64 protein-coding genes, 1 pseudogene and 2 other annotated features (2 of these 67 cut by a window edge) are annotated in these 57,671 nt (G+C 33.5%); of the genes and pseudogenes, 22 read left to right on the top strand and 43 right to left on the bottom strand.

Features of this window, described 5'->3' with window-relative positions; all coding sequences use genetic code 11:
* The 6 genes from AC37UB_RS04945 to AC37UB_RS04920 form a co-directional block, all read right to left on the bottom strand.
* Window positions 1–495 carry the 5' portion of a MetQ/NlpA family ABC transporter substrate-binding protein gene (locus tag AC37UB_RS04945; RefSeq protein ID WP_117972474.1) on the bottom strand. It extends 357 nt beyond the left edge of the window, so 495 of the gene's 852 nt are visible here — the first part of the coding sequence; its start codon is at window positions 493–495; its stop codon lies beyond the left edge, outside the window.
* Between the two features lie 21 nt (window positions 496–516).
* Entirely contained in the window at window positions 517–1,197 is a 681-nt protein-coding gene (locus AC37UB_RS04940) for a methionine ABC transporter permease (protein ID WP_117972473.1), read from the bottom strand.
* Window positions 1,181–2,260 (bottom strand): methionine ABC transporter ATP-binding protein, encoded by a 1,080-nt coding sequence (locus tag AC37UB_RS04935; protein ID WP_117972472.1) that lies wholly within the window; start codon window positions 2,258–2,260, stop codon window positions 1,181–1,183. Before AC37UB_RS04935 ends, AC37UB_RS04940 begins: the two co-directional genes overlap by 17 nt.
* Before the next feature lie 65 nt (window positions 2,261–2,325).
* Window positions 2,326–2,565, bottom strand: a binding site (T-box leader).
* Between the two features lie 37 nt (window positions 2,566–2,602).
* Window positions 2,603–2,838 (bottom strand) — a binding site (T-box leader).
* Between the two features lie 52 nt (window positions 2,839–2,890).
* On the bottom strand, window positions 2,891–3,922 hold the full coding sequence (locus tag AC37UB_RS04930; protein ID WP_490685405.1) for a branched-chain amino acid aminotransferase: 1,032 nt from the start codon (window positions 3,920–3,922) through the stop codon (window positions 2,891–2,893).
* Between the two features lie 139 nt (window positions 3,923–4,061).
* Window positions 4,062–4,718 carry an MFS transporter gene (locus AC37UB_RS04925; RefSeq protein WP_490685480.1) on the bottom strand — a complete coding sequence of 219 codons (657 nt, stop codon included), beginning with the start codon at window positions 4,716–4,718 and terminating at the stop codon, window positions 4,062–4,064.
* 54 nt (window positions 4,719–4,772) lie between these two features.
* Window positions 4,773–5,453: an IS6 family transposase gene (locus tag AC37UB_RS04920; protein WP_490685404.1), complete on the bottom strand. Its 681-nt coding sequence runs from the start codon at window positions 5,451–5,453 to the stop codon at window positions 4,773–4,775.
* Window positions 5,454–5,617: 164 nt separating this feature from the next.
* On the opposite strand from AC37UB_RS04920, the gene AC37UB_RS04915 reads away from it, so the two are divergent.
* The 4 genes from AC37UB_RS04915 (at window position 5,618) to AC37UB_RS04900 (ending at window position 8,087) form a co-directional block, all read left to right on the top strand.
* Window positions 5,618–5,908: a hypothetical protein gene (locus AC37UB_RS04915; RefSeq protein ID WP_490685403.1), complete on the top strand. Its 291-nt coding sequence runs from the start codon at window positions 5,618–5,620 to the stop codon at window positions 5,906–5,908.
* 17 nt (window positions 5,909–5,925) lie between these two features.
* Window positions 5,926–6,171, top strand: coding sequence for a hypothetical protein (locus AC37UB_RS04910; protein ID WP_490685402.1), 246 nt, complete (start codon window positions 5,926–5,928; stop codon window positions 6,169–6,171).
* Window positions 6,172–6,676: 505 nt separating this feature from the next.
* The gene (locus AC37UB_RS04905) at window positions 6,677–7,603 is read left to right on the top strand and encodes a DNA methyltransferase (protein WP_490685401.1); all 927 of its coding nucleotides are present in this window, start codon (window positions 6,677–6,679) and stop codon (window positions 7,601–7,603) included.
* 4 nt (window positions 7,604–7,607) lie between these two features.
* Entirely contained in the window at window positions 7,608–8,087 is a 480-nt protein-coding gene (locus AC37UB_RS04900; protein WP_490685400.1) for an NUDIX hydrolase, read from the top strand.
* A 215-nt stretch (window positions 8,088–8,302) separates the two neighbouring features.
* Here AC37UB_RS04900 and AC37UB_RS04895 read toward each other — a convergent pair.
* From AC37UB_RS04895 to AC37UB_RS04880, 4 genes and pseudogenes are all read right to left on the bottom strand, one after another.
* Window positions 8,303–8,698, bottom strand: a pseudogene (locus tag AC37UB_RS04895) (transposase); the annotation flags it as partial.
* Between the two features lie 53 nt (window positions 8,699–8,751).
* A protein-coding gene (locus AC37UB_RS04890; RefSeq protein WP_490685479.1) for an IS6 family transposase occupies window positions 8,752–9,395 on the bottom strand; the annotation gives its coding sequence in 2 pieces (ribosomal slippage) (window positions 8,752–9,278 and window positions 9,278–9,395; 645 coding nt in all).
* Between the two features lie 73 nt (window positions 9,396–9,468).
* Window positions 9,469–9,768, bottom strand: coding sequence for a hypothetical protein (locus AC37UB_RS04885; RefSeq protein WP_490685399.1), 300 nt, complete (start codon window positions 9,766–9,768; stop codon window positions 9,469–9,471).
* 62 nt (window positions 9,769–9,830) lie between these two features.
* Window positions 9,831–10,388, bottom strand: coding sequence for a helix-turn-helix domain-containing protein (locus AC37UB_RS04880; protein ID WP_117972469.1), 558 nt, complete (start codon window positions 10,386–10,388; stop codon window positions 9,831–9,833).
* A 205-nt stretch (window positions 10,389–10,593) separates the two neighbouring features.
* On the opposite strand from AC37UB_RS04880, the gene AC37UB_RS04875 reads away from it, so the two are divergent.
* A complete protein-coding gene (locus AC37UB_RS04875; RefSeq protein ID WP_490685398.1) occupies window positions 10,594–12,009 on the top strand; it encodes an MFS transporter in 1,416 nt (471 codons plus the stop codon).
* A gap of 40 nt (window positions 12,010–12,049) precedes the next feature.
* Here AC37UB_RS04875 and truA read toward each other — a convergent pair whose 3' ends face one another.
* From truA to AC37UB_RS04850, 5 genes are all read right to left on the bottom strand, one after another.
* Window positions 12,050–12,790 (bottom strand): tRNA pseudouridine(38-40) synthase TruA, encoded by a 741-nt coding sequence (gene truA / locus AC37UB_RS04870; protein ID WP_490685397.1) that lies wholly within the window; start codon window positions 12,788–12,790, stop codon window positions 12,050–12,052.
* 217 nt (window positions 12,791–13,007) lie between these two features.
* Window positions 13,008–14,018 carry a LacI family DNA-binding transcriptional regulator gene (locus AC37UB_RS04865; RefSeq protein WP_490685396.1) on the bottom strand — a complete coding sequence of 337 codons (1,011 nt, stop codon included), beginning with the start codon at window positions 14,016–14,018 and terminating at the stop codon, window positions 13,008–13,010.
* 87 nt (window positions 14,019–14,105) lie between these two features.
* On the bottom strand, window positions 14,106–14,978 hold the full coding sequence (gene scrK / locus AC37UB_RS04860) for a fructokinase ScrK (protein ID WP_117972465.1): 873 nt from the start codon (window positions 14,976–14,978) through the stop codon (window positions 14,106–14,108).
* A 12-nt stretch (window positions 14,979–14,990) separates the two neighbouring features.
* Complete coding sequence (locus AC37UB_RS04855; protein WP_117972464.1) at window positions 14,991–16,421, bottom strand: glycoside hydrolase family 32 protein; 1,431 nt, start codon at window positions 16,419–16,421, stop codon at window positions 14,991–14,993.
* Window positions 16,422–16,467: 46 nt separating this feature from the next.
* Window positions 16,468–17,745, bottom strand: a complete 1,278-nt coding sequence (locus AC37UB_RS04850) for an MFS transporter (protein WP_490685395.1) — start codon at window positions 17,743–17,745, stop codon at window positions 16,468–16,470.
* 598 nt (window positions 17,746–18,343) lie between these two features.
* Here AC37UB_RS04850 and asnA point away from each other — a divergent pair.
* Window positions 18,344–19,351 carry an aspartate--ammonia ligase gene (gene asnA / locus AC37UB_RS04845; protein WP_490685394.1) on the top strand — a complete coding sequence of 336 codons (1,008 nt, stop codon included), beginning with the start codon at window positions 18,344–18,346 and terminating at the stop codon, window positions 19,349–19,351.
* Between the two features lie 36 nt (window positions 19,352–19,387).
* Here asnA and AC37UB_RS04840 read toward each other — a convergent pair whose 3' ends face one another.
* Together AC37UB_RS04840 and AC37UB_RS04835 are read right to left on the bottom strand one after the other, a co-directional pair.
* Window positions 19,388–19,936 (bottom strand): LURP-one-related/scramblase family protein, encoded by a 549-nt coding sequence (locus AC37UB_RS04840; RefSeq protein WP_117972457.1) that lies wholly within the window; start codon window positions 19,934–19,936, stop codon window positions 19,388–19,390.
* Between the two features lie 33 nt (window positions 19,937–19,969).
* Window positions 19,970–20,839, bottom strand: a complete 870-nt coding sequence (locus tag AC37UB_RS04835; RefSeq protein ID WP_117972456.1) for a Cof-type HAD-IIB family hydrolase — start codon at window positions 20,837–20,839, stop codon at window positions 19,970–19,972.
* Window positions 20,840–20,943: 104 nt separating this feature from the next.
* On the opposite strand from AC37UB_RS04835, the gene AC37UB_RS04830 reads away from it, so the two are divergent.
* Window positions 20,944–21,618, top strand: a complete 675-nt coding sequence (locus AC37UB_RS04830) for a uracil-DNA glycosylase (RefSeq protein WP_117972455.1) — start codon at window positions 20,944–20,946, stop codon at window positions 21,616–21,618.
* Between the two features lie 172 nt (window positions 21,619–21,790).
* Window positions 21,791–22,774: a phosphate acetyltransferase gene (gene pta, locus AC37UB_RS04825; RefSeq protein ID WP_117972454.1), complete on the top strand. Its 984-nt coding sequence runs from the start codon at window positions 21,791–21,793 to the stop codon at window positions 22,772–22,774.
* 53 nt (window positions 22,775–22,827) lie between these two features.
* Here the strand turns inward: pta and nox are convergent, their stop codons facing one another.
* The 22 genes from nox to AC37UB_RS04715 form a co-directional block, all read right to left on the bottom strand.
* Window positions 22,828–24,159, bottom strand: a complete 1,332-nt coding sequence (nox, locus tag AC37UB_RS04820; protein ID WP_117972453.1) for a H2O-forming NADH oxidase — start codon at window positions 24,157–24,159, stop codon at window positions 22,828–22,830.
* Window positions 24,160–24,251: 92 nt separating this feature from the next.
* Window positions 24,252–24,530 (bottom strand): ethanolamine utilization microcompartment protein EutM, encoded by a 279-nt coding sequence (gene eutM, locus AC37UB_RS04815; RefSeq protein WP_117972452.1) that lies wholly within the window; start codon window positions 24,528–24,530, stop codon window positions 24,252–24,254.
* A gap of 29 nt (window positions 24,531–24,559) precedes the next feature.
* Entirely contained in the window at window positions 24,560–25,198 is a 639-nt protein-coding gene (locus AC37UB_RS04810; RefSeq protein ID WP_117972451.1) for a phosphate propanoyltransferase, read from the bottom strand.
* Between the two features lie 20 nt (window positions 25,199–25,218).
* The gene (locus tag AC37UB_RS04805) at window positions 25,219–26,739 is read right to left on the bottom strand and encodes an acetaldehyde dehydrogenase (acetylating) (protein WP_117972450.1); all 1,521 of its coding nucleotides are present in this window, start codon (window positions 26,737–26,739) and stop codon (window positions 25,219–25,221) included.
* Window positions 26,740–26,749: 10 nt separating this feature from the next.
* Window positions 26,750–27,346 carry a BMC domain-containing protein gene (locus AC37UB_RS04800; protein WP_490685393.1) on the bottom strand — a complete coding sequence of 199 codons (597 nt, stop codon included), beginning with the start codon at window positions 27,344–27,346 and terminating at the stop codon, window positions 26,750–26,752.
* Window positions 27,346–27,942, bottom strand: coding sequence for a cupin domain-containing protein (locus tag AC37UB_RS04795; RefSeq protein ID WP_117972448.1), 597 nt, complete (start codon window positions 27,940–27,942; stop codon window positions 27,346–27,348). The genes AC37UB_RS04800 and AC37UB_RS04795 overlap by 1 nt, the downstream gene beginning before the upstream one ends.
* Window positions 27,943–27,957: 15 nt before the next feature.
* Window positions 27,958–28,221, bottom strand: coding sequence for a EutN/CcmL family microcompartment protein (locus AC37UB_RS04790; protein WP_117972447.1), 264 nt, complete (start codon window positions 28,219–28,221; stop codon window positions 27,958–27,960).
* Window positions 28,215–28,508 carry a BMC domain protein gene (locus AC37UB_RS04785; protein ID WP_117972446.1) on the bottom strand — a complete coding sequence of 98 codons (294 nt, stop codon included), beginning with the start codon at window positions 28,506–28,508 and terminating at the stop codon, window positions 28,215–28,217. Before AC37UB_RS04785 ends, AC37UB_RS04790 begins: the two co-directional genes overlap by 7 nt.
* Before the next feature lie 12 nt (window positions 28,509–28,520).
* Window positions 28,521–29,357, bottom strand: a complete 837-nt coding sequence (eutJ, locus tag AC37UB_RS04780; protein ID WP_117972445.1) for an ethanolamine utilization protein EutJ — start codon at window positions 29,355–29,357, stop codon at window positions 28,521–28,523.
* Window positions 29,329–29,904, bottom strand: a complete 576-nt coding sequence (locus AC37UB_RS04775) for a hypothetical protein (protein WP_241699264.1) — start codon at window positions 29,902–29,904, stop codon at window positions 29,329–29,331. Before AC37UB_RS04775 ends, eutJ begins: the two co-directional genes overlap by 29 nt.
* Complete coding sequence (locus tag AC37UB_RS04770; RefSeq protein WP_241699263.1) at window positions 29,905–31,047, bottom strand: 1-propanol dehydrogenase PduQ; 1,143 nt, start codon at window positions 31,045–31,047, stop codon at window positions 29,905–29,907.
* 23 nt (window positions 31,048–31,070) lie between these two features.
* Window positions 31,071–31,511, bottom strand: coding sequence for a EutP/PduV family microcompartment system protein (locus tag AC37UB_RS04765; protein WP_241699262.1), 441 nt, complete (start codon window positions 31,509–31,511; stop codon window positions 31,071–31,073).
* Window positions 31,508–31,852 carry a BMC domain-containing protein gene (locus AC37UB_RS04760; protein WP_490685392.1) on the bottom strand — a complete coding sequence of 115 codons (345 nt, stop codon included), beginning with the start codon at window positions 31,850–31,852 and terminating at the stop codon, window positions 31,508–31,510. The genes AC37UB_RS04765 and AC37UB_RS04760 overlap by 4 nt, the downstream gene beginning before the upstream one ends.
* 33 nt (window positions 31,853–31,885) lie before the next feature.
* A complete protein-coding gene (gene cutD, locus AC37UB_RS04755; protein ID WP_490685391.1) occupies window positions 31,886–32,824 on the bottom strand; it encodes a choline TMA-lyase-activating enzyme in 939 nt (312 codons plus the stop codon).
* 27 nt (window positions 32,825–32,851) lie between these two features.
* On the bottom strand, window positions 32,852–35,392 hold the full coding sequence (gene cutC / locus AC37UB_RS04750; RefSeq protein ID WP_117972440.1) for a choline trimethylamine-lyase: 2,541 nt from the start codon (window positions 35,390–35,392) through the stop codon (window positions 32,852–32,854).
* 26 nt (window positions 35,393–35,418) lie between these two features.
* Window positions 35,419–36,840: an aldehyde dehydrogenase family protein gene (locus AC37UB_RS04745; protein WP_490685390.1), complete on the bottom strand. Its 1,422-nt coding sequence runs from the start codon at window positions 36,838–36,840 to the stop codon at window positions 35,419–35,421.
* Window positions 36,841–37,164 (bottom strand): BMC domain-containing protein, encoded by a 324-nt coding sequence (locus AC37UB_RS04740; protein WP_117972438.1) that lies wholly within the window; start codon window positions 37,162–37,164, stop codon window positions 36,841–36,843.
* A 16-nt stretch (window positions 37,165–37,180) separates the two neighbouring features.
* Entirely contained in the window at window positions 37,181–37,477 is a 297-nt protein-coding gene (locus tag AC37UB_RS04735) for a BMC domain-containing protein (RefSeq protein WP_117972437.1), read from the bottom strand.
* 44 nt (window positions 37,478–37,521) lie between these two features.
* Window positions 37,522–37,800 carry a hypothetical protein gene (locus tag AC37UB_RS04730; RefSeq protein ID WP_117972436.1) on the bottom strand — a complete coding sequence of 93 codons (279 nt, stop codon included), beginning with the start codon at window positions 37,798–37,800 and terminating at the stop codon, window positions 37,522–37,524.
* Window position 37,801: 1 nt separating this feature from the next.
* Window positions 37,802–38,806 carry a DMT family transporter gene (locus AC37UB_RS04725; RefSeq protein ID WP_117972435.1) on the bottom strand — a complete coding sequence of 335 codons (1,005 nt, stop codon included), beginning with the start codon at window positions 38,804–38,806 and terminating at the stop codon, window positions 37,802–37,804.
* Between the two features lie 17 nt (window positions 38,807–38,823).
* Window positions 38,824–39,108: an ethanolamine utilization microcompartment protein EutM gene (gene eutM / locus AC37UB_RS04720; protein WP_117972434.1), complete on the bottom strand. Its 285-nt coding sequence runs from the start codon at window positions 39,106–39,108 to the stop codon at window positions 38,824–38,826.
* A gap of 587 nt (window positions 39,109–39,695) precedes the next feature.
* A complete protein-coding gene (locus tag AC37UB_RS04715) occupies window positions 39,696–40,544 on the bottom strand; it encodes a MerR family transcriptional regulator (RefSeq protein WP_490685389.1) in 849 nt (282 codons plus the stop codon).
* Between the two features lie 198 nt (window positions 40,545–40,742).
* Between AC37UB_RS04715 and tsaE the strand changes: the two genes are divergently transcribed.
* Both tsaE and AC37UB_RS04705 read left to right on the top strand, forming a co-directional pair.
* Window positions 40,743–41,222 (top strand): tRNA (adenosine(37)-N6)-threonylcarbamoyltransferase complex ATPase subunit type 1 TsaE, encoded by a 480-nt coding sequence (gene tsaE / locus AC37UB_RS04710; RefSeq protein WP_117972432.1) that lies wholly within the window; start codon window positions 40,743–40,745, stop codon window positions 41,220–41,222.
* On the top strand, window positions 41,215–41,736 hold the full coding sequence (locus AC37UB_RS04705) for a GNAT family N-acetyltransferase (RefSeq protein ID WP_117972431.1): 522 nt from the start codon (window positions 41,215–41,217) through the stop codon (window positions 41,734–41,736). The genes tsaE and AC37UB_RS04705 overlap by 8 nt, the downstream gene beginning before the upstream one ends.
* Window positions 41,737–41,791: 55 nt before the next feature.
* Here AC37UB_RS04705 and AC37UB_RS04700 read toward each other — a convergent pair whose 3' ends face one another.
* Both AC37UB_RS04700 and AC37UB_RS04695 read right to left on the bottom strand, forming a co-directional pair.
* Window positions 41,792–42,664: a hypothetical protein gene (locus AC37UB_RS04700; RefSeq protein WP_241699261.1), complete on the bottom strand. Its 873-nt coding sequence runs from the start codon at window positions 42,662–42,664 to the stop codon at window positions 41,792–41,794.
* Between the two features lie 12 nt (window positions 42,665–42,676).
* Window positions 42,677–43,435, bottom strand: coding sequence for an exodeoxyribonuclease III (locus AC37UB_RS04695; RefSeq protein WP_241699260.1), 759 nt, complete (start codon window positions 43,433–43,435; stop codon window positions 42,677–42,679).
* Between the two features lie 171 nt (window positions 43,436–43,606).
* Between AC37UB_RS04695 and murB the strand changes: the two genes are divergently transcribed.
* The gene (murB, locus tag AC37UB_RS04690) at window positions 43,607–44,515 is read left to right on the top strand and encodes a UDP-N-acetylmuramate dehydrogenase (protein WP_490685388.1); all 909 of its coding nucleotides are present in this window, start codon (window positions 43,607–43,609) and stop codon (window positions 44,513–44,515) included.
* An 18-nt stretch (window positions 44,516–44,533) separates the two neighbouring features.
* Here murB and AC37UB_RS04685 read toward each other — a convergent pair whose 3' ends face one another.
* Complete coding sequence (locus tag AC37UB_RS04685) at window positions 44,534–45,736, bottom strand: chloride channel protein (RefSeq protein WP_241699258.1); 1,203 nt, start codon at window positions 45,734–45,736, stop codon at window positions 44,534–44,536.
* A gap of 361 nt (window positions 45,737–46,097) precedes the next feature.
* On the opposite strand from AC37UB_RS04685, the gene AC37UB_RS04680 reads away from it, so the two are divergent.
* Together AC37UB_RS04680 and AC37UB_RS04675 are read left to right on the top strand one after the other, a co-directional pair.
* Complete coding sequence (locus AC37UB_RS04680; RefSeq protein WP_490685387.1) at window positions 46,098–47,384, top strand: anaerobic C4-dicarboxylate transporter family protein; 1,287 nt, start codon at window positions 46,098–46,100, stop codon at window positions 47,382–47,384.
* Between the two features lie 27 nt (window positions 47,385–47,411).
* Entirely contained in the window at window positions 47,412–48,854 is a 1,443-nt protein-coding gene (locus AC37UB_RS04675; protein WP_117972425.1) for a M20 family metallopeptidase, read from the top strand.
* A 42-nt stretch (window positions 48,855–48,896) separates the two neighbouring features.
* Here the strand turns inward: AC37UB_RS04675 and AC37UB_RS04670 are convergent, their stop codons facing one another.
* Window positions 48,897–49,895: a YhdH/YhfP family quinone oxidoreductase gene (locus AC37UB_RS04670; RefSeq protein WP_242094077.1), complete on the bottom strand. Its 999-nt coding sequence runs from the start codon at window positions 49,893–49,895 to the stop codon at window positions 48,897–48,899.
* A gap of 198 nt (window positions 49,896–50,093) precedes the next feature.
* Here AC37UB_RS04670 and AC37UB_RS04665 point away from each other — a divergent pair, with 198 nt between their 5' ends.
* From AC37UB_RS04665 to purR, 9 genes are all read left to right on the top strand, one after another.
* On the top strand, window positions 50,094–50,636 hold the full coding sequence (locus tag AC37UB_RS04665; RefSeq protein WP_071457808.1) for a helix-turn-helix domain-containing protein: 543 nt from the start codon (window positions 50,094–50,096) through the stop codon (window positions 50,634–50,636).
* Window positions 50,637–50,651: 15 nt separating this feature from the next.
* The gene (locus AC37UB_RS04660) at window positions 50,652–51,737 is read left to right on the top strand and encodes an ABC transporter ATP-binding protein (RefSeq protein WP_117972424.1); all 1,086 of its coding nucleotides are present in this window, start codon (window positions 50,652–50,654) and stop codon (window positions 51,735–51,737) included.
* Between the two features lie 13 nt (window positions 51,738–51,750).
* The gene (locus AC37UB_RS04655) at window positions 51,751–52,563 is read left to right on the top strand and encodes an ABC transporter permease (protein WP_117972423.1); all 813 of its coding nucleotides are present in this window, start codon (window positions 51,751–51,753) and stop codon (window positions 52,561–52,563) included.
* Window positions 52,560–53,393, top strand: coding sequence for an ABC transporter permease (locus tag AC37UB_RS04650; protein WP_117972422.1), 834 nt, complete (start codon window positions 52,560–52,562; stop codon window positions 53,391–53,393). Before AC37UB_RS04655 ends, AC37UB_RS04650 begins: the two co-directional genes overlap by 4 nt.
* 1 nt (window position 53,394) lies before the next feature.
* Window positions 53,395–54,465, top strand: a complete 1,071-nt coding sequence (locus tag AC37UB_RS04645; protein ID WP_117972421.1) for an ABC transporter substrate-binding protein — start codon at window positions 53,395–53,397, stop codon at window positions 54,463–54,465.
* A gap of 132 nt (window positions 54,466–54,597) precedes the next feature.
* The gene (gene ispE, locus AC37UB_RS04640) at window positions 54,598–55,455 is read left to right on the top strand and encodes a 4-(cytidine 5'-diphospho)-2-C-methyl-D-erythritol kinase (RefSeq protein ID WP_241699256.1); all 858 of its coding nucleotides are present in this window, start codon (window positions 54,598–54,600) and stop codon (window positions 55,453–55,455) included.
* 132 nt (window positions 55,456–55,587) lie between these two features.
* On the top strand, window positions 55,588–56,268 hold the full coding sequence (locus tag AC37UB_RS04635) for a metal ABC transporter ATP-binding protein (protein WP_241699255.1): 681 nt from the start codon (window positions 55,588–55,590) through the stop codon (window positions 56,266–56,268).
* Window positions 56,241–57,065, top strand: coding sequence for a metal ABC transporter permease (locus AC37UB_RS04630; RefSeq protein WP_241699254.1), 825 nt, complete (start codon window positions 56,241–56,243; stop codon window positions 57,063–57,065). The genes AC37UB_RS04635 and AC37UB_RS04630 overlap by 28 nt, the downstream gene beginning before the upstream one ends.
* Before the next feature lie 114 nt (window positions 57,066–57,179).
* Window positions 57,180–57,671, top strand: the 5' portion of a protein-coding gene (purR, locus tag AC37UB_RS04625) for a pur operon repressor (RefSeq protein ID WP_241699253.1). 342 nt of this gene lie beyond the right edge of the window; only the first 492 of its 834 coding nucleotides appear in the window; the start codon lies at window positions 57,180–57,182; the stop codon falls past the right edge of the window.

Genomic DNA, 57,671 nt, shown 5'->3' with positions numbered 1-57,671 from the left:
GGCTGGATCAACTTTGATTAACCCTGCTGTTTGAAGAAGTAATAACGCACGCCCCCCATTTGTTACATCATTTGGAATAGAGATGGTGTCTCCATCTTTTAGTTCTTTAACATCTTTAATTTTTTCTGAATAGATTCCCAAAGGTGCATTCACTGTATTCCCAATTGATACTAAATCTGTCCCATGTTCTTGATTAAAGTTATCTAAAAAGATTTGATGTTGGAATGAATTTAAATCAATATCACCACTATCTAAAGCCACGTTTGGTTGACTATAATCAGTAAATTTTACATATTCTAGATTAATTCCTTCATCTTTCAATCTCTTTTGTACATTATCCCAAACATCTGTGTCTGATCCGACAACACCTAATTTTACTGTCATTTCTTTTCCGCTTTTTGATTCAGATATTGCCTCTTTATTACCTGAACCACACCCTGTAACAACTAATAATACTACTGCAACTGCTACGATATATCCGACAAATTTTTTCATATTTCATTCTCCTTTTGATTGTTAATGGCTTATTTTTTTTATGATAAAGTTACTAATTCCCTGACAAATAAATACGATTAATAAAATAATAATCAATGCTGCCCAAGTGACATCACTTTGAAATCTATTATGGCCTCTTGATATGGCTAGATTCCCTAACCCTCCAGCCCCAACTGCTCCAGCCATCGCTGTTAACCCAATCACATTGATAATCGTGAGGGCTGAAACTCTGACAATGCCTGGTAAACCTTCTTTTAAATACACTCTAAAGATAATTCCTAAAGGACTTGTTCCCATTGCCTCAGCCGCCTCAATAACTCCCGGGTCAACTTCGAGTAACGCGACTTCAATCTGTCTTGCAAAAAATGGGACAACTCCTGCAACAAGTGGTACAAGTGCTGCTGTTGCGCCAATTGTTGTTCCTGCAATCACACGCGTCACAACATTTAATAAAGCCAGTAAGATGATAAATGGTATGGAACGAACTACATTCACAATTTTATCTAATAGGTGATACAAATATTTTTGTTCTAATAATCCACCTGGTCGAGTGACGACTAAAATAACACCAAATATCAAACCAAATATTCCCGCAATAATGGCTGTCCAAAACGACATGTATAATGTTTCAATAGTCGCTTGCTTAAATTCATCTGGAATTTGACTCACATTTGGTAGATAATTTTCAATTAACCTTTGCATAATGATTCACTCCTTCCACTTCAACTGGCTCATCTGCTTTAACGATTGTAATTTTCACGCCTTCAGCAATAAGATATGCTACTGCTTCTTGTCGTTTATCAATGTCACCTGACAAACTGACCACTAAGCTTCCCAATGGAACATCTTGAATAATTTCAACATTTCCATAAAGAATATTGGCTGATACTTGGAAACGACTGTACAGTTGTGAAATTAATGCTTCATTGGTTTGACTTCCTATATAAGATAATTCAATCAGCCAAATATCGTTGGATGAATCAATAAACGATTGACTATTCAGTATCGTTTCTAGGGCTTGATCAATATGTGAAGCTGTTCGAATAAATGTCTGAGTCAATTCTTTTTCCGCTTGGCTGAATAATGTGACACTGTCTCCTTTTTCAACAATCTCGCCATTTTCCATTACGGCAACTTTATTACATATTTCTTTAACCACCTGCATTTCGTGGGTAATAAGTACAATGGTTAGATTTAACCGTTTATTCAATTCTTTTAATAGAGATAAAATCTGTAATGTTGTTTTTGGATCAAGAGCACTTGTTGCTTCATCACATAAAAGAATTTCTGGGTCATTTGCTAAAGCTCTTGCAATAGCAACACGTTGTTTTTGCCCACCTGACAATTGGCTTGGATACGCGTCATGTTTATCAGATAAACCAACTAATTCTAATAATTCTGTTACTTTTTCTTTTCTCTCTTGTTTTGATTTTCCTGAATACTTTAATGAAAAATCAACATTATCAAAAATAGTACGACTTGCCATTAGATTAAAATGTTGGAAAATCATCCCAATGGACTGTCTCTTTCTTCTTAAATCCTTTCCCTTTAAATTGGTAATGTTTTCTCCTTTTATAATGACCTCACCTGATGTCGGTCGTTGTAATAAATTAATCACTCTCACTAACGTACTTTTTCCTGCACCAGAAAAACCGACAATGCCATAGATATCACCTTTATCTATAGTTAGATTAACATCTTTGACAGCATTAATTTGTCTGTCTGGTTGATAGAATGTTACTGATATATCTTTCAACTCAATCATTTTATTTCCTCCAAATTCATTTATAAAAAAACATCCTCAAGAAAACAAACCCTGTCATTTGTTTTCTTGAGGACGCTTGTGCGTGTTACCACCTCTAATTTGATTAATTCTCACAAATTAATCCTTATCGAGTACTATCATACTCTAGCAAGTTAACGGTTGCGCTCGTTATACTCTGACATCAAAATGCTCGAATATAAATTACTCCATGGCCATTTTCAATTGGTTTACCTTTCCTCTTCTCAGCTTCACGAGGTTCTCTGTAAAAAATAAAGTCAATCTACTTACCATGTCAATGTAGGTCTATAAAAATAAAAAAGCCCTTTTACATAGCGAACTATGTAAAAGGACGACTTATCGTGTTACCACCTTTTTTTAGAAGAATTTCTTCTTCCCTCATACCCGACAATGGATCTATCGGTGTTTCTTTTAACGGTGAAACTTTTTCCGAGAGCACCTACCTATCGATACTCTTTCCTCATAGGTCATTTTCAACTTATCATCACTTAACTCTTTTCACCAACCAGAGTCTCTCTAAAAAGCATCAAAGCTTACTTTCCTAATCAAACAGAACATTATTTATATGTTGCCATTAATCTACACGATTTTTTTAATCCTGTCAACATTTTTTTAATCTTTATTTAATGTTAACTCTACTTTTGTGATCCATCCCTTTGGTGCGTCAATATCTCCAAATTGAATGCCTACTAATTCATTATATAATTTTTTAGTCACTGGACCTACTTCCGTTTCAGAATAAAACACATGAAAATCATCTCCTACTTGAATCCCTCCAATAGGAGAAATGACTGCTGCAGTACCGCATGCACCAGCTTCTATAAATTCATCTATTTCATTTAAATAGACATCACCTTCTCGTGTCTTTAATCCTAGTCGTTCTTTTGCAAGATAAAGTAAAGAATATTTCGTTATACTTGGTAAAATAGATGGTGAATAAGGTGTCACAAATTGGTTATCTTTTGTAATACCAAAGAAATTAGCAGAACCCACTTCTTCAATTTTTGTATGCGTTGCTGGATCAAGATAAATACAGTCCGAAAACTGTTTTTCTTTTGCTACTTTACCAGGATAAAGACTCGCAGCATAGTTTCCACCGACTTTTACAGCACCTGTCCCTTGTGGAGCTGCTCTGTCATATTCTGATACGATAAAATTAGTTGGCTTTAATCCACCTTTAAAATATGGGCCTACAGGCGTACAAAAGACTGTAAATAAATATTCAGGTGCTGGTCCAACACCAATGGCATCACCAACACCAATTAATAAAGGTCTTAAATAAAGTGTCGCCCCGCTATCATAAGGGGGACAAAAATTTTCATTTGCTTTAACCACTTTTTTTACAGCGTCAATAAACATCTCTTCTGGTACTTCTGGCATCATCAAACGATTTGCACTCACTTTCATTCGTTTAGCATTTTCATCTACTCTAAATAAATTAATTGAATCATCTTTACAACGATATGCCTTTAATCCTTCAAAGCACTGTTGTCCATAATGAAGTGCCATAGATCCTTCACTAATATGTAATGTGTTATCTTCTGTTAACTCACCTTCTGACCATTTACCATCTTTATACCGTGCAATGTATCGATACGGAGTTTTAATATAATCAAAACCTAAATTATTCCAATCTAATGTCATTAAACCCATCCCCTTTTTCTAATCATTCTCATTTTTTTCTCATTTTACCACACATTCTTTCTTATCTCTATCTTTTTCAAATTTTTCATAAACAAAATAAACATTAACAAGGTATAAAAATTTTTATACCTTGTTAATGTTAGATAACACGTTTTTTCGCTGAGTTAAGGCCAACGATTAATAAAATACTTGTCATCATTAATAAAATAATCAGAGATGACTGCCAAGTTTTTGTTACATCATGTAAAAAACCAAATAAAAAAGGACCTGTTGCTGCAAGTAAATACCCAACAGACTGAGCCATTCCCGATAGTTCAGCGGCTTGCTTTGCACTCGTTGTTCGTAAATTAAAAAACATCATGGATAAACTAAAAGCAATTCCTCCAGCTATACCTATTCCCATAATAGACAGAGTCACTATCTTCATATTATTTCCCATTAATCCTAAAATACCAAAAGCAAACAATAAAAAAGAAACCCAAACAAAACTGTTTTGATTTGGTCGTTTCTCAGCAATAATTGGCACAATAAATGTGATAGGTAACAACGTCATTTGCAGTAATGATAACATACCACCTGCTTGTGTTGTCGATAGCCCTTTATCCACTAACATTTCTGGTAGCCACGCAACTAATACATAAAAAATAAAGGACTGAATCCCCATAAATAACGTGACTGACCAAGCAAGCGTTGACGTCCAAATGGATGTATTCTCTTGTGAAACTATCTCTTGAACCTCTTTATCTTGCCGTTTCAACTGAGGTAGCCAACAAATAAATGCTGTTAATGCTAAAATTGGTTCTGTTGCAAAGTTAAAAAAATAAAATCACTTTCTAAAGCCAATTTATTCTTACGCTGTTTTTCCCAATAAACTATTTATTTCAGTGATGACTGAAAAGCCAAAGAGACGGAGATCTCTTTGGCTTTTTTTATATAAGGCATGTATGGTTTCAATCCCCTTAATCGTTGAAGAAGCAGTCCTTATGGATTGATAGGATTTGTGTCTTTTCTTTATATGACGATGATCTTGTTCAATCATATTATTTAAATATTTACTGGTTCTATGGGTAGTGAAAATAAAGAGACCTTCTTTTTTTAGACGATTAAAGGCACAAGATAGTGATGGAGCTTTGTCCGTCACAAGTACTCTTGGTTCTCCAAATTGTTTAATGAGTCGCTTAAAGAAGGCGTAAGCAGCTTGATTATCACGATTTTTTCGCAACCAAATATCTAATGTTAACCCTGAAGAGTCTATTGCACGATACAAATAATGCCATTTCCCTTTTATCTTAATATACGTTTCATCCATTCGCCAAGAATCACTCACCAATTTATTTCTTTTCTTCCATAAACAATAAAGAAGATCACTGTATTCTTGTACCCATCGATAAATGGTTGTGTGACAAACCTTGATCCCACGATCAGCCATAATTTCTGAAATTTGTCGATAACTCAAAGGATATCTCAAATAGTAGCCAACGGCTACCTTAATAATATCTTTTTCGAATTGTTTTCCTTTAAAATGAGTCATCTGAAAGCTCCTAACCATATTTTTATTTTAACTTAAATTAGGTTAATTGAAAATCTTTGCAACAGAACCTAAAATTTAAATCATCAAGTTTAAACCAAAAATTATTTGAAAACTATGAAAATATAGTTAAAGGTATAGAAATAGCTAGAGAGGAACGTAAATAGTTGATAAATAATTTAGAACGTAAATTTATTATAGCAATACTAAATGAAGACAGTGATGCTTTAGGCAGTATACCTGTCAAAAAACTTAGCTTTCAGAAAATAATTGCTTTTTGCTCAAGGCATAAATTGCTTGGACATTTTTATCACATCTTTGATAAATTAAATATCTGTTCAGATATTCATAGTAAATGGTTAGAAATATTTAAGTTTTATTATATTGGAACAGAAAAAAAAATAAAGTATATCAAAAAGAATATTTCTCGATTATTCATAATACCGACTATTTTATAGGCATAAAAGGTATATTTTTGATTACTGATATTTACAAAACGAAAGGGCAAAGACCGATAAATGATATTGATTTATTAGTAAAAAAAGAGTATTGTGATGTGGATATTATTACTGAATATCTACTTGATATGGGTTATACACAAGGTTACGAGTTAAATAATAATATAATTGAATTTTCGCGGGAAGAGATACTATTTAAACAACTAACTCACAATACAATATGTCCTTTTATAAAGTATGTAGATGGATATTTTATAAATTAGATATCAATCTTTTTTTTAATGGATCATTAGAAATACGGCATATTGACAATGTATTTTTTATGCAAATATTGATATTGATAAACGAAATATATTACAATCAGACTAATTTACATTCCATTAAATATTTAAAAGATATTGAACTTATTAAATATATTGATTTACACTACATGTTAATAAATTATTCTACTAAAGAATATGAGGTCCTTTTATCAATAATTGAAAAATGTAATATAAAAATGGAAGCGAGTATAATATTATCATGTTATTTACAATTGTTTGAGAATAAAATTCTCAAACATGTACTTTTACGACGAAAGGATTGGGAGTGTAAGCTGGGGAAAGAAGTAGTAAAATTTGGAGAAAAGCAACTATTTACTTGGAATGTTGAATTTCACGATAGATGCTTCGATATAGAAAGCTATGAGAATATACCTGAAAAATATTACACTTTTTTAAATGATTATGAATTAAATTTCGAATTTTTTAAGGGGAAGGAGAATATAAGATGAAGCATTTTATTAAAGTTGAAGCGGAATCTCGAGGTACTAATGAAAAAAGTGGAATATATATTGGAGAAAATTCAGACGTACTCGACTATCTGTCATTACAAAACGAAAAATTTAATTTAGTATATATTGATGCACCATACAATACTGGAAATGAAATCTTTTATGATAGCGATAGTGCCAACTGGGAGATAAAAATAAATTGGTATGATATGATGCACCAACGAATTGAAAAATGTTATAAATTATTAGATGATAGAGGAATTATTCTCTTTTCTATAGATGATAATGAACTAATCACAGCCAGAAAACTTCTAGATTCTGTGTTTGGAAAAGATAGATTTCTATGTTCTTTTATTTGGAGAAGAAGAAATTATTCTGAGTTAAATGAAGAGTACATATCTGTTGATCACGAGTATATATTATGTTACTCAAAAAATAAAAGCTACAATATTAACTATAAATTTTCAACTTGGATTGATTCGATTCCTACAAATTTAAAAAGAAAAGATAACTTTTATGAATTGGAAGCCGTTTATCAAAAGGAAGCTAGAAAACATGTTAATAATTTATTTAATTCAGAAGTGATAACAAATTATCCCAAACCAGTTGAGTTATTAGAAGAATTATTTTCAATTTTTTTAACAGACGGAGATAAAGTTTTGGACATTTTCGGTGGTTCGGGAACTACTGGAGAAGCTTGTATGAAAATTAGTGCAGCAAAAGATATAAATGTTAACTTTGTCATAGCACAGATATCTAAACAAAAAAAAGACAAATTAATCTATAACATAGCGAATTTAGTAGTTAAAAGGAATCAACGGGCATTGGAAAATATCCAAGAATCATTTGACAAAGACAATATAGGATTTGTTGTATTCAAGGATAGCGAATATAGTGATAAAGATATATTTAAGGAGGTCTAAAATAATGAATATTAATAATCATTTTGGAGTTTATGGAGTTTGTTTTAAGGATAACAAACTATTGTGTGTTGGGAAAAATGCTGGTCCTTACAAAGGAAGATTTGATCTTCCAGGTGGAAGCCAAGAGATTGGGGAAGGACTGACAGAAACCTTGGTAAGAGAAGTTTTAGAAGAAACGGGCTATGATATTGTATCGTATTCAGACTCAAGAATTTACGATGTTTTTGTTAAAGAAGAAAAAAAAAATTTTATGGTACATCACATCATGGTTTTTTATAATATTGAAATAGACTTAACAATTGAGAAAAAAAGCCTACCTATTTTAGTCGAAGATGGGGTTAACGATTCTGATTCTGAAATTTGGGTTGAACTAAGTGATATAACGGAGGACAATTCTTCACCTCTAGTTATAAAAGCAAAACAAGAATTATTAAATTCAGTAAAGCTTGACAAAGTTTTATATAATAATTGGAAAGTCAAGTAATACAATATATGTTAATTCAATTACGTTGAAATATGTCAATAATTGAAGATAAGTACTCGATCTGTTGGTATGAATAGCTTGAGTGGTTATTTTTTCTTGCTCAAATTTCATTTGAATATACCTTACTAATGTTTTTTTGTTTATATACTTGGATTAATGTCAAAGGCAATTAAAAAATGTAAGAAAGGGAGTGCGGATGTTTTTTTGGACCCTTTTTAGCAAATATATCCTTGTTTTTGACGATACTCAATAGGACTTAATCCTCCTAAAGATAGCTTAATTCGTTCATTATTATACCAATGGATAGCATGATCTAAATAGTCTATAAATTGATTAAGTGTCACGTTTTTCCAATCCCGTCTATAAAACACTTCATTTTTTAAACGTCCAAAGAAACCTTCACAAGCTGTATTATATGGTGAACAGCCTTTACTTGACATAGAGTGAAATAAATTTGCTTTTTGTACTCTTTCGATCCAGCCGGGCCATCGATAATGAGCACCTCGATCAGAATGGATGATTGGACGTTCAAAATCTTGAAGAGTAGCTAGTCTATTATTCAACATTGTATTCACTAATTCTGCATCAGGTCTAGTACCTATAGTCCAACTGGTTCTGTTGCAAAGTTAAAAAAATAAAATCAATTTCTATATATGAGCTAATCTTATACAGTCTGTATCAATAAATTGTTTATTTCAGTGATGACTGAAAAGCCAAAGAGATTTTCGTCTCTTTGGCTAGTTTTATATAATGCATGTATAGTTTCAATCCCTTTAATTGTTGAAGAAGCAGTTCTTATGGACTGATATGATTTGTGTCTTTTCTTTATATGGCGATGATTTTGCTCAATAATATTATTTAAGTATTTACTAGTTCGATGGACAGTATTAATAAATTTCCCCTCAGATTTTAGTCGATTAAACGCATTAATTAGCGAAGGAGCGTTATCCGTTACAAGAACTCTAGGCTCTCCAAATTGTTTGATTAACCGTTTAAAAAAAGCATGAGCTGCCTGTTTATTACGACTTTTTCGTAACCAAATATCTAATGTTAAACCTGAAGAGTCAATAGTACGATACAGATAATGCCACTTTCCTTTCACTTTTATATACGTTTCGTCCATTCTCCAAGAATCATTAACCAATTTATTTCTTTTTTTCCATAAACAATAAATAATTCGACTGTAATCTTTACCCAGCGATAAATGGTTGTATGACAAACAGTGATTCCTCGATCGCTCATCATTTCAGACACTTCCCGATAACTCAAGTTATATCTTAAATAGTAGCCAACGGCTACGGTAATAATATCTTTTTTGAATTATTTTCCTTTAAAATGAGTCATTTGAAAGTTCCTAACCATCTTTTATTTTCATTTTAACTTAAACTGGATTAAATGAAAAACTTTGCAACAGAACCAACATACCTAGTACTAAGACAATTAAAGCACCAAAAATTGTTTTTTCTATTGTCCATTTATTTGCTAATTTAGGTGCAATTGGAGAAATAATAGCAAAAGACATCAATGGAATAGTAGTAATTAATCCCGCTTGCCCTCCTGAAAGTATTAAATCATCTGAGATAACCCCTATTAATGGTCCTACAGCAGTAATGGGCGATCGTAAATTCATCGCCACAAAAATAATTCCTAACAACAACACTTTATTTATTTTCTTTTCCATCATTAATCTCCTTAAATCAAAAAGTATATTATAATATATAAATATATATTATAATATACTTTTTAATATTTAACAACAATACTTAAAAGAGCATCCTCATCAGTTTCATTAATGTATTCATGAATGGTTCCAGAATAAAAATTAATCGTATCATATGTTTCTAAGTGATAAATGTTACCTTCGACTTTTATAGCAATTTTCCCCTTCATTACCGTTAATACTTCAACAGATTCCTTTGGCTGATATTGTGCGGTATTAATAGAATTAGCCTTTAAGCATACTCTAAACACTTCAATATTATCTTCCCGAAAAACAGGTTGCACCAGCCATCCTTTTGTTAAATCACTCATAAAATAAGCCATGGTGCTGACTTTAGATACAGTATTTGATACATTAGAGTAACCAATTAATTGGGATAAGGTCATATTTAATGCTTGGGATAACTTCCATAAAATATTAATCGTTGGATTGGTCCGACCATTTTCAATATTACCAATTGATAAAACACTCACGCCTGATTTTTTTGATAGTTGTTCCATCGTTAGCCCGGACTCTTTTCTTATCTTTCTAATATAGACACCTAACTGATGAACAACATCTTTTTCATTGCTTTCCACCATAAACAACCTGTCCCCCTAATTTATTCTTTCAACCTAGTTTATCATAAATATCGTAGTTTGTTTCTTATAAAAAATTCCCCTAAAAAATGAAACTTTGTAGTAAGATAATAAAGTAGTTTATCTATTATTGGTTATTCATTTCACTTACTTTATTCCAATGAATGATGTTAAACGCTATACCAATAGATTAATGGAGGAAAAATTAATGAAAACAATAAATCAATCACCTAGCAAAAATAGATGGCTTGTCTTAGTTGCGATTGGACTATTTACTTTCATGTCTACACTAGATGGAAGTATTGTTAATATCGCTCTACCAGTAATGTCAAAAGACATGCATATTCCAATGAATCAAGCAGAATGGATTGTATCAATTTATTTAATGACCGTTTGTGCTTGTTTACCACTTTTCGGTAAGGTTGGCGACAGTATTGGAAAGATTAAAATATTTCGTATTGGAACGATAACATTTGTCTTAGGCTCGTTATTATGTGGTGTCTTTCATACATTCGAACTCATTCTACTTTCTCGTGTTATCCAGGCGATTGGTGCTAGTATGACTATGTCAACAAACACAGGAATTATCACAGAAGTTTTTCCGTTAAGTGAACGTGGTCGAGCATTAGGGATGATTGGTGCTTTCGTGTCACTGGGATCGATTATGGGTCCTGGACTTGGCGGTGTCATTCTTGCCAAATTTTCTTGGGAATATATTTTTTTAATCAATGTACCTATTGGCATATTAACTATCTTACTTGGACAAAAAGTTTTACCAAAAGATTCAACAAAATCTGGGACTAAAATTGATTTTATCGGATTTATATTATTTGCCACAATTATTTTAACTTTATTTGGTGGCATATTTATCGGTCAAGAATTAGGTTATACACACACATTGCCTATTTTATTAATTATTATTGCATTGATAACGATGGTGATTTTTTACCGAATTGAGACAAAAAAGAACAATCCTCTCATTCAATTTTCTTTATTTAAAAATAAAGTATTTACGTTAAGTTTGTTAACAGCTTCTATGATTTTTGTCACAAACTTTTTTACAAATGTTGTGATTCCTTTTTATTTACAAAATACAAGAGGCTATTCTGCTAGTTTTGCAGGTATCTTAATGATGGTAGTTCCTTTTACTATGATAATTGGCTCTCCTGTTAGTGGATATATCACTGATAAAGTTGGTGCAAAATTATTAACTTTTGTGGGATTGATTTTAATCACTATTTCTCAATTACTCTATTTAACTTTAGGCGAACAAACATCTCTTATCTTTTTTATATTTGCTTCTATTTTTGTCGGTCTTGGAAATGCCTTATTTCAAGCACCCAATAACACTCTTGTTATGAGCAATGTCGAGAAAAAGGATTTAGGTGTAGCAGGTAGTTTAAATTCTCTTGCACGAAATTTAGGGATGGTGGTAGGAATTTCTCTATCAACAACTATCTTGTACGCTGCAATGAGTCAGCATTATGGACAAAGGATTAAAACTTATATAGCAGGACGTCCAGATGTTTTCATTTATGGGATGCATGCTGTTTATATCACTTCATTTGTTATTTGCTTCATTGCCACAATTTTAACTGGTATCAGATTCTTCAAAAAAGATTAAAAAAGGAGGCAATGTGTTAAACACATTGCCTCCTTTTTTGTTACTTATAAAATACCTCATCTAAAAATAAACCTTGTGCTGGCACTGTATCACCTGCTTGACTTCTAATACCAGTTTCAAAAATACCATCGATGTCTTCTACAGTTAAACGACCTACACCAATATCAAGTAATGTTCCCATCATAATGCGAACCATTTTATGTAAAAAGCCATCCCCTACAAAGGTAAATTGCAAAATGTCACCATGACGTTGAATGGCTATATCTGATATAGTTCGAGTAGTTGATTTTTTCGTTTTTTTCAATGCAGAAAAACCTCGAAAATCATGCGTTCCTTTTAATTTTTCACACGCCTCTTCCATTTTTTCCATATTTAAGTACTCTGGGACATGCATGCTATAATTTTTATAAAAAGCTGATGGAATACGATGATTCCAGACATTATAGCTATATTGTTTTCCCTTTGCATTATATCTAGCATGAAATCGTTCTGGCATATCATTAAGTTGTTTCACTACAATATCTTGTGGTAAGTATTGATGAAAAAAGTCTAACATCTCGTCCAAAGACATAGTTGATTCTGTTTTAAAATTAGCCACTTGTCCTTTTGCGTGAGTTCCTGCATCTGTTCTACCTGAGCCTATAATTTCTATTTTTTCACCAGTCATTTGATGAATAATATTTTCTATCTTGCCTTGAATTGTTTTATCAGAATCTCCTAACCGTTGCCATCCTTGATATCTTTTCCCATCATATTCAATCGTCATTTTTATGTTTCTCATATTATCATCAATCTCCTTTATCGTCTAACTGTCACTTTGTCTATCATGACATAATTTATTAGATTATAAAAGAATAATCAGTCCTACTTCATCTTAATTTACACCATATTGTCACGCAGAATTTATTTCAAATATTCAATTTAGTCATAACCATTAACCTTAATTTATCAACAAATACATTTTACATGAATTAAATATAAGGAACTATAACTTTACTTCAATAGATGATGTCCGACTTATAGCTGTCCTTTTTTGATGTTTTTCCTCGCCAAATTTTTACTGGAAGGATATATTCTTTCTCTGTTTCTTTTTTATTTATTCGTTTCATTAAAATATCAATTGCTATCTCTGCCATCTCATCAATCGGTTGCACAACTGTTGTTAAATCAGGCAGAATACTACGAGTCATAATCGTTCCATCATAACCAACTAATAATAAATCTTCTGGTACACGAATCCCTTTTTCTTTTGCTATTTGTAGTATCAATGCCGCATCCATATCATTCGAGGCAAATATTCCTTCAACATCTGGGTATGTTTCAAATAAATCATAAAATATTTTTTTCTTTTCTTGATAGGGAATATTAAAATCTAATGTTATTGTATTAGGTATCAAATCATGTTCCTTCATTGTTTCTTCATAAGCTATTCGACGACGTTTAGCTGGCGTTTCTAATTCACTAGGTCCATTCGTATGGATGATATTTTTTGCTCCTTGCTCAATCAATTCCTTAGTAGCAAATCTACCACCCTGATAATTATCTGACTCAATAACTGGAATGTCTTCATTCATCACGCGATCAATCGCCACAATGGGTAGATTTTGATATTTATATTCCTGTATTCCTTGATTATGCGTTCCAACAATTAAACCATCTACCTGCTCCGATAATAATTGATTTAAATAATCTGATTCTTTTTTGGAATCATTCATTGAATTACCAATTAATACTTTATAACCTTTTTCATATAGTTTCTTTTCTAATGCTTCAGCCAGCTCACCAAAAAAAGGGTTTGCTACAGTTGGAAATAGCAATCCAATAATATTAGTTTTTTTATTGTAAAGCTGCCTCGCCACCACGTTTGGTTGATAATTAAGCTCCTCAATCGCCTGGTTAACCTTATCAATCGTTTTTTGACTTAAGTATCCTCGATTATTTAATACCCGCGACACGGTTGTTTTTGATACATTTGCTCTTTTGGCTACATCTTCTAACTTCGGTCTCATAAAACTACCCCTCGTCATTTTTCTGTGTCTAGAATAGCATAAAAAAGGCCTTTATAACACTTCATTATAAAAGCCTTTTTACTAGTATTATTCTTGTAATTGGTTTAATCCTAAAGCAAAGTTACCCAATGTTGCTGAGCCATTATTTTTAATTAATGGTCGAGTAATGTACTTGTCTAGAGGTGGTAACCCAACATAATCATTTAAGAGTTCAGTCACATTTTTACGAACTTTTTCAAGTAAGGTTTCATTCGCCACACTTCCGCCAAACACGATTTTATCTGGTCGAATAATAAGAGTTGTTTGAATAACAGCCTGTGCTAAATAATAAGCCATAATATCCCAAACTGGATCTGTTAAAGGAACCGTTTCACCTTTTTTGCCCAAACGAGCTTCAAAAGTTGGACCAGCAACTAATCCTTCTAAGCAGTCACCATGATAAGGACAAATCCCTTCAAATTCTAAATCATCAGGATGACGCTTAACATAGGTGTGTCCCATCTCAGGATGTCCCGCTTCACCTAGTAAGTCACCGTTAATAACGGCTCCACCGCCAACACCTGTTCCAACAGTATAATAAACCAATGAATCTATTTTTTCATTTGATAAAGTGGACATAATATATTCACCATACGCTGAGCCATTCACGTCAGTTGTCCAAGACATTGGAACATTTAATTCCTCTTTTAAATAACCTAGTACATTGACATTTTTCCAACCTGGTTTTGGTGTCGTTGTAATATAACCAGATTTTGGCGAATGTTTTCTAATTTCAATTGGCCCAAAAGATGCCACACCTAGTGCGTCAATCTCAAATTGCTTAAAATAATCCACTGCTTTTTTTAATGTTTCTTCTGGTGTAGTAGTAGGAAAAGTAATTTGATCTTTCACACGGTAATCTTCATCCCCTACAGCACAGACAAATTTTGTTCCACCTGCTTCAATACTACCAATTAACACAATAAAACCTCCTTAGTTATAAGAAACTGCATCGTTTTCAAGACGATAAACTGTATAAGAAATTGTTTGTTTTTCACTAACTGAAAGACATACCTCAGGTTTTTCCTCAGTATAAAAACGCTCAGTGAACACGAGCTCTCCATCATTAATAAAAATTTCAATCGAACTTGTATCAATAAATACTCGTAATGACAGTTTATCACATGACTGAATTGTACCATATCTTAAGTCGTCTTTGTCATTACGTTTTAAAATAAATTCATTCGTTTTATTAGAATATGTTAATAAAACCAAATCATTTTCAGACGTTTTTAATGAAATAATGAGTTCTTGTTCTTCTGACTTATCTAGTGGAGCATCTATTAATAATTCATTAGATAAGGCATCTTTTATTAAACATAATTCTTTCATTACAGTTGTTGTATCATGCTTTAATTCTTCTGCGCGCAAAGTTTCTAATTCTTTAACAGGTGTCATGTAAAGATGATCATTTTTTAATCTCAATTCACGTGGAATAGTTAAAGCTCCTGCCCAACCATCTTCTTGCTCAGGCATTGGGCTTTCCCACATATCCATCCACGCGATTACAATTCTTCTACCATCTGGTGCTAATGTTGTTTGTGTCGCATAAAAATCATGCCCTTTATCCAATTCATGGAACTCACCACGTGTAAATGTTGCTGTTTTATAGTCATAATCACCAATGAAATACCCTGTTTGGAACAGATTTAAATAATCTTTCCCTTGAGCATCGATTCCTTGTGGTGATAATAATAAGATATCTTTTCCATCAAGATTAAAAAAGTCTGGACATTCCCACATAAAGCCTTCCGTTTTTAACCCAGTTGCTTTAGAAATAGGCCCTTCATATTCCCATTCTAATAAGTCTTTAGATGAATAAATAATGGCTCTACCTAGTCCATCTTCACCTTGACTTCCTAAAATCATGTAATAAATGCCATCTTTTTCCCAAACTTTCGGATCTCTAAAGTGATGTGTATTATCTCCAGGCTCTTTAGCGATGATAGGATTATTTTCATATTTTGTAAAATGAATGCCATCTGTACTGTAAGCCATATTTTGATTTTGCCAAAAATGTTCTTTATCACCATCTCCATAATAATGATGTCCAGTATAGAATAGATAGAGTACTCCATCTTTTTCAATTGCACTACCTGAGAAGCAACCATCCTCGTCTTCTTTATCACCAGGTGTCAACGCAATTGGCAATTCTTCCCAATGAACTAAATCTTTACTTCTAGCGTGTCCCCAATGCATTGGTCCCCATTCAGCACTATGTGGATGGTGTTGGAAAAACACATGATAATAACCATCAAAGAAACAAAAACCATTTGGATCATTAATCCATCCTGATGGTGCAGATACATGATACCCTAGTCTATAGCGTGTGTTTGTTAATTCTATCGTATCTTTGTTTGTCATAATAAATCTCCTACTTTCTCGTTTTTAATAGTCATTAATTTATTTATTAACCTCTAATGAATGGATCTCCTTGAACATCTTGATCATCTTTTTTAAGAGTAAAGAAGGCATAAACCCCTGCCACTAAAACAATCATTGAAATAATTCTAAATGTTGACTGGTAACCCACTTTATCTCTTAATATTCCTAATGGAGTAGATAAAATAACTTGACCTACTTGTGCTGCAATTTGAAACCCAATCATATAAAGAGTGGCTGATAATTTAGTATCAAAATGCAAAGTAAAATAACGAAACATTGGTAAAATAAACATCGGTACTTCTAAGGCATGTAGCATTTTAATACAAGAAACAGCTGTTGGTGATGAGGCAAAACCACATAGACCTATTCTCACGCACATGATAGTCACACCACATAATAGTGTGTTTCTTACACCGATTTTTCTCATGATGATTGGGACAACACCCAACATAATTGCTTCGCAAAATACTTGAATCGCATTCAACGTACCATACATTTTTTCACCTGCTGCTGATGTTGAAAATAAACTAGTGTAAAAACCTGGAAACATTTGTTGATCAAATACATTATAAAATGTCCATGTAAACACAATGAAAATAATAATTGCCCATAGTTGCGGTAATCTCAGTAATCCAAACATCTCTTTCAGAGACGGAATACTACTTGATTCTGCTTGTTTGTCTTCAAATTCTTTGCTAGCTATTTTCTCAGCTTTAGGTTTCCATAACAATAAATTAAGTAATAATAATAAGCCAAAAAATGAGCCAGCCCAGAAATTTAAGTTAGAATTCTTCACAAAAAGGAAACCGGCTAATAATGCAACAATCGCATACCCAAATGATCCCCAGGCTCTAGCTTGACCATACTCAAAATCGAACAAACGACTAAATCTTTCGGTCACCGCTTCAAAAATGCCAACTGATGATAGAAATCCAGCTGATAAAACAACTGCTCCTACAAGTATTCCTAAATTAAAATTATTTTTTAGTAATGGACCATAAACCCATATAAAAAACGGTCCCACAAGTGTTGCAATGCCTGCTGAAACAATTAATAGTGTTCGTTTGATGTACAACTTATCCTGCAACGTACCATATATAAACATAAAAATTAATGTTACTAATGAATTAGCTGAAAAAATCGTTCCGACAGCGCTACCACTTAATCCCAAACCGTTAGATTCAGAAGTCAGCCATAGCTGGAAGAATGACCACCATACTCCCCATGAAGCGAAGAATAGTAGTAAGGTTAATGAACTTTGTAGATAAGATGGATTTTTAAATGACTCTTTGAATTTTGACATATCAGTTTCCCCCGATGATATTATAGTCTTCCAGTTATAGCAACCGGTTAACATTTTTTTGAAAAGCGCTTTCTACATTTAAGAGTATAAATTAAATCCGCTTTCATGTCAACCGGATAACATGTTGTTTTTATGATTTTTTTGTAAAAAAATGAACAATAATTATAGTCTTCTATACTTGTTAGAAAGATATTCATATTATAAAAAATATTAATTACCTCTAATATCTATTTCATTAAAATCAACCTCTTCTGACCCAACTTCCTTCATTAATAGTTATTCATTAAATTTTGAATCATCTGATGTCCTTATTTCTCAAGCATTACAATCTATCTGATTACCTAACTAAATAGTAAATCATTTCTTATTATATTCATTAGATTTTTTATCAATAATTTAATGAAGTCCTCTTTTGATTTCAAGGTTAAATATTTACTGAACATATCATTCATTTAATTGTTTTTATATTCTACTAACTAATTAAAACTATTATTCATTAAAGAAATTGATAATTATTCTGAAAATTTAAATTATATTTTTCAATTATTAAACAAGTATGATAAAATAGTGAGAAATCTTTGATTAGGAAGTGAACTATATGAAGAAAAAAACAATTGTACCAAAAAATTACCAATCTTCGTTGTCTGTTTATGACACACAAAAAGCGATTGGACTAACAAAACACTGGTTTGAAGAAGCGTTAACTGGAAGTTTAAAATTAAAAAGAGTCTCTGCACCATTATTTGTGGATACAACGTCTGGTTTAAATGATAATCTAAACGGTGTAGAAAGACCTGTACAATTTGACGTTCCAGCTTTAGATACTCCTGCAGAAGTGGTTCATTCACTAGCTAAATGGAAACGAACAGCTTTAAAACAATATGATTTTCATGTAGGAAATGGAATCTATACTGACATGAATGCGATTAGGCGTGATGAAGAGTTAGACAATTTACACTCTATTTATGTGGATCAATGGGATTGGGAACGTGTTATTTCAAGAGAGCAACGTAACCTAGATTATTTAAAACAAACTGTCCAACAAATTGTCAATGCCATTATTGAAACATCTAGTCGTTTGCATACGAAATACCCATCTCTATCTATTGAACTTGATAGCAACGTCTCATTTATCACAACACAAGAATTAGAAAATTTATATCCTGATTTCAATGATAAAGAACGCGAACTAGCTTATGTAAAAGAGCACCCAACAACATTTATTATGCAAATCGGAGATAAATTATTGAGCGGAAAACCGCATGATGGTCGTTCTCCTGACTACGATGATTGGCAATTAAATGGAGACTTACTATTTTGGCATGAACCACTACAAACTGCTGTCGAAATATCTAGTATGGGGATTCGTGTGGATGAAACTTCCTTAAAAGAACAGTTAGAAAAAGCCAACGCAACTGATCGGCTGAAATACCCATACCATCAACAAATTTTAGCAAATGAATTACCTTTAACAATTGGTGGTGGGATTGGTCAAAGTCGTATGTGCATGTTACTTTTAGAAAAAGCTCATATTGGAGAAGTGCAAGTATCTTTATGGGATGAAGAAACAATCGAAGCATGCCGAGGAACAATAAACTTATTATAACAAAAAAGCACTTTAGGAAAGTTTCCCAAAGTGCTTTTATTTTTTTTTAATTAATTCAATTGATTGATAAGAAGGTTTAGGATTAAGAAATGAGTTAACAGTTTGCCAATTTTTTTCATTATTTTTTGCCCAATAATCCATTACAGCTCCTATACAAATACAAATTGGAGATACTTCTTTATTGATAATTGATAGCTTGTAGTAATCTCCTTGAAATGATGTATGCTTATTCATCAACATCATTCGTTCTTTTAAAGAATACATTCGATAGGATTGTTTTCCAACATTAGCTAAAACTAACCAATTCAGCTGCTTTACTAAATAAATATCACGATTCAATGAAAATAATCTACCTAAAGAGCCAACTTTTTGTTGCCTATCATACAAATCAAAACGAGATGGAAAAGCATATGTCGTTTGTTTCACTGTTGCTAAAACATCCCCTTCCATGCTATACACCGATAGCACATCCCCCTTCACACCCCAACGTCCAACTAAAATATACACTGGTTTATCCTGAATATCTTTAATAACTGTACGAACATTAGCTGAAAGGACATGTTCTTTAATATAGTATGTCTCCATTGCTATCAACTTCCTTTAATCAAAATCGTCGCTCTAAAGGTTTTCTTCAATTGCTCGTAGTATTGCTTTACCTACACCGTCTTCAATATTTGTATCTGTTTGATACTTAGCAACTTCTTTGACTTTTTCTTCAGCATTTCCCATAGCAAAACTCACACCAGCAACTTCTAACATAGGTAAATCGTTAAAATTATCACCAATTGTAAAGACGTCATCCATAGAAATACCACGCTTTTCAGCGATATATTTTATAGCATTTCCTTTTGTTGCATCCACATGATTAATTTCTAAGTTATTCACACCAGATGATGTCACATGAACATTCATTAATTTATGAAGTTTTTCTAAAGCTGGCTCAAATCTCTTAGCTCCCTCTTCATTAAACGCAATCACTTTTAAAATCTCGACTTCAGGATCATCAACTAAAATATCATAATGCTCAGTATAGTTAACAGGTAACATTTTTAATTGAGTAGAAGCCATGGCAATTGCCATTTTAAACGTTAAATGAGGAATATTTTCAGATAAAAGAATCGCAAACTTTTCAATTCGTTGTGCTTCATTATTCGAATACACACCTTCTGTTGTCATTAGCTCATAATATAAGTCTTCCTCTTCTAAAATTTTCATAGCCTCTTTAACTGTTTCTTTTTCTAAACTAACAGTATGTAAGACATTATCAAACTCATCAAAGATTTGTGCACCATTACCAGTAATCATAGCACAGTGAATGCCCGCTTCATCTAAAACAGGACGAGCTTCAGAGTAGCCTCTGCCGGTTGCTACCATAAACTCAATACCATTTTCTGCAGCTGTTTTTATAGCTTGTTTATTTAATTCTGAAATATCTAGATGGGATGATAAAAGCGTGCCATCCATATCAGATGCGATCAATTTAATCATAATGTTCCTCCTAGTTCTTTTATTACTGTTAGTGTACCATTTTTTTTTGAAAGATACATTTATAATAAAAAAATTATGATAAACTAAACAATAGAGGTGAAAAAATGTTAAAAGACTTAATTCAAACAGACTGGCAAGACATATTGCATGATGAGTTACAAACCGACTATGTAAAAAACTTAGAACTTTTTTTAGAAAAAGAATACCAATCAAAGACCATTTTTCCTGATAAACAAAATATTTTTAGTGCTTTAAACTACACTCCTTTTAGTGAAACAAAAGTCGTTATTTTAGGACAAGACCCCTATCACGGAGATAATCAAGCTCACGGACTTAGTTTTTCTGTACTACCAGGAACCAAGATACCACCCTCTTTGGTTAATATTTTTAAAGAATTAGCTGATGATTGTAAAATCAATACTCCTAGTAGTGGTTATTTAGTTCCTTGGGCAAAACAAGGGGTTTTATTACTTAATACAGTCCTAACTGTTGAAAAAGGAAAGGCTCATTCGCATAAAAACAAAGGTTGGGAAAACTTCACAAATTGTATAATAAAATCGTTGAATAAAAAAGAGAACCCTATCATTTTTGTTCTTTGGGGCAAACCCGCTCAACAAAAAAAACAATTAATTGACCATACAAAACACATCATTATCGAAGCACCACATCCTAGTCCACTATCGGCATACAGGGGGTTCTTTGGCTCAAAGCCATTTTCTAAAATAAATAATAGTTTAAAAGAAACCAATCAACCACAGATAAATTGGACGTTATCCTAAACTGTACTAATAAAATAAAAAAATCTGTTTTATTTTATTAAAAATTTATTTGGTGTTATTATGTTTTACCTAAGTTTTTTCGAAAAAACAGAACAAAATACTGTTCTTTTTGTTCATAAACATGATATGATAGACTTGTGAAAAAAGTATAAGAAAATTGGAGGATGTTTTCGTGGAACTATTTGACCAACTTAAACATAAAATTATTAACAAAAATATACGTATGGTTTTTCCTGAACCCACAGATGAACGCGTTTTAGGTGCGGCTGTTCGTTTAAAATCAGACAACTTAATTGAACCTGTCTTAATTGGTAAGCCTGAAGAAATCAAAGAATTGGCTACTTCTCGTGGTTTAAGTGTTGATAACTTAGAAATTATTAACCCTGACACTTACGAAAAATTTGATGAAATGGTTGCTGCTTTCATTGAACGCCGTAAAGGTAAAGCAACCGAAGATCAAGCACGTACTATTTTAAAAGATGAAAACTACTTTGGAACAATGTTAGTTTATATGGACTTAGCTGATGGTTTAGTAAGTGGTGCTGTTCACTCTACTGGTGACACAATTCGCCCAGCTTTACAAATCGTTAAAACTAAACCAGGTGTTAGCCGTACAAGTGGTGCTTTCTTGATGTTAGGTAACCGTGACTCAGAAAAATATATTTTCTCTGATTGTGCTATTAATATCAACCCTGATGCTCAAGCATTAGCAGAAATCGCTGTTGAAAGTGCTAAAACAGCTGAATTATTTGATATTGATCCTAAAGTTGCTTTATTAAGCTTTTCAACAAAAGGATCTGCAAAATCTGAAGAAGTAACAAAAGTCGCTGAAGCAACTCGTATTGCCAAAGAGTTAGCTCCTGAAATGTCTATTGATGGTGAATTACAGTTTGACGCTTCTTATGTTCCTTCTGTTGCGAAACAAAAAGCACCAGATTCAGATGTAGCTGGTCAAGCAAATGTGTTTATCTTCCCAGAAATTCAATCTGGAAACATTGGCTACAAAATTGCACAACGTTTAGGTGGTTTCCAAGCGATTGGACCTATCTTACAAGGTTTAAACAAACCAATTTCTGACTTATCTCGTGGATGTAATGAAGAAGATGTTTACAAATTATCTATCATTACTGCTGGTCAAGCAATCATGAATAAATAGTAAAAATAAAAACCAATGCCTTTTCTGAAATAGAAAATTGCATTGGTTTTTATTTATTTAGCATTCAAAGCTGCCATTGTAATATAATTATACGGCTGATTAAAATGCGGTAAAAAGAACAAATCCAATAATTGTAATTCATCTATCGTTAATTTTTTATGAATTGAAAGAGAAAATAGATGAGTCAGCATTGAAACATCTTTTTCAGAACACATTTGTGCGCCTACAATTCGTCTTGAGTTAGTGTCATATACAATACGAAGTTTAACATGGTAATTATCAGCCATAAATGCCGGTTTTTGTAAATCTTCAAACTCAGTATAACTCACGTTTAATCCTTTCTTTTTCGCTGATTCAATAGATAATCCAGTCGAAGACATATTAAATCCAAAAATAGAAATAGCATTTGAGCCCTGTACACCTAGTGATGAAACGTCTCGTCCAGCTATGTTATAACCTGCTACCATACCACTTCTAATCGCATTTGTCGCTAACGCAATGTAATCGGTTTTTTGTAACGCATTTGAATAGATTGTCGCACAATCACCCACTGCATAAACAGAAGGGTTACTTGTTTGTTGACACTCATCGACAATATAAGCACCATTATGAAACAATTCTAACTGATTTTTACCTAATTCATTATTAGGTAAAAACCCAACTGCATTAATTACCATATCTACAGCATAATGACCTTTGTCAGTTACTAAATGTTCGATCTGTTTATTTCCTTGATATTCTGTCACACGCTCTCCAAAATGAAGTTCTATACCATTTTTTGCCAATGTATCATCCATTTTTTGGGAAAATGCTTGATCGTAATAACTTGACAATGAACGATTTTCGCCATCAAATAGCAATACTTTTTTTCCTCTTCGTTGTAATGCTTCTGCTATCTCAACACCGATATAACCTGCTCCAATTACTGCTACTCGTTGAATTGTTTCTTTTTCAGCAAGTTCATTCACTATTTTTCCATCATTAAATGTCTTCAAGCAATGAATATTTCCTAACTCTTTTCCAGGAACATTTAATATTATTGGCTTAGATCCTGTCGCTAATACTAAATTATCATAGTGTTCCGTAAATATTTGATGATTATCGTCAGAGCATGTGACTGTCTTGTTATAGAAATCAACTTTAGTCACTTCTGTATTTGTGTAAATAGTTGCCCCTTTTTTTCTAAATTCTGATTCATTTAAATAAAATAGCCCTTCATACGACTCAATTTGTTGTCCTACCCAAAGAGCTGTGCCACAACCTAGATAACTAAATTCTGCATTTTTTTCAATAATAACCACATCATGAGTATCAGAGTATTCTAACAGGACATTTGCTGCTGCAATCCCTGCATGATTCGAACCAATGATGATTGTTTTTTTCATCGCTTTCTCCTTTAATATAAAAAGCGGAACATCTCATCTCTTTTTAAAAGGATAATTTGCACCGCTTTATTTCTATTTTATCTCATAACGTTTTAGATTTCTGTTGGTAAAATGTTTTCTACTTCTGAATGAGGTCTTGGAATAACATGAACAGATAATAATTCTCCCACTCGTTGAGCAGCGGCTGCACCGGCATCTGTTGCGGCTTTGACTGCACCAACATCACCTCTTACCATTACAGTCACAATCCCCCCACCTACTAATTCTTTTCCTACTAAAGATACATTTGCGGCTTTAACCATTGCGTCAGCAGCCTCTATTGAACCAATTAGTCCTTTTGTTTCGATCATTCCTAAAGCATCTGATTTCATTATAATTTCCTCCTAAATTTTCTTTTATATTAATTTTTTTGAATCACAATGTTTGTGTTAGAACTTACACCAAGTGCATTGGCTTCTTCAACATCTATATGACATTCTAAGCCTGCGTTACTATCTACTCGTACGATAACTTCATTCAATACGCCGCCTCTAGCACCATCAAAAGCAATCGACACATTTTCTCCATCGACAACATCAAAACGCTTGGCATCTTTTAACGGCATGTGAATATGACGTTTTGCCACAACCACACCTGAAACCAACATCTTAGAGCCTTTTGGTCCAATCATGGTCACATCACCTGAATGATCTAGATCGCCAGATAATCTTAATGGTGCCTTTATGCCTAGTTTAAAACAGTCACTTTGTAATACTTCTACTTGTGTTTGCTTTCTCTCAGGTCCTAAAATTCTGACATTTTCAATCATCCCTTTTGGACCACAAATCATGATGGTTTCTTTGCATGCATACTGTCCAGGTTGAGATAGGTCTTTAAGTTTAGTTAAGTCATATCCTTTACCAAATAAACTTTCTACGTCTTCTCTAGATAAATGACAATGGCGATTGGAAATCCCTACTGGAATACTAAGATCTGTTGTCTGTGATTCTTGGGCGATTTTCTTTAATATTTCTATTAATAACTCTTCATAGTTTTCCATTTTTTCACTCATCTCTTTAATTAGTCCATGGTTGATAATATTTGTCGAACCACTTTAGTCAATGTTTCCAAATCACTTTCAGAAACATCTTTTATCTCTTGTTTTTCTCTACTTGTGTGACAAGTTATTTCTTCTTTAGAGCATTCATTCGTATATGGGTTAAATGTTTTATCATCACTGACTAGTGTTCGAACATCTTTTAATCCATACGCTACTTTTTTAATATTTAATAAATGTTTTGGCCCGACATTTTCAGAAACAGAACTTCCACCAAAGGTTCCACAGCCTAATGTAAATGAAATGGGTAATCCAGTTGAGATACCTGTTCCACCTTGGCTACCTCCAGTGTTAACTAAAATTCTTGAGGCAGGTTTTGCTGCGAACTTCATTACCATGTCTTTGTCATTCGTATGGATACTCATAGTATGTCCAATACCATTTTGTAATAGTTCAATACTTAAATGGCAAGCTTCTTCCCAGTTATTTACTACATAAAAACCTAATACAGTTGTCAGTTTTTCAAATGATAATGGGTAGCCTTTTCCTACACCTTCTTGTCGACCTATCAATACTTTTGTATCACTCGGAACAGTAATACCTGCTGCTTCTGCGATTACTGTAGCTTCTCGTCCAACAAATCCGGCATTCATGACATAACCATTTTTAAATAATAAGCCACATACTTTATCTGTTTCTTCTGGTGTCATAAAGTATCCACCTTGTGCTTTAAACTCACGAACAACATCTGCTTCATTTCCTTTTTCACAAATTATTGATTGCTCTGATGCACAAATAGTCCCATTATCAAATGTTTTAGACGCAATAATTTTTTCTACTGCTGTTTTAACATCAGCTGTTTTTTCAATGTAAGCTGGTGAATTTCCCGCTCCAACACCTAATGCTGGTTTTCCAGAACTATATGCTGCTTTTACCATTCCAGGTCCACCTGTTGCAATAATTAAACTGACTTCAGGTGCATGTAATAATTCATTTGTTCCAGCCATAGTTGGAATAGTCGAACAACTTATAATGCCATCTGGAGCTCCTGCTGACACAGCTGCTCGATTTAGCATTTCAGCCGTTTTTTTCGTGCAGTCTAGAGCTGATGGATGTGGTGAAAACACAATAGCATTTCGCGATTTTATTGCAATCATTGATTTAAAAATCACTGTTGATGTAGGATTGGTTGATGGGATAATTCCTAATACCAATCCTACTGGTTCAGCCACATCAAATGTTCCTTTGGCTTCATCCTCTGACACAATTCCTATTGTTTTTTCATGTTTTATCTCATCATATAAAAGAGTTGATGCCGCATGATTCTTATACATTTTATCCATTACTTTTCCAAAACCTGTTTCATCAACAGCTCTTTGTGCTAAGTTTGGTGATTGTTGACTGATTACTTGAACCATTTTTTGTAAGATTTGATCAATTTGCTCTTCTGAAAAAGTCGCTATCTCATTAGCGGCTACTTTTCCTTGGCGAGCTAAATCTCTTGCTTCCTGTATGGATTTTAAGTCTTTATCAAATATTTCCATTCAAACTCCTCTATTCATTGTTTATTAAAAACTCACTTAATGCCTCAACTAATTTTTCTTTGCTTGTTTTATAAAGTTCTTTTCTAGCGATACTAAAATCTATTTGATGTTTGGCTAGTTTTCTCAAATCGACTACTTTCATTTGAGTCAATTGACTGACTAGCTCCTCTTTATTTTGGTAAGTAATCTGCTCTAATTCTAAAAAGGCAATATCTAATGTGTTTTCTATTTTTTCTTCAATCTCTAAAGGTGTCATCAACTCATCTTCACTAATGAATCCATCATTATCTATCACTTCTTCGATATTCTCACTATCGATTACAACAGGCTCTTTCTCATCTATAAAAAAGTGAGTATCCACTTCTGTCCTAGCTATCACATGAGATGAAACTAATGAATCAAGTGATAAATATGAAAGATTCGATTCAGCAGCACTCACAGCTGTGGTTACTGCCGAAACATCACCCTTAATTAAAATAGAGGTTAACCCACCGCCTACTTTTGTCACGCCAACTAGATGAATGTCAGCTGACTTTAACATCGTGTCTGATGCCACAATAGTTGCCAAAAGACCTTTTGTTTCAATCATTCCAAGAGAGTCATTCATCAGTTAACACATCCTTTTAGTTGTATTTTAAGTACCATTGTTTTCTTGATAATCTTCCAATCAATGACTTCATTTTTAGGAATATGTAATAAGTCACCTATGGTTAAATTTGTCTTTCCTTCATTCAAAGTGGTATCAAATTCACCAGAAATAACATAATAGAAAGACTCCTCTAGTTGTTGTTCAATAAAGTGAGTATCTTCTAAAGATAATAATTCAATAACTGCTGTCCCATCAGTTGAGTGCATCACTGTTTGACAAGTAACACCCTCTTCTTTTGTCGGAAATTCTTGTGATTTGATGCTCTCTTTTTTTATAATTTCTATTCCACTTGAGTCTTTTTCAAGAATAAATGGTGTTAAGAGATCCCCTGTTAGTAAACTTTTTAATAAGATCACGAGTGATTCCTTACTCCACTCACCAGTCATCAGGTCTGGTAAATCCAATGTTTCTTTTTCAACTTTAAATGTCATAGCATATTCTTCAGCTAAATCATGTGCTGAAGGGGTTACAATCGTATTCTCTGATATAGGAATGACTCGTTTATTCTCTTCATGAAGTGATTCAACATCACTGGCACAAATCAATTTTTTCATTTTGTCACACTCTCTTTATACAGACTCACAGCTTTCATCGATAATACCAATGACTGCTGCATCAACAGGAATCAAATCATCTTCTAACATACGTCTAGCTGCTGTCCCTGTTGCAATAATAACTCGATCACCAATTCCAGCTCCAATAACATCACATACAACCATTATCTCACCGTCTTTAACGCCTCCATTAATTTGAGCGAGCATTAACTTAAGTCCTTGTAACTTATCCGATTTGCGTGTTGCCCATATATTATCTATTAAGGTTGCCGTTACCATTCGTTATTCTTCTCTCTTCGTTTAATCTCATCAATCGCAGCGACAACGGAGGCTGTATCACCAAATATAGCTAATAAAATCATGTTTTGAGGACAACTTCCACGAATGTCTTCAATCGTCACGCCAACTGCTTTTTCAGCCACATCTGTGGCGCAAACCATCTCAATCAATTTTCCTTGTACTAAACCGACAGCGCCTGGTTTTTCTAATTTTTCTTTTGAACTTTTTCGTCTATTTAAAATAGCCATTGTGTTCTCACCTGGTGATTTAATAATTCGACAATCCATTTTTGTGCCTCCTTACATAACTTGATTAGTACAACTCAACGCAATTCCTATGGGTGTTACAAACATAGGATTAATGGGCTTAATTGTTTTTATCCCTGTTTCTTTTTCAATAATTGTCTCGATTCCTTTTAAGCAAGCAGTACCTCCTACAAGATAGATAGCATTAACTTTATAACCATTAATTTGATTTGAAATAATGGATGCTATTTTTTGAATAACAGGTTTTACCACGATCAGTAATTCATCATGATGCGCTTCATTTCGTTTGTATTTATCGGCTTGTTCAAAATTAAATTTATAATTCCCAGCAATCACAAGTGATAAATGTGTTCCACCTGTTGCTTCATCGGCTACTTTCACTACTTTTCCATTTTCTAAAATAGCAATTCCAGTTGTTCCTCCACCAATATCAACCACAGCGCCATCAGTTATATTTAATAACTGATTGGCAGCTGTTGGCTCATCTAATACCTTGGTTAATTCAAACCCTGCACTTTGAACCACATTTTTAATCGCACCACCATCTAAATCATCTGTTCCTGGTGGTAGTGATGCTGCTGCATAAACAAGTGTGGTTCCAAGTTTTTTTTCTAAATCTTGTTTTAATTCACTGACGATATCTACAGCACCTACATAGTCAACTACCATTCCATCTCTTACAACATTGGCGTATTGATAAGCACCTGCAACAGGCTGATAGTCACTATCTAAAACCACCAAAACTATGCAAGCCGTTCCTAAATCGACTCCTGTATAATAGATGTCAGACTTACTTTTTTTAGGTGTTTTAATAACCGTTTCAAATGTTTCGATAAACTTATTACAATGTAATGTCATTTCGTTTGTCATCTATACCTCCAACTATCGTGTCAACTATGTCTACCAGCTCGCGTATCACTTCTCTAAACCCATGACTAAATTCAGGAAATGTTCGAGCCATCAAACAAAGTAACCCATAGACTTTTTGTAATTTTACTAGTAGTGGCCCTTCCAAATTAACCACATAAGAAGACACATTCTCGCATACAGGAAAACGATCATCAGATGTTTCTTTTGATTTTTCTTCTTGCGACAGCATATGATTAATTGATGTTTCAAGTAATAATATACGATGCGTTATCTTATGTTTAATTTTTTCACCAAGAAAATAGGCTTCTAATATTTCTGAGGAAAGAACTTCTTTATAGCCAATCCATTCTGTATTAGTTGCTTGTTTCACTGATTCAGGCTCATTGTTTACGATATCTTTTTCTTTTTTAATCGTCACATCAATTTTTCGATCTGATAAAAATTGTTTTGCTTCTGGTGTTAATTTTTGATGTTTCTCTAAAACAAATTGATTAAATGCTTTTTTTTTATACATCATACGTAGGTCTTTTTCTGTAAAAAAATACATTTAATACCCACCTCTCAACAATTTACTATAGATATTTTCTAAATCAGCTTGCTGAGGTTGTCTAGGATTGGTTATCGTGCATTGGTCTTTCATTGCTTTTTGAGCCATCTCAGGAATAGCTGAGATAAAATCATCTTTATCAATCTCAAATTCTTCAATAGTTTGAGGTAAGTCTAGTTGTTTCATTAACCGTTGTAGTTTAGAAATAAAAGCATAGACTGTAGATTTTTTCGTACCAGATCGTACCCCTAAAACATTTGCTATTTGATAGTACGTCTCTAAATTAGATGTTTCAAAATCATTATCAAGTTCTGCGTTATAAGCAATAACATGAGGTAATAACAGCGCATTCGCTCGTCCATGTGGGATATGAAATTTTCCACCTAAAGCATGAGCTAAACTATGACATATTCCTAAAGAGGCTTCATTAAATGCAATTCCAGCTAAACAAGAGGCATTATGAATCATCTCTCTTACGATTAAGTTATCTCCATCATTGTATGCCTTAACTAAATCATTCCAAATAATCTTGATTGCTTTTTCACTATTGGCATCGGTAAAGTCATTTGCTTTAGTTGAGGCTAAAGCTTCAATACAATGAGTAAACACATCAATACCAGTATCTGCCGTAATGTTTTTAGGGACTGTTAACACAATTTTTGGATCTAATATGGCAACGTTTGGAATCATTTTTTTATCTACTAACGCATACTTACTATCCGTTGATGGATCAGATATCACTGAAAATGATGTGACTTCGCTCCCAGTTCCACTTGTTGTTGGAATACAAACCAGTGATACATCAAGTGTTTGCTTAATCATTTGATAAATATAACGAATGGCTTTGGCTGCATCCATTGCAGAACCTCCACCAAGAGCAACGATACTATCTGGCTCGAAAGATAACGTAGAGACCAATCCTTTTGTTACAATATCAATCGTTGGATCTGGAGATATATCTGAAAAAATCGTGTATTCGACACCACTTTCCACAAACAGGCTCGTCATTATTTCTACTTTTCCACTGTTTACCATGTAAGGATCACACACTATTAATACTTTTTTTAAGGAAAGATTTTGTAATTCACTTAAAGAATCTGTTCCTGAAATAATATGGGTTGCGACTTGAAATTCATTTAACAACGTAACACCTCCTTTCTAACAATTTATTTTTTACTATGTATTTGAATCATGTCTTCTAAATCAAATTCTGTTTCTAAATTAAGCTGACACCAGTTTGATGACAACCCTATTTTTTCAATCACGGTTCTAGCATATTGTTGTTCTTTTTTTGAAAACTCATCACCCACACTTGTGATAATCCCCATAACTGGTACGCGAAAAACCTTTGAAAAATTAGGTGGGTAACTTATTTTCTTACATTGTATAGGGACTAAGAATAATGCGTAGCTAGCTGATTGTTGCAATGCAATAATGTGCTTATGCATCCACGGACTTTCTAAATAAGTATTAGGTACAATAATCGTTTTATCGGTATATAATACATTAGCTACTTTTTTTATCGGTGTTTGTGATTGTTCAATCCCTTGAGCAATCACTCTTGTCCCACTATTTTTAGGTCCTATAATAAGCACACGTTTTTTCATGTTCGTGTCACCTTAACAACTTCATAGTTCAATGTTTGCTTCAGTGTATTGACCACTGTTTGCAAAGCTTCCTCTACACTTTGAACATCTCCAGAAATCAAGACAGATCCTGTAAAACGATCCAAAAACCCAACTTGTACATCGGCACTTTTTCCTGCAATATCTGCTGCGATAATTGCTGTTTCAAAAGGAGAAATTGTCAAAATACCAATGGCTCCTTCATTTTCAATACCTAGAGACTCATAAATTTCTTCCATGGGAGAAGCTATCACATGAGCTAAGGTGACTTGTTTTCCTGGAACAGATTCTTCTATTACTCGTTTAACCGTATCATCTAACAAGTCAACTCACTCCTTTTTAATTACTCTCATCACTTAATGTCGGACCACTTTTACAAAGAAATCATACTCTTTAATCCAACTTTCAATTTGGTCTAACTCTGCATCAGTTAATGATGGATCGCCATCTACTGGATATTCCATACCTAATTGGCCATATTTATTCACACCTAATTTATGGTATGGTAATAAATCAATGCCTTTGAAGTTAGGATAATCTTTGTAAGGTAATAAGAAATTAATAATCTGCTCAATTTCTGGTTTACTATCATTAATCATTTTCAACATTGGCATTCTAATATGAACATCATGCCCATCTTCTAATAATTGTTTTAGATTTTCTAAAATTCGTTCATTGCTAACACCTGTTAGTTTATTATGTTTCACTGGATCCATATGTTTTAAATCATATAAAAATAAATCCACATAATCAGCAATTGCCATCAATCGATCCATTCGTGAGTGTCCACATGTTTCGATTGCTGTATTAATGCCGTCTGTCTTACATGCTTGTAATAACGCAAGTGCTGCTTCTGGTTGAGCAGTACACTCACCACCACTCAATGTCACACCGCCACCAGATTGTTCATAAAACTCATCATCTTCATGAATGATTTCCATTACTTCAGAAATAGAGCGAATCTCACCTGTTATATTCAACGCAGACATTGGACAAACTGCCACACATTCTTGACATCCTGTACACGCAATATCACGATTTACTTGGTGATTTCCTTTTTCATCAATATAATGAATTCCAACTGGGCAAGCATCCACACAAGCATGGCAATCACTACAAATACTTTCTTTATACATGACTTGAAATTTTCGTTCTAACCCTTCTGGATTAGCACACCATTGACATCTTAAAGGGCAGCCTTTAAAAAATACAATCGTCCGAATGCCAGGTCCATCATAAAGACTATATTTTTGGATATTAAAAACCATAACCTGTCTTTCGACTGAATCTATCAATTGATTCACCACTTTTCTAACTTATTGCTAAAATTTTGTTATCATTGTACGGCTGATAATCTCATCTTGAACGTCTTGACATAATTCAACGAAGAATGCACTATATCCTGCCACACGAACAATCAAATCACGGTATTGTTCTGGATGTCTTTGTGCATCTAGAAGGGTTTCATTATCAAGGTAGTTAAATTGCATTTCGCCATTTCCTAACACGCTCGCTGTTTTAAGTAATGTAATTAAACTATTTTCGCCTTCTTCTGTATCTAACATACCTGACATAATTTTAAAGTTGTGAACCATTCCCATATTCATTGTGTCATTGGCCATTTTAGAAACAGATTTAATAATCGCTGTAGGTCCCTTGAAGTCTGCTCCTTGTGTTGGGCTGATACCATCTGATAATGGAATCCATGCTTTACGACCATTGGCAGATGCTCCTGTCAACTGACCTAAAGGTGTGTTGTTTGAAATAGATAACGTTCCGTGACATAATTCTGAGAATAATGTTTTGTGTTTACGATGTTCTTTTTCTGTAAAGTGAATAAGATCTGCTGCAATTAAATCTGCATAGTCATCATCATTTCCATATTTTGGTGCATTTAAGCAATCTGTTCTAACTTGTTCATAACCAACAAAGTCTGCTTTTAGTGCTGTATTTAGTTCTTCAAGTGTGTATTTTTTCTCTTCAAAGACTAATTTTTTAATAGCTGCCATTGAATCTGCATACGTTGCCAATCCTGACCAAACCACACCAGGACCAAAGTTATACATCGCCCCACCACTTGATACATCTTTTCCATTTTCCATACAACCTTCATACATGATTGACATTAACGGTTTTGGTGCTAAATCTCGGTGAACACGTTGAGTGATAACCGTTGCGATGGATGATAATTCTGTCACATATTTGATTTGCTCTTTAACAGCTTCTTCAAATTGTTCATATGTTTTATATTGTGATACATCGCCTAAATCTGGACAAACTTGTTTACCATACCATAAAGGAACGCCTCTATTTAATACTAATTCAATACAAATTGGCCATTGTGTATAAGCTGTAGAAGTCCATTGATAAAGTCTTCCTGCTTTTTGCGGTTCGACACAACCCATCAAACAGTAATCACGTGCATCTTCAATCGACACACCTTTAGCTAACATCATCTTGATATGTGTGTCATCAAAATGACAGGCAGGGAACCCAATTCCAGCACGAACAACATCCACAATTTTTTTCAAGTATTCTCGAGGTGAGCGATTATGAATACGACAAGCTAATGATGGTTGGTACACTTTTACATGTCTCACAGCATCCATTAATAAATAAGTTAAATCATTGGTTGCGTCGTAGCCTTCACGAGTTACTCCGCCCACGCACATATTGACAAATGGTTGATAACCAGCAAAGAATTTAGAACCACCTTCACTTGTTATCCACATCATTTCTGACATTTTAATTAACATACAACCCGCTAATTCGAATGCTTCATATTCACTCATTCGACCTGTTTCGATATCATTTTTAAAGAATGGGTACATGTATTGATCCACTCGACCAATTGACATACCTGTTTGATTTTCTTCTACAACAAGTAGAGATTCAATGGTCCAAACGGCTTGAATTGCTTCCCAGAATGTTTCAGGTTTATGAGCTGGTACTCTCGCATTAATTTCTGAAATTTTTTGTAATTCTTTTTTACGTTGTGGATTCGTTTCTTTTGCTGCAAGTTGTGCTGCGTATTCTGACAAGCGGCGAGCGTAAATCATTACGCCTTCAGCTGTTTCAATGATTGATTTATAGAAATAAATTTTTTCGATATCTCCAGGATTGTCATAACTTAATTTATCTAATTGTTCTTGCGCTTCTTTTTGAACATCAAGCATCCCTTTTTTCATTAAGATGACATCATAACCAGGATTAGAATCTCCCCCACCGTTTAATGCGTGATAAGAGCAATCTGATACAAATGATTCACCAGAAATTTCCCAAACACCTGCTTCTCTAAATTGATCTTCACAGTATTCATCAATTGATTTGCCTTTCCAAAATGGAAATAACTCTTCTTTCATGATGCGTTTGTCTTCATCAGAAATATAAAATGGATCCTGTGGTCTACTAGAAATAGTATCAATTTCTTCTTCCATCCAACGCCATGCAATATCTGGTGAAAAAGATCCAGCTCTTGGTGCGCCATTTGGTGCACCAACAATTAATTCATTGTCTTGAATCACTAATGGTGCTGTCTCACAACTTTTCTTAAATGATTTTGAACGCAAAATATTTTTAGGCATTCCAGGATTTTCTCTAGCTATTTCGGTCATGACGCGCGCTTTATGAGTTGTGATAGTCGGTTTTTGTTTTAAATAATTTTCTTTCAACGCTTCTAACCTAGGTGTAACACCATTTGGAATCTCTGTGTGATTACCGCTTACAAAAGTTAAATCAACTGAATCTGTTTTTGTAATATCATCTGATACAGAAGCAAACATCTTCATCAAGGCTTGCTGTTCTTCTGTACTTAATTCTTTTGTTGCTTCAGCCAATTTAGCTGAAAATTCTTTAATATCCATCTTAATTCCTCACTTTACATAATGTTTTAAGCTAAAATTTTTCGTAAAATCTCTTCTAACATTTTTTCATGTGATTCTTCCTCAACACTGCTAGTATGTTCAACATACTTTGTTGAGTGACTAATTTCTCGCATATACGTTAAATCTGATGCTGTGATGTTTTTAGCACTAATACCTTTACCAGTTGTTAAACCACCTAATAAACAAGAAATTGATAACGTTGAATCAATTCCCATGCTAGCTAAGGACGACGGTGAATTAACGATCATTCGTCCGACAGGTTTCTTTAAGGCAAATTGGTTTAATATTTCTATATTGTTTGAATGGATCGCTATCGTATGACCGTTATTTTTTTCCCTTAATAACCGAATCGATTTTTCGCAGGCATGCATCCAATCAGGTTCTAAATAAAAAGCAATCACTGGGCATTTCATTTCATTAACAAAAGGATCTAGCTCATGCACATAATTTTTTTCCGATACTAGAATGTTGGTACTTTCTTCAACAGAAAAATGAGCCATTTTAGCTAATTCTCTAGCATTTTTACCAACGCATATAGGATTAATGCCATTATTTTTAGGCTGTAACAGATTAAGCAACTGATGTTCTTCTTCTTCAGATAGAAAATGAGCCCCTTTTTTTTGAAATTGTTTTTTCACTTCACTTGCGATGCTTTGTTCAACAATTAAATATTGTTCTGAACCTGGTAACATCCCGTTATCTAGCGAACGACTGTCTATCACTGACTGTACGGCATTTGAAATATTAGCTGTGTGTTCAATAAAAACTGGTGTTCCACCTGTTCCTCCATAAATAATCGGCTTTTGAGTGTTAGTTGTGTTGGTTATTTTTTCGGCCGAAATAATCATAGAAGTGTTTTTATGTGTCACTATTTCTAATATGCCACTTTCAGAAGTGGTCTCAAGACATGTGATACAGCCCACTGGCAAACCATATTTTTCACAAATATCTTTAACACCATTTACAATATGAATGGTTGTACGATAGGCTTGATTATCTGGAATAATAATAGTACTATTTCCCGATTTAATGCCGATAATAAGACTATATAAAGTGTTTAGGACGACATTATTTTCAGAAGGGAAGGCTACTACCACTCCTAAAGGCACACCTACTTTTAAAATATTCCCCGCAGAATCTTTTAAAAGCTCTCCAATACACTGTTGGTCGGGTAACTCTTTTTTTAATTGTGATAAAAAAGTATTTAATAACCATTCCTTGTCTTTTTTACACCCACGTTTTGTTTCATTGACTTCCATGTCTACAAAGTGTGCTAACTCAATTGTTATATCATCTATTAATTGATTAATGATTTTATCTAAGTAACTTTGCTTATAATCTTTAACTAAAAATTGAGCATTCCTTGCGTTTTCTACAAGAATTCTTGCTTCTTGGATTGATAACAGATCTTTGTCTGCTCTACTCATCTAAACAGCAGCTCCCTCCTCTTGAAGCGGTTCATCAAGTAATTGATAATACTGAATGATTTTATTTAAATCCATATGTGGTCCAGCAATCACTACCGAGCTATAAACTTCCGCTCCTAGTTTTTCTACTGCTGATGTTCCAGCTTCTACTGCTGCTTTACACGCAGCAACGTCACCTTTTACAATGACTGAAATATACCCTGATGCAACATTTTCATATCCGACTAACTCAACATCTGCCGCTTTGCACATGGCATCACACGCTTCTAGTACAAATACCAAACCAAATGTTTCGATTGCGCCAATTGCTTCAAAACTTTGCATCTGCATCCCCTCCTCTTTATCCATCAATACTGTGAACCGATACAATTTTTCCGATTGCTTCAATAGGTCTTGGCATGACGTTATGTGCTGTCAGTGTCCCAATTTCTTTCGCCGCTCTTGCCCCAGCTTCTACTGCACTCTCAACAGCCGCCACATCACCTTTAACCATGATAGTAACTAATGTCGATCCGATATTTTCATATGAAATTAATTCAACGTTGGCTGCCTTTAACATTTCATCGCATGCTTTTAATGCAGGCACTAAGCCGATTGTTTCGACTAAACCTAACGCTTCTTGGCCTCTGTATACCAAATTCAATCCCCCTTATTATCCAATTCACAAGTTATTAGAAAACATTATCTGTATGCCTTATTAACATATTTATCCACTGTTTTTCTTCCCTCTTCAGTAATGATGTAATACATCAATAACTCATCATTTCCATCAAGATTATAACTATCTAACTCAACTAAACCATTGGCTTCAAGTGCCATAAGGTGTTCTGAAAACAACCTTTGATTAAATTGTTTTTCTTCACCATATTGTGATTTCAATTGTGCCATCACTTCTTGGACATTATATTTTTTTCTATCGTACATTTGATTTAAAACAGCTGTTCTTGCAGGTAAAAGCATATTACGCTTCCCCCTTTCTGAATAAATCAAGTGGGTTCATTGTCACTAAAATAGCTCCCATAACAATTAAAATCGATCCAACAATCATCGTTGGTGTCAGTGTATCTCCTAAAAATAGAACACTAAATATGACACCCCAAAAAGCGTAAGTAACATTTAATGACATTCCAACGGCCGTTCCAACCATAGCGTTTGCTTTATACCAAGTTAAAAATGAAACCCCTGCACTTAATCCTGAGAAAATCAACCAAATAACTGGTGTAAAAGCTGATAGTGTATTAAATAATAAGTCTACTCCACCAATAATTGGTAAAATAAAAATAATCACTACAAGTCCTGAAACTAATTCTCGTAAATTTACAGCAACATCTGTGTCGATCATCGCGCCACCAAAACTTGAAAACACACCTTCTAATCCCCAACATACTGCAGCAACTAATGCACAAATAATTCCTAGTGTAAAGTTTGGTGCGCCTTCTGGAGCCACCATATTAATTGTAATAGCACCAAATACACAAATAATCATACCTATCACAATTCTTAGTGTTGGTTTTTGTTTTAAAAAGATCCAAGAAAATAATGCGCCAAACAAACTACAAGTTGCTGAAATTGGAATAGCGTATGCTCCTGCTAATGCTAATCCAACAAGATACGCACCATTTGCAATCGGGCCACCTAATAAAAATCCAACGACTAACATTTTGCCTGGTTTTGTTTTCACCATACGAATAATTTCTTTTAATCTACCTTCTTTAGCGTTATAAAATAATAAAAAGATTCCGGCAAAAAAATCATTTAACCCTGAACAAACAAAAGGAGCCGCTAAAATACCAGCTGCACTGGTTAAAGGATCATAACCACTAGCTACCACAACAAGAGTTGAATAAATGGCATAAGTAATACCTGATATTAATCCATTAGTAATCCCTTTCATTCTAAATTTTTTATTCACTAAGTTCATCTTTGTATCTGCGGATGAACATACCATGTTTTTCTGAGTTTCCATTAATGTACCCCCTTAATTTAGTTGTTGTTTCTTAATGGTAAAATATTTTCAACTTCACCATGTGGTCTAGGGATAACATGTACAGAAAGAAGTTCACCTACACGTTCTGCAGCACTTGCTCCAGCATCTGTAGCAGCTTTAACGGCTCCAACATCACCTCTTACCATAACTGTTACTATACCGCCTCCAACAAATTCACGACCAACTAATGATACGTTTGCTGCTTTCACCATGGCATCTGCTGCCTCGATTGAACCAATTAATCCTTTTGTTTCCACCATTCCTAATGCATCGTACTTCATCTTTTTTCCTCCTAGTGTAAAGCGTTTTCTTCTTTGTTTATAGTTATAATCTAGAACATCCCCTTAAGGTGAGAGTCAAACACATTTTTATGACTAATACACCAAACTTCCTGTACTACTGAGATCTATTTTTTCAGTTAACTAGAGTAATTGAGAATACTCTGTTAACCCACACACAAATATGATAATTTATATGCTTTTTTATTTTTAATCATTATTATTTATCTTTAAATAAAAAAATAAAAAACAACACAGATAATTGTGTTGTTTTTCACATTAAATAAATAAATAACTAGTTTAACTCTATTTTGTATTATGTTTTTCTACAAATATTTTTATTTTTTTTTTGACTCATAACAATTTTAAATTCAAAAAAATGGACATAAACCTTTATATTACAACGTTTATATATTTTTATAATACATGATTTTAAAAAAGTAAAACACTCTATTTAAAACCTTCCCCTAGGGACAAATTATATTCAATAACACACTAATTGATATTCATTACCATATACTACGACAAAAAAAGAAGCAATTTTTAAGCTCAAGATAAAGATCTTGTGCCAAAATTACTTCTTAAAGATGTTACTTTTTCTTAGTTACTGGTACTAATAATTCGACAACAAATGTATCCGTATTCATTGTTGACCAATAATCAATAACAAAACGCTCATATAATTCGTTGGAGTATTCATAATTATTTTCTTTTGCCCAATCCAACATTTTCGTATATTGTTTATTAATCTGAGACAAATCTCCTATATGATAACTTGATAAAAAAAGTTTCCCTCCAAATGACATAGTAGGAACACCTGACAATAAATTATTAACAGGCTTTTGTAATACTTTCACTTTAGAAGCATCATTAGACATTTTTTCCTGACCATTTTCATAATATAAAATCACCGGTCCACTAATTTGACAATCAATCGTCTCTAAATAATTTACCCATGGAATATTAATCACAGCATCCATATAGTTTTGATGAAATTCTTGTTCTAGGTACACGTAATCAAAGGAATCAAAATATTTTATATTAACATTTTGAATATTATTTTCGATTGCTATGGAACCTTCCCTTAACAACTCGACCCATTCTGTGATTGCTAAGTAACTATTTTTTATACGCTGTTCTTCTTCTTTTAACTCTGATTGCTTTGTTAAAAATTTTGGTTCTTTATAAAAGCTATCCAATGTTTTTTGGACATTACCCATTTCTTGTAATTTAAAACCCATTTGCTTGTAATATTTAATAATAGGAATTAAATTCATCGTTTCTTCTTTGTAATACCTGTAACCATTTTTTTCACTAACATAATCTGGAATGATTAAACCTAACTTTTCATAAAAGCGTAATGTTTTACGGGAAACATTACACATTTTTGCTACCTCTCCAATCGAGTACATTCCCTTACAATCCCTTACATCACTCATTTGAATCTCCATTCCACACAACTAACACTATATAAACTAAATATACCATAAGACATTAAAAAAATGCCATCACTTTTTAATTATGTCATATTTTTTATATTATATTATTTTTTCTATGTTTTTAATTATTCGACATCCTTTTTTATTTTTCAACTCTACGATATACTTACAAACAAAGACTAGTAAAGGAGCTTTAATATGACGCTTTATTTAAAAGATGATACAGATACTCAATATTTTGGAGAAAGACTCTCAGAATTAGCACAGCCAGGAGATGTTTTTATTTTAACTGGAGAATTAGGTGCTGGTAAAACAACTTTTTCAAAGGGATTTGCAAAAGGCTTAGGTATTACACAAATGATAAAAAGTCCCACCTATACACTAATACGCGAATATGATAACGGAAGACTTCCTTTATACCACATGGACGTCTATCGCCTAGAAGGGGCAAGTGATGATTTAGGATTAGAGGAATACCTAGATGGTGAAGGGGTATGTTTGATTGAATGGGGAGAATTAATTAAGGATACAATAGATAACACATTTATCGAAATTATACTTCATAAAACTTCTGAAGACACCAGATTTATCACTATAGAAAACTATGGTGAAACTGAGCGTTATAACCAAATTAATGCGTTAATGACTGCACTAGAAGAGGATCAAAAAAATGACTGAATTTAATATTACACTTCGTCAGGCTATACCTGATGATGCAAAAAATTTAATTAATGCTATTAGCCAACTTAATCAAGAAACACCTTATCTCGTTGTTAGCCCTCATGCTTTAAACATGTCGCCAGACACTATGGCTCATGAAATAGACTATATTTATAATGCATCTAATCAATTTATTCTATTAGCCTTAAATTATAATGATATTATAGGAGTTGCTACTATTGTAAGTGATGATGATACTGCTTTTCAACATGTTGGAGAATTAGGAATTACTATAAAAAAAGAATTTTGGGGACTCGGTTTAGGAACTGCCATGATTGAAGAGTTAATCCAATTATGTTTAGATTACCAAATCACTAAACGTATTGAAATAAATGTCCAGACTCGTAACGATAGAGCTCTTCGTTTGTATGATAAAATGGGATTTTCTCTAGAAGGAATAAAAAAAAAGGCCTTTTTATCTGAACAAAATGAATTGATTGATATTGCGATACTGAGCTACTTACTACTTTAACCACTTTAAAAAAATAAGACTCAACGACTTCATAAGTGTAGTCGTTGAATCTCGTTTATCTTTTAGATGTTTTTTTCTTTTTGCGTTTTGGCTGATTTTTTTTCTTATCATTTGATACTTTTTTTGTGGCGGAATGATGTGTTTGTTTCCTACCGTGTGTTGAATCTTTTTTAGATTGGGAACGATTTGAGGACTTCTTCTTAGAATTTTTTTTCCCTGATTTTTTTTGACTTTTTTTACTAGAATCTTTCGATGATTCTTTTTCACGTGAATGTTTCGCTTTTACTTTATTTGATGCCTGTTTTTTCTTCCATAAAAACCACACGGCGCCTCCTGTAGCAATGACTGCTACAATAACCAGTATCCACTTTAAAATAGAAAGGGCTTGTTTTGTCTTTGTTTTTGTACTTTTTTCAGTACTTTCTTTTTCGTTCTGGTTAGAAGAAGCTGTATTAGCTATTTCTTGTGATTTGCTATTACTGCTACTCGTACTTGTTTCTTCGGTATTAGAGCTGCTTACTTTACCAGAGTCTTCCGTACTTTCTTTGGTCTTATCGTCAGACTCTTTCTTTTGTTCAGACTCTTTAGTTTCCTCTGTAGCAATGACTTTCCCCTTATCAAAGTCATACCGAACATCTGTTGATTTATCTCCTTCAGCATCTAGCATTCCTACCATTGCTTCTTTTGTTCCTTTAGGAATTGGTACCTCAAACTCTCCTTTATCATTTGCTACAATAGATCCAGCAAGATTTGTCAGAAAAATATTGGCATTTGGTGTTGTTTTTCCTGTTAGAACATTTCTTTCTTTATCATAAGTTAAATCATAAAGAAGCTTATCTGAACCAGATGAATAAGCTACCGTAGAAAAACCTAAGAATCCAAATACCAAGAATCCCATTATAACTAATTTTTTCCAATTTTTTAACATATTTTTTCCTTTCTAGTTCATATCAACCAATAGTTCAACTGGACAATGATCACTTCCAAATATTGTTGATAGAATATCTGCACTTTTCAATTTATTTTTTAATTTGTTTGACACACAAAAATAATCAATACGCCATCCTGCATTATTTTTTCGTGCATTAAAGCGATAGCTCCACCAACTGTAAGCACCCTCTTTATTAGGATAAAAATAACGATAAGTGTCAATAAATCCTGAATCTAATAATTGTGTAAAAGCATCTCTTTCTTGATCGGAAAAGCCAGGTTTTTTACGATTATTCTTCCAATTTTTCAGATCGATGTTTTCATGAGCAACATTTAAATCTCCACATAAAATGATCGGCTTTTCTTCATCTAGCTTTACTAAATATTTTTTAAACTGCTCCTCCCAATCCAAACGAAAATCCAATCGTTTTAATTCTGGTTGTGCATTTGGTGTATAGCAATTCACTAAGTAAAAAGTATCAAATTCAAGCGTTAATAAACGGCCCTCTGCATCAAACTCCTTAATACCCATACCTTTCTTCACAGAAATAGGTTCAATTTTAGTGAAAACAGCCACACCAGAATAACCTTTTTTTTCTGCATAATTCCAATATTGATAATAACCAGGTAACGCCATTTCAATTTGCCCTTCTTGTAATTTCGTTTCTTGTAGTGAAATAATATCTGCATCTATTTGCTTTATGTCTTCATAAAAATTCTTTTTCACAATTGCACGTAACCCATTGACATTCCAAGAAATAAACTTCATAGTCGTCCTCCTAAAATTATCTATAATTGTATTTTATCATAATTGCACTGAATATTGTGCTTTTTATCCGATTTATAAACAGAACGATATGATGAGCAATCATACTTTTTCAATAGATTTTATGTTAAAATGAAACCACTATAATTATTCTAACTAAGAGAGGGTATTAGCGTGACGACACAAACTATTGTTCAACAATTTCCGAATATAACTATATTAACAAATGAACCTTTATCACATTATACATATACTAAAACCGGTGGTCCTGCTGACTTTTTAGCATTTCCTACATCCAAAGAAGAGGTTCAATCTTTAATTAATTTTTGCCAAAAAAGGGGACTAGAATGGATTTGTCTAGGAAATGCCAGTAATTTAATCGTTCGAGATGGTGGCATTAAAGATGTTGTTATCATGTTAACTCAAATGAAACAAGTCATCATTCACAATACAACAATAGTTGCTGAATCGGGAGCAAAACTTATTGATGTGACTTATGATGCTTTAAAACATGACTTAACTGGATTAGAATTTGCTTGTGGCATTCCTGGAAGTATCGGAGGAGCGGCATATATGAATGCTGGTGCTTACGGTGGTGAGTTGGCAGATGTTTTTTACTCAGCTGAGGTTATTTTAGAAGATGGATCAATAAAGACCTTTTATAAAGAAGATATGACATTTTCTTATCGTCATAGCATCATCCAAACTCTAAAAGGAATTGTTTTATCCGTGACCTTCCATTTAGAGAAAGGACAACACACGGTAATAAAAGAAAAAATGGATGAACTAACCTATTTACGTGAATCAAAACAACCTCTTGAATACCCATCGTGTGGTAGTGTCTTTAAACGACCAGAAGGTTATTTTACTGGAAAATTAATACAAGACGCCGGTTTACAAGGACACATGATTGGTGGAGCACAAATTTCAGAAAAACATGCAGGTTTTATTGTTAATATAAATAAGGCAACCGCAACAGATTATATTACACTAATTCAATACATCCAAGACATTATTCTAGACAAATTCCATGTTTCTCTTGAAACTGAAGTAAGAATTATTGGTAGAAAACAAAAAGTGTGACATTGTTATATAACGATGTCACACTTTTTGATTAGGATAAATTGAGTCATTATTATTCATTAAATAAGAAGCAATAATAACAAAAAATGCATATGGCAATAATTCAAAACCAAATATTTCTCCTGCAATAAATAATGGAGCAACTAATGTATTGGTCGCACTGGCAAAAACTGAGGCGAAACCTAATGATGCGACAAATTCAACAGGCAACCCACATAAGTGTGCCAAAAGAACACCACACGTTGCACCAATCGAAAATAGAGGTGTCACTTCCCCGCCTTGAAAACCAATAGATAAGGTGAAAACAGTAAAGATTGATTTTAACAGAAAATCATATGAATAAACTGTCCCTTGGTAAAATGCTGCTTCAATCAAATTGCTACCAAGCCCTGAATATCTCCCCCGTCCAGCAATAATCAACCCCACCATTAAAATAACTGAAAAGAAAAACATTTTTTTATAAATGGGCCATTGTATCGATTGAATGAATAATTTTGTTTTTTCTAAACTAATTGAAAATAACCGTCCCACTAAACCAAAGATACATCCCAATAAGCATAACACTAAAATCAATCTGATAGTTAATTCTGGATACGTTCCTATTGTTGTAGAAAAAGCTGTTAAACCAAGAAATTGTGACATATAGCTTGACGTAACTGCTGCGACACTGGCTGAAAGAAGAGACTCAATTGATAAATAGCCTACAGCTAAAATTTCCATTGAAAAAAAAGTTGCTGCAATCGGCGTGTGAAATAATCCTGCAAATCCTGCCGCCATTCCTGTTACTATTATCATCTGTTGTTTTTTTTCATGGCTTGGTATAAATTTTTTCCAAACGTGTCTAGAAAACCAATTAGTAAAGGTTCCACCAATCTGAATTGCCACGCCTTCCCTACCAGCACTCCCACCGACTAAATGAGTCAGCCATGTACTAAGTGTAATAATTGGTATCAATCTAACTGGTATTACATCACGATTATTCTGCCCTACTTCAAACAATAAGGTCATTCCCTTACTACTTTCCTTGCCATAAGATTGATATAGCCATTTAATAAATAAACCTATAATCGGTAAGAAAAATATAAAAAACATAAAATATTGTACTCTAATATTTGTAACAAATAATAATACTTTACCAAAAATACATTCAAGTATACCTACAAAGATTCCGATAATCAATCCAAAAATCATCCACAAAATATGTCTTTTAACTTTCCCCATCTTCTCACCCTTCTTTTTACACAAAAAAAGCCACACACCAAAACTAGTATGCAGACATCATTAGCTAAACATGAATTTAGTTAATAATTTTTCAAGGAAACTTTCATTTCCGCTGAACTTAACCTTATTTTAAGCATTTAAATGGAAAATATCAATAGGATATTCTTTATATAAAGAAAGAAGGTATAATACTCATGGTGTTTTAATGTTTAAAAAGTCTAATAAAATTCATATAAAATAAATAATTAGGACACATTTAATTGATAATATCCAAATGTATTCGATTTTATTATTTTTTTAAGTAGGTTTAATAAGTTGTTTATTTTCAGTACGTTATATTCTATTTATCAGGAGGGTTCAAATGGCTTTATTATTAATTGAAATTGCTATCATGATAGCAACTATTATTTATGGTTTGATGAAAGGTGGTGCATTAGGTTCTGGTGTTTCTGCAATTGTTGCCCTATTTATCATGCTGTTTATTTTTAAACTTCCACCATCTTCTCCACCTGTTACAGCTGTTCTTATTATTATGTCAATTGGCATTGCTAGTGGAGCATTACAAGCATCTGGTGGAATGGACTACATGATTCGCGTTGCCACTAAAATTATCCAACGTTTCCCGAAAGCGATTACAATAGTTGCACCTCTTGTTTGTTTCTTGTTTGTTTTCGGTATGGGAACAGCAATGATTGCACTATCTCTTGAGCCAATTATTTCAGAAACTGCTTTAAAATCTAAAGTCAATCCAAAAGGTGCTTTAATATCATCTGTTTTGGCCTCAAACATGGCATTACTTTGTAGTCCAGCATCATCATCCACTGCTTATGTCGTAACATTATTAGCTGCATATGGTATAACTTTAGGTACCTATTTGTCCATTGCACTACCTGCTACATTATTATCCATTATTATTTTAAGTATATTACTTACTATTGTTAATAAAAAATTGCCGTTTGATGAATCAATTCTAGAAGATATAATTATTGAAAATGAAGAAAAAGAGTTAAGTCCTGCCGCAAAAAAATCTACATTAGTATTCTTACTCTGTGTTTTAGCCATTATTATTTTGGGACTATTTCCCAGTCTCTTACCAGAGTATAATGTAGATGGAAAACCAATAAAAATTGCAACTGCTGACTTAGTTCAGATGTTTATGTATTTGTCTGCTGCAATCAATATCATGCTCTTTAAAGTGAAATCAAAAGATATTTTACATGCTCCAGCTACTGCTAACGCTTTAGGAGCAACCTTAATTGTATTAGGTCTTGGATGGGTTGGTTCAACTATCTTTGGCGCTCCAAAAAATCAAGCTGTTTTAGTGTCAAGTGTCGGACAGATACTAGCTGACTATCCTTGGGTTATCATCTTTATCTGTGCGTTTGTTGCGATGATTATTGGGGCTCAAACGGCCGTTGCAGCAATTATTTTCCCATTAGCACTGACACTAGGGATATCACCAATGTTACTTATTATTATTGTTCAGTGTCTAAATGTTAACTTTGTGATTCCAGCACAACCGACGTTGTTACTTGCAGTTGAATTAGATAGAACTGGGCGGACTAAGGTCTTTAGTTTCATCATACCAGGAATAATTATAACCGCACTTTCTATTGCTCTATCTTATGGTATCACACTATTTATGTAATCATTGAATATTAGGAGGATATACTATATGTATAAACAAATTGAAACATTAATTAATCAAAAACAACACACTTATTTCCAAACAAGCGATAAAATTTGGGATATTGCCGAAACAAAATTCCATGAAAAAGAATCAGCAGACGTGTTGATTAATGTATTAAAAGAAGAAGGATTTAGCATAGAAACAAATATTGGAGAGATTGACACAGCATTTGTTGCAAGTTTTGGAAATGAAGGTCCTGTCATTGGATTTTTAGGGGAATATGATGCACTACCTAGCATGTCTCAAAAAGCAGGTTCTACACAAAAAGAAGCAAATCCGGATACAGAAAACACAAATGGACATGGCTGTGGACATAATTTACTTGGTACAGCTTCACTTGCTGCTGCAATTGCGACCAAAGATTATATTACAGAGCACAATATCCCTGCGCAAATTAAATATTTTGGTTGTCCTGCTGAAGAAGGCGGATCTGGAAAAACATTTATGGCAAGAGCTGGTGCTTTTGATGGATTAGATATGGCGATTTGTTGGCATCCAGGAACAGATAATGCCATTTGGGGTGTAAAAACACTAGCTAATATCCAAGCAGCTTTTGAGTTTAAAGGAAAATCAGCTCATGCTGCAAATGCTCCAGACATGGGACGTAGTGCACTTGATGCTTGTGAGTTGATGAATGTCGGTGGAAATTACCTTCGTGAACATGTGACACCAGAAGCAAGATATCACTATGCGTATATGGATGCTGGGGGTGTAGCTCCTAGTGTTGTCCAAGATCATGCAAAACTTTTATATTTAATTCGTGCACCAAAAGGAAGCCAAGCAAAAGAAATTTATGATCGTTTATGTAAAATTGCAGAAGGCGCGGCTCTTATGACTGAAACAGAAGTAACCGTACATTTCGACAAAGCTTGTTCAAACTATATTCCAAACGTTGTGTACTCTCGCATTATGGGAGACGTGATGATGCATTATGGTGGACCGGAATTTGATGAGGAAGATCAAGTATTTGCTAAAGCAATTCATGATACATTAACTGAAGAAGAAAAACAATTTAGGATGGTTCCACCGGCTACACCTGTTGAACAAAAAGTCTTAAAAGAAAATGTGGGTAAAGTATTAGCTGACTATGTTTATCCATTCAATGAGGTATTAACTAACGTTACCCTTCCTGGTTCATCTGATGTAGGAGATGTCAGTTGGATTGTCCCAACGGTTCAATGTATCGTTGCAACAGAAGTTCAAAATACCGCCATGCATACATGGCAATGGGTTACAAACGGAAAAAGTGGTATCGCTAAAAAAGGAATGATTCAAGCAGCTAAAATCATGGCAGCAACAGCTGTTAAAGTGCTTGAAGAACCTGAGTATATTGATCAAGCGAAGGCTGAGCTAAAAAATATAACAGATGTAACGCCTTACGTGAATCCAATTCCAGCAGACGTAAAACCAAATAGTTTAGCTTTCTAACCAAATAAAGGTGAAGCAATTAATTTTGCTCCACCTTTTTTATTATTTAATTTTAACAATCGTTCTTCCTGAATGCGTTCCTTCTAATAATTGTTTCGTCACTGGAACGATATCCTCTAACGAGATTTCATTAGCTATAGTCGCGTCAATCATCTCTTTTGTGATACTGTCTTTAATTGTATCCCATAACGCAGATTTTTCTTCTGTTGTTAATTGAACTGAATCAATTCCGAACATGGTTACACCGCGTAAGATAAACGGTAAAACTGTCGTGCTAAATTTAATACCGCTTGCATTTCCACATAGAGAAATTCCCCCACCGTATGAAATTTTAGGTAGTATTGCTTCTAGTGTTGCCCCACCAATCGTATCAATGACATAATCAAATAATTGTTTTTGTAATGGACGAGTATTTTCAAGTATTTCTTCGGTACTAATAATATGTTGTACGCCTAAAGAATCCAAATAATCCGTCGATTTTTTGCGTGTTAATGCGGTGATATTGTTAAATCCTTTAGCTTTTAATAAATTAATCGCCATACTTCCAACTCCACCTGTTGCTCCGGTTATTAAAATACTGGACTCTTTGTTTTCACCTAAACCAACAGATTCTAGACGATGAATCGCTTGAGCGGCTGTTATTCCAGCTGTCCCAACAAACGCAGCTACTTTTAAATCTAAATCTTGTGGCACAACTTGAATCCATTCACCTGGAATACGTGCTATTTCACTAAAACCTCCTGTGTGACTTACCCCTGTCCCTTGACCAGTTACAACTACTCTATCGCCAACAGATAATCCTTCGTGAGTTGTTTCTATAATAGTTCCTGAAAAATCGATACCAGGAATCATAGGATATGACCGAATAACTCCCCCATTTTTTATCGTTGCTAAGGCATCTTTATAATTTATCGCTGAATACTCAACTTCAACCAGTGTGTCTCCTTCTGATAATCTGTCAACTGACCAATCTTCTATACTTGAGATAATGCTATCATCTTTTTCACTAACAATAAGTGCTTTGAATGTTTTATCCATCATTTACATCGTCTCCTCATCTCTTTAATACACTTAGTTTATCATAAAAAAACAACAAATTGGGATATCAAAAAAATGAATTGATTTGTTGAAAATCATCTTGTATACTACCATCAGAAAGTAAACTAAAAGTTTAATATAAATAAACATCTATCATTTTAAGTTTAGTATATATAAACTATTAGACTGGAGGTGTTGACCATACTTATCGGGAAAAAAATTAAAAACTTACGAATACAAAAAAATTTAACACAAGAAGAATTAGGAGAACGAACAGATCTCACAAAAGGATACATTTCTCAATTAGAACGAGATTTAAGCTCCCCTTCTCTAGAGACATTTTTCTCCATTTTAGAAGTATTAGGTGTTTCTCCAAAACAATTTTTTGATGAAAAACATCAAAAACAACAAGTCGTCTATCCTAAAGAAGATCAAACCATTCACCTTGATGAAGATAAAGGATATGAAATAAATTGGTTAGTTTCTGACTCTAATGAAAATGAAATGGAACCTATATTATTAACTCTAGAAAAAAAAGGAGAATACAAAGAATTTGAACCATCACAATCCGAAACATTTGGTTATGTGTTACAAGGAAAAATCTATGTTACCATAGGTGAAGATACCTATATTGCTTCAAAAGGTGAAAGTATTTATTACCAAGCACTCAACCAGCACCAAATATCTAATGCTCACGATGGAGTTAGCAAACTCCTCATTGTTGCAACAAATTCTTATTTATAGTAAAGGTGGGAGAAAATGAGTCACACAATTATTGAATTTAAAGATGTCGTGAAAGAATACGACGACACCACTGTATTAAAAAAAGTGAGTTTTGAAATCGAACAAGGAAAATTTTATACCTTATTAGGTCCATCAGGATGTGGAAAAACAACGATTTTACGTTTGATTGCTGGTTTTAGCGAACCAACATCTGGAGAAATTTTATTTGATGGAAAAGTGATTAATAAAGTTCCTGCAAACAAACGTAAAGTAAATACTGTATTCCAAGATTATGCTCTTTTTCCTCATATGGATGTTTATGAAAATGTGGCATTTGGGTTAAAAATCAAAAAATTACCCAAAGAACAAATTGATGTAAAAGTACGTGAAGCTCTACGTTTGGTTCAGTTATCTGGTTTAGAAGAAAGACAAATCAGTGAGATGTCTGGTGGGCAAAGACAACGTGTGGCAATCGCTCGTGCGCTTGTAAATGAACCTGAAATTTTACTATTGGATGAACCTTTATCTGCTCTTGACTTAAAATTGCGAACAGCCATGCAATCAGAGTTACGTGAACTACAAAAGCGGTTAGGCATTACCTTTATTTTTGTTACTCATGATCAAGAAGAAGCTTTAGCTATGAGTGATGAAATTTTTGTTATGCATGATGGGAAAATCGAACAAAGTGGCTCTCCTTCTGATATTTATGATGAACCGATTAACCGTTTTGTAGCGGATTTTATTGGAGAAAGCAATATTGTAAAAGGGGTTATGATTGAGGATAACTTAGTTGAATTTGTCGGAAAACAATTTGAATGTGTCGACAGTGGTATGAGGGAAAATGAGCCCGTTGATGTAGTAATGCGTCCTGAAGATATTTCCCTAGTACCTGTCGAACAAGGAAAATTAAAAGCGACAGTTGATACCTTATTATTCAGAGGGGTTCATTATGAAATTTTCTGTATTGATTCTGAAGGAAATGAATGGGTGGTGCATTCAACTAAGAAGCCACTTGAAGGACAAGCAGTTGGTTTATTTTTTGAACCAGAAGACATTCATGTCATGCGTTTTAATGAATCAGAAGAAGATTTTGATGCCAGATTAGAAAGTTATGACGACTAAGGAGGGTTGATAAGTGACACAATCAAAACGATTCTATACTATTCCCTATTTTTTATGGATAGCTCTATTTGTTATTGCACCAGTAATTTTAATTATTTATCAATCATTTTTTGATATTAATGGGCAATTTACTTTAAGTAATTACCAACAATATTTAACAAGTAAAACTTACTTGAGTATGACCTTTAACTCATTATTCTACGCTCTACTTATTACCTTATTTACACTAGTGATTAGCTATCCAACAGCTTATTTTTTAACAAAATTAAAACACAAACAACTGTGGCTCATGTTAATTATCTTGCCCACTTGGATTAACTTGTTGTTAAAAGCTTATGCGTTTATTGGGATTTTTAGTATCCATGGTGGAATCAATAATTTTCTAGATACTGTTGGTATTGGGACGCAACAACTTCTTTTTACAAATTTTAGTTTTTTAACCGTTGCGACCTATATTGAAATCCCATTTATGATTTTACCTATTTTTAATGCCTTAGAAGAAATTAACCCTTCTCTTGTGTTTGCCAGTCGTGATTTAGGCGCGAGTAATTTTGAAACATTTAGACGTGTCATCTTCCCACTATCTTTAAATGGCGTAAAAAGTGGTGTGCAAGCCGTATTCATCCCATCACTTAGTCTATTTATGCTAACTCGCTTAATTGGGGGAAATCGTGTGATAACACTTGGAACGGCCATCGAACAACATTTCCTTGTCACACAAAACTGGGGGATGGGCTCAACTATTGGTGTCGTTCTGATTATCGCGATGTTTATCATTATGATGCTAACCGGCGAGAAGAAAAAGAAAGGAGCGAAGAAAAAATGAGCAACCATAAATTTAATTGGAGCCATCTCTATTTGATTTTAGTTTTCATTATTCTGTACGCACCTATCTTTTATCTAATTTATTATTCATTCAACGCCGGTGGAACGATGACATCATTTACCGGATTTACGTTAGAACATTACCGAGCTGTCTTTGAAGACACCAGGTTAATTGGCATTGTGATAGACACGTTCTTACTAGCTTTTCTATCTGCTTTAATCGCTACTATTATTGGAACGTTTGGTGCAATGGGGATTCACTACACCAAACAACGTGGCGTACGAAATACATTACTAAGTTTAAACAATATTTTAATGGTGTCTCCTGATGTTATTATTGGGGCAAGTTTTTTAATCCTATTTACTTTTCTAGGGACTTGGTTTGGGTTTCAATTAGGTTTTATGTCTGTACTACTCTCTCATATTGCTTTTAGTATCCCGATTGTCGTTTTAATGGTCTTGCCAAAAATGCAAGAGATGAATCCATCACTTATTGATGCTGCACGAGATTTAGGAGCAAACAACTGGCAGGTACTAAGACAAATTATTTTACCTTATTTAACACCAGGAATTATTGCCGGATATTTTATGGCATTTACCTATTCATTAGATGATTTTGCTGTGACGTTTTTTGTAACAGGGAATGGATTTAGTACTTTATCTGTTGAAATCTATTCTCGTGCTAGACAAGGGATTAGTTTAGAAATCAACGCTCTTAGTGCTCTACTCTTCCTATTTTCTATTTTGTTAGTGACTGGGTATTACTTTATCAGTAAAGACAATAAACCAAAATACAAAAAGAAAAAAACACAAAAAATAGGAGGTAAATAAGATGAAGAAACTCAATGCTCTTTTTTCAGGTATTCTTCTTATCATTGTCCTTCTAGCTGTTACTTCTTTTAATCTTGAAAAAAACAATGGTGCCTCTGGTGGTCGTGTATTAACTATCTATAATTGGGGAGATTACATTGACCCTTCGCTAATCAAACGATTTGAAAAAGAATATAACTATAAAGTCATTTACGAAACCTTTGATTCGAACGAAAGCATGATGACCAAAATCAAACAAGGTGGAACAGCCTATGATTTAACCATTCCCAGTGAATACATGATTCAAAAAATGGTGAAACAAGATATGCTCATTCCGCTTGATCATTCTAAAATCAAAGGACTAGAAAACATAGATAGTCGTTTTTTAAATATTCCATTTGACCCTAAAAACAAATTTTCTATCCCCTATTTTTGGGGAACATTGGGAATTATATACAATGATGAATTCGTTAAAGAGGGTCAGATTAAACATTGGGATGATTTATGGAATCCCTCACTAAAAAATAATGTGATGTTAATTGACGGAGCTAGAGAAGTCATGGGATTGGCTTTAAATAGTGACGGGCATTCATTAAATAGTAAAAATGATAAACAACTAGATAATGCTTCAAAAAAATTAGATGGACTAAGTTCCAACGTCAAAGCGATTGTAGCTGATGAAATCAAAATGTACATGATAAATGGTGAAAGTGCTGCTGCGGTCACATTTTCTGGTGAAGCTGCTAGTATGCTAGAAGAAAATGAGCACTTGCATTATGTGATTCCAGAAGAAGGCTCTAATCTTTGGTTTGATAATTTTGTGATCCCAAAAACAGCAAAAAATATTGATGGTGCGTATGATTTTATTAACTTTATGTTAAAACCAGATGTCGCTGCTCAAAATGCCGAATACATTGGTTACTCTACGCCAAATAAAAAAGCGTTAAAAATATTACCTAAAGAAATTACAAGTGACCCACAGTTTTACCCAAGTGACAAAATTATCGAGCACTTAGAAGTGTATGAGGATTTAGGACAAACCTATTTAGAACGCTATAATGATCTATTCTTAAAATTTAAAATGTATCGTTAAAGATAGGATTTTTTCCTATCTTTTTCTTTATTCAATAAAATCTCTAAAGTAGGTGCTTAAATTGTTTTATATTCGCTCTTTTTTCATGTATAATCAAACAAATAGAATATTTTGAAGAATTGGAGGTAGTCAATGGAAATCATCGAAAAAGCCCCGGCAAAAATAAATTTGGGACTTGATGTCCTATTTAAACGTGATGATGGGTATCATGAACTTGAAATGATTATGGCAAGTGTCGATTTATCTGACCGCTTAATTTTAAAACCTATTTCAAAAGATGATATCATTATCAAAACAGACAATGGCTTCCTACCAGTAGACCGTAAAAATAATATTTATCAAGCAATTGATATCATGAAAAAAACATATGGGTTCACTCAAGGTGTTGAAGTAAATTTAAAGAAAAACCTACCCGTTGCAGCTGGTTTAGGTGGAGGTAGCAGTGATGCTGCTGCTGCGTTTAGAGGGGTCAATCGCTTGTTTGATCTTGGTGCGACATTGGAAGAAATGGCAGAATTATCCGTTCCCATTGGCACAGATATTCCATATTGTCTTTATGGGCAAACAGCTCTTGTGACAGGCGTTGGTGATTGTGTGAAACCACTATCTCATCCAATGCCACAGTGTTGGATTGTTCTAGTCAAACCCAAAATCAGTGTATCCACTCCTCGCGTGTTTTCAAAAATACAAGTTGACTCACTTTCGCATCCAAATATAAAAGCTATATATCATGCAATAGAAAACCAAGATTACCAAGAAATGATTCAACATTTGGGGAATTCTCTAGAATCTTACACGATGGAAGTTTTTCCTATTGTTAAATATGTTAAAAATAAAATGCTAGAATTCGGAGCAGATGCAGCCGTCATGAGCGGCAGCGGTCCTACCGTTCTTGCGCTTTGTAAAAAACGTTCACGAGCTGTCCATGTGGCAAATGCTTTAAAAGGATTTTGTGATGAAGTGTATTTAGTTAGGACATTAAACAGATAAGAAGTAGAAACTATCCTGCTTTTTATCTGTTTTGTTATGGACAACCGATTAACTATTCTTGCTTTATTTTGACACAAGTGTTATGATTCTTTTGGTTTTAAAACGTAATACTTACGATTAAAGGAGGTTACCATGAACTATATTGATGTCAAACACCTCACATTTTATTATGACGATGAACCCGTCCTAGAAGACGTTTCTTATACAGTCAGTCCAGGAGAATTTGTCATATTAACTGGTGAAAATGGTGCGGCAAAATCAACATTAATCAGAAATACATTAGGGTTATTAAAACCTGATGAAGGAGAAGTCTACATCTCTCCTACCAATATAAATGGCGATAAATTAACAATTGGTTATATTCCCCAACAAATTGCTTCTTTCAATGCTGGATTTCCTAGTACTGTTTTAGAATTTGTTCAATCAGGCCGTTTTCAACGTGGAAAGTGGTTTAAACGATTAGATACTATTGACCATCAACATGTTGAAAAAGCACTGAACTCTGTCGGTATGTGGGATATGAGAAAAAAACGGATTGGTGATTTATCTGGTGGGCAAAAACAACGCGTCTGTTTAGCACGCGTATTTGCAACTGATCCTGATTTGTTTGTCTTAGATGAACCAACAACAGGTATGGATGAGTCATCTCGTAATGATTTTTATAAACTACTTCAACATAGTGTCAAAGAGCATAATAAAGCGATTTTAATGGTGACACATGATCATGAAGAAATCAAAGAATATATGGATCGACATATCCACCTTGTTAGAAAGGAGGAAACTGAATGGAGATGTTTTCATATGAGTTCATGAGGCGAGCATTAATCGCTGCTTCCATGATGGCAGTCATTGCACCATCATTAGGTGTCTTTCTTGTGCTACGTCGCCAATCGCTCTTAGCAGATACTCTATCCCACGTCTCTCTTGCCGGGATTGCACTAGGTTTTTTCATTAATGTTAATCCAACTGTTACCACATTAATTGTCGTAATTGCTTCTGCTTTTGTTTTAGAATATATTAAAAACTTATACAAATCGTATTCAGAAGTATCTACTGCTATTTTAATGTCTGGCGGATTAGCTGTAGCCTTAGTATTGATGAATTTGACTAAGGGTAAAAATTCCATGAATATTCAACAGTATTTATTTGGTTCTATCGTGACCATCAATTGGCAACAAGTAAAAATTTTGGCAATTCTTTTAGTCATCATTGTTGGACTATTTTTAGTTTTAAGAAAACCAATGTATGTGTTAACGTTTGATGAAGATACAGCTCATGTTGATGGACTACCAATCCATGTGTTATCTATGCTATTTAATGTTATTACAGGTGTTGCTATTACCGTCATGATTCCTATTGCTGGTGCCCTACTTGTTTCAGCCATTATGATTTTACCAGCAACCATTTCAATGAAGATTGGAAAAACATTCTCAACTGTTATCTTAAGTAGTATCGTTGTTGGGTTTATCGGTATGACATCAGGACTAATTACTTCATACCAACTAGATACACCACCTGGTGCAACTATTACATTAATTTTTATTGCCATGTTTATTCTAATCAATTTACTAACTAATGTTCGTAAAAAAAACAGACAGATTTCCAAATAATCTGTTCGTTTTTACGAACATTTTTTATTTATTTTTAAAAATACTTTGCTTTTTTGGAATTTAATACTATAATAGTTTATATTACTTAAATTTAACTTTAAAAGGAGTATCTTAATGAAAATAAAACGAAGTGAACGATTGATTGATATGACTGCTTATATCTTAAATCATCCCCATACATTGACTCCTCTGACTTATTTTGTTAAAAAATACGAATCAGCGAAATCTTCAATTAGTGAGGATTTAACGATTATTAAAAAAACGTTTAAAGAACGTGGTTTTGGTATACTTGAAACCGTTGCTGGAGCAGCTGGTGGCGTTATCTTTACACCGTCTATCCCGTTTAGTGAGTCAAAATCGATGATTGATTCTTTATGTGAACGATTATCTGAACAAGATCGCTTACTTCCTGGTGGGTATGTTTACTTGTCAGATTTGTTAGGGGAACCTCAACTGCTAAAACAAATTGGGCAAATTATTTCAACACAATATGCTAATAAAAATATTGATGCCGTTATGACGGTAGCCACAAAAGGTGTCCCTATTGCGCAAGCTGTATCATACTACTTAAACGTACCATTTGTCATCGTTCGACGTGATTCAAAA

The sequence above is a fragment of the Vagococcus changpingensis genome (assembly GCF_058211775.1).
This window is presented reverse-complemented; position numbering and strand designations above follow the sequence as displayed.

Coding starts and splice junctions, on each gene's coding strand:
- AC37UB_RS04940 (WP_117972473.1), bottom strand. CDS start 1,197: ATGCAAAGGTTAATTGAAAATTATCTACCAAATGTGAGTCAAATTCCA.
- AC37UB_RS04935 (WP_117972472.1), bottom strand. CDS start 2,260: ATGATTGAGTTGAAAGATATATCAGTAACATTCTATCAACCAGACAGA.
- AC37UB_RS04930 (WP_490685405.1), bottom strand. CDS start 3,922: ATGACATTAGATTGGAATAATTTAGGTTTTGATTATATTAAAACTCCG.
- AC37UB_RS04920 (WP_490685404.1), bottom strand. CDS start 5,453: ATGACTCATTTTAAAGGAAAACAATTCGAAAAAGATATTATTAAGGTA.
- AC37UB_RS04905 (WP_490685401.1), top strand. CDS start 6,677: ATGAAGCATTTTATTAAAGTTGAAGCGGAATCTCGAGGTACTAATGAA.
- AC37UB_RS04900 (WP_490685400.1), top strand. CDS start 7,608: ATGAATATTAATAATCATTTTGGAGTTTATGGAGTTTGTTTTAAGGAT.
- AC37UB_RS04885 (WP_490685399.1), bottom strand. CDS start 9,768: ATGGAAAAGAAAATAAATAAAGTGTTGTTGTTAGGAATTATTTTTGTG.
- AC37UB_RS04880 (WP_117972469.1), bottom strand. CDS start 10,388: ATGGTGGAAAGCAATGAAAAAGATGTTGTTCATCAGTTAGGTGTCTAT.
- AC37UB_RS04875 (WP_490685398.1), top strand. CDS start 10,594: ATGAAAACAATAAATCAATCACCTAGCAAAAATAGATGGCTTGTCTTA.
- truA (WP_490685397.1), bottom strand. CDS start 12,790: ATGAGAAACATAAAAATGACGATTGAATATGATGGGAAAAGATATCAA.
- AC37UB_RS04865 (WP_490685396.1), bottom strand. CDS start 14,018: ATGAGACCGAAGTTAGAAGATGTAGCCAAAAGAGCAAATGTATCAAAA.
- AC37UB_RS04855 (WP_117972464.1), bottom strand. CDS start 16,421: ATGACAAACAAAGATACGATAGAATTAACAAACACACGCTATAGACTA.
- AC37UB_RS04850 (WP_490685395.1), bottom strand. CDS start 17,745: ATGTCAAAATTCAAAGAGTCATTTAAAAATCCATCTTATCTACAAAGT.
- asnA (WP_490685394.1), top strand. CDS start 18,344: ATGAAGAAAAAAACAATTGTACCAAAAAATTACCAATCTTCGTTGTCT.
- AC37UB_RS04840 (WP_117972457.1), bottom strand. CDS start 19,936: ATGGAGACATACTATATTAAAGAACATGTCCTTTCAGCTAATGTTCGT.
- AC37UB_RS04835 (WP_117972456.1), bottom strand. CDS start 20,839: ATGATTAAATTGATCGCATCTGATATGGATGGCACGCTTTTATCATCC.
- AC37UB_RS04830 (WP_117972455.1), top strand. CDS start 20,944: ATGTTAAAAGACTTAATTCAAACAGACTGGCAAGACATATTGCATGAT.
- nox (WP_117972453.1), bottom strand. CDS start 24,159: ATGAAAAAAACAATCATCATTGGTTCGAATCATGCAGGGATTGCAGCA.
- eutM (WP_117972452.1), bottom strand. CDS start 24,530: ATGAAATCAGATGCTTTAGGAATGATCGAAACAAAAGGACTAATTGGT.
- AC37UB_RS04810 (WP_117972451.1), bottom strand. CDS start 25,198: ATGGAAAACTATGAAGAGTTATTAATAGAAATATTAAAGAAAATCGCC.
- AC37UB_RS04805 (WP_117972450.1), bottom strand. CDS start 26,739: ATGGAAATATTTGATAAAGACTTAAAATCCATACAGGAAGCAAGAGAT.
- AC37UB_RS04800 (WP_490685393.1), bottom strand. CDS start 27,346: ATGAATGACTCTCTTGGAATGATTGAAACAAAAGGTCTTTTGGCAACT.
- AC37UB_RS04795 (WP_117972448.1), bottom strand. CDS start 27,942: ATGAAAAAATTGATTTGTGCCAGTGATGTTGAATCACTTCATGAAGAG.
- AC37UB_RS04790 (WP_117972447.1), bottom strand. CDS start 28,221: ATGGTAACGGCAACCTTAATAGATAATATATGGGCAACACGCAAATCG.
- AC37UB_RS04785 (WP_117972446.1), bottom strand. CDS start 28,508: ATGGATTGTCGAATTATTAAATCACCAGGTGAGAACACAATGGCTATT.
- eutJ (WP_117972445.1), bottom strand. CDS start 29,357: ATGACAAACGAAATGACATTACATTGTAATAAGTTTATCGAAACATTT.
- AC37UB_RS04775 (WP_241699264.1), bottom strand. CDS start 29,904: ATGTATTTTTTTACAGAAAAAGACCTACGTATGATGTATAAAAAAAAA.
- AC37UB_RS04765 (WP_241699262.1), bottom strand. CDS start 31,511: ATGAAAAAACGTGTGCTTATTATAGGACCTAAAAATAGTGGGACAAGA.
- cutC (WP_117972440.1), bottom strand. CDS start 35,392: ATGGATATTAAAGAATTTTCAGCTAAATTGGCTGAAGCAACAAAAGAA.
- AC37UB_RS04745 (WP_490685390.1), bottom strand. CDS start 36,840: ATGAGTAGAGCAGACAAAGATCTGTTATCAATCCAAGAAGCAAGAATT.
- AC37UB_RS04740 (WP_117972438.1), bottom strand. CDS start 37,164: ATGCAAAGTTTTGAAGCAATTGGCGCAATCGAAACATTTGGTTTGGTA.
- AC37UB_RS04730 (WP_117972436.1), bottom strand. CDS start 37,800: ATGCTTTTACCTGCAAGAACAGCTGTTTTAAATCAAATGTACGATAGA.
- AC37UB_RS04725 (WP_117972435.1), bottom strand. CDS start 38,806: ATGGAAACTCAGAAAAACATGGTATGTTCATCCGCAGATACAAAGATG.
- eutM (WP_117972434.1), bottom strand. CDS start 39,108: ATGAAGTACGATGCATTAGGAATGGTGGAAACAAAAGGATTAATTGGT.
- AC37UB_RS04715 (WP_490685389.1), bottom strand. CDS start 40,544: ATGAGTGATGTAAGGGATTGTAAGGGAATGTACTCGATTGGAGAGGTA.
- tsaE (WP_117972432.1), top strand. CDS start 40,743: ATGACGCTTTATTTAAAAGATGATACAGATACTCAATATTTTGGAGAA.
- AC37UB_RS04705 (WP_117972431.1), top strand. CDS start 41,215: ATGACTGAATTTAATATTACACTTCGTCAGGCTATACCTGATGATGCA.
- AC37UB_RS04700 (WP_241699261.1), bottom strand. CDS start 42,664: ATGTTAAAAAATTGGAAAAAATTAGTTATAATGGGATTCTTGGTATTT.
- AC37UB_RS04695 (WP_241699260.1), bottom strand. CDS start 43,435: ATGAAGTTTATTTCTTGGAATGTCAATGGGTTACGTGCAATTGTGAAA.
- AC37UB_RS04685 (WP_241699258.1), bottom strand. CDS start 45,736: ATGGGGAAAGTTAAAAGACATATTTTGTGGATGATTTTTGGATTGATT.
- AC37UB_RS04680 (WP_490685387.1), top strand. CDS start 46,098: ATGGCTTTATTATTAATTGAAATTGCTATCATGATAGCAACTATTATT.
- AC37UB_RS04675 (WP_117972425.1), top strand. CDS start 47,412: ATGTATAAACAAATTGAAACATTAATTAATCAAAAACAACACACTTAT.
- AC37UB_RS04670 (WP_242094077.1), bottom strand. CDS start 49,895: ATGATGGATAAAACATTCAAAGCACTTATTGTTAGTGAAAAAGATGAT.
- AC37UB_RS04660 (WP_117972424.1), top strand. CDS start 50,652: ATGAGTCACACAATTATTGAATTTAAAGATGTCGTGAAAGAATACGAC.
- AC37UB_RS04650 (WP_117972422.1), top strand. CDS start 52,560: ATGAGCAACCATAAATTTAATTGGAGCCATCTCTATTTGATTTTAGTT.
- AC37UB_RS04645 (WP_117972421.1), top strand. CDS start 53,395: ATGAAGAAACTCAATGCTCTTTTTTCAGGTATTCTTCTTATCATTGTC.
- ispE (WP_241699256.1), top strand. CDS start 54,598: ATGGAAATCATCGAAAAAGCCCCGGCAAAAATAAATTTGGGACTTGAT.
- AC37UB_RS04635 (WP_241699255.1), top strand. CDS start 55,588: ATGAACTATATTGATGTCAAACACCTCACATTTTATTATGACGATGAA.
- AC37UB_RS04630 (WP_241699254.1), top strand. CDS start 56,241: ATGGAGATGTTTTCATATGAGTTCATGAGGCGAGCATTAATCGCTGCT.